Below are 55,637 nucleotides of genomic sequence, written 5' to 3'. Positions count from 1 at the left end.
ACCTGTCGCTTCCAGCAGCCCTTCCCGGAGCATGTACCCGGCGCCGCCCAGACCTTCCTCACCCGGCTGGAACATGAAGAGCACGTTCCCGTGCAGCTCCTCGCGATGAGCGCTCAGCAGCTGAGCCGCACCCACCAGGCCGGCGGTGTGCAGATCGTGGCCGCAGGCATGCATGTTCCCGTTCCCGGAGGCGTAGTCGAGGTCCGTCTCCTCGACCACCGGCAGCGCGTCCATGTCACCCCGCAACAACACCGTCGGCCCCGACTGCCCACCCCGCAGGACGCCGACCACCGAGGTCAGCTCCTTCCCGGTGCTGACCTCCAACGGCAACCCGGCCACCGCGTCGAGCACCATCGCCTGCGTCTTAGGCAACTGCAGCCCGACCTCAGGAATCCGATGCAACTCCCGCCGCAACTCCAGCAGCCCAGGCGCGACTCCCGCACCCTCCGCGACCAGATCCACCACAACTCCCTCCACCAAGCTCCGCACAATCCGCAACAACAACATCCGAACCCGCCGCCCGCAGCACGGCCGTCACACCACCACGCCGAGCGGCGCTACACCGCCGGCCGCAGCTCCGCAACAGCTCTCGCCTTCACGGCCTTCCGCCGCTCACCACACCCACCACGCTTTCAACCTTCCCGCCGCTTGCCGCAGCCGCCGCCGCGTTCCGCCGCTCACCACAGCCACCACCGCTTTCGGCCTTCCCGCCGCTTGCCGCGGCCGCCGCCGCGTTCAGCCGCTCGCCGCAGCTGGCTGCGGTGTCTGCGCCAACGCCCGCCACCGTACCCGCACCACCGGACCGTCAGTCCCCCCAGCACGTGGGGCCTTCGGTCCGGCCTGCCGGTGGCGCCGGGTTCGTTGGGGCGGGTGTCCCGGACGGGAGCGCCGTGCTGAGGCTTCCGCAGCGGTGGGCTCGCCCCGAGACCGGCGTCCAGGCTGCGGCGGAGCTCATGGTTGGCCGACCAGTACTCAGCGATCTCGCGGACCTCCGCGTCCGCATCGAGGCTCGCCCGAGTGCCGGCCAGCGCGGACATGCGAACATCCAACGGATCCTCCGGATCGAAGTCGCGGATCTTCGCGAACGGTGGCCGCATCGCCGCCTCGATGCGGTTGAGCGCCGCAGCTTTCGCAGCCTCTGGAACCACCTCGGACAGCTTGTGCGCGTCGTACAGCAACTGCGCGGCGACCCGGAACTTGTTCTCGGGGTTCACCACCGTCAGCCGGCGAATCACCTCCCGAGCGGACAGTTCCGCGCTGTCCGCCACAGCTTGACCGAACACCTCGACGGCGGGCACGTACTGCCCGTACGCACGCCCCGTCCGTACGCCGGTGATGCCCGGCGCGATCGCCTCCAGATCGAGTTCGTCGATGTAGTCGTCGAGAGCGTCCTGCGTCGCGAGCTCGGTGGTGGCCTCCTCGAGAACCATGTTCGACGGCTCCTGATACGCGTCGACGGCCATCCCGTACGACGTACCCGCCGCGGCGAGCAGGTGGATGTTCTCGTGAAACACGACCCGCAGTGCCTCGCGATACTGCCGCAGCGTCTCCTCGTCATGCCGCTGCCCGGCCCGGTCGAACATGTCCTGCAGCACCGCGACGACATGCTGCGGGTGGTACTCGATCGTGTGGTCCCACCGCACCAGCCCGCGCCGTTTGTCATCCGCGGCGAGCAACTCGTACGACTTGTTCCACGACGAGTGATGCGCTCCCAGAACCCTCACCGCGGCCTGGGCCTGCGCGGCCATCAGTTGCGGAAAGCTACTGACCACCGCTCACCGCCTTCACCGGCACGCCAGCCACTTCCGCGGGTTCAGCGGTCGGGGGAGGGCGGTGGGGTCAGCCGCAGGGACTCGAGGAGGATGGAGAGTGGCTCGTTCAGATCGAGGATGCGGGGGTGGTCGGCGGGTGAGGCCGCGTCGGCGATCCGCCCGATCTCTGCGATGGCAGAGCTGAGGCGCTCGATCCGCTCGGCTGGAGTGCCGTCCGCGGATTGGGCTCGGGACTGCACGCGAATGGCCTCGGCCAGCTCGTCGGACAGTGGTGGCGGTTGGTAGCTCAGGGCCCGCTCGAGCGACGTTAGGTGTGATCCCGCGAGCTTCCGATCCGCCGCTGGCTCGACCAAAGGCGCCAACGCTCGCAACCGGTCCACCTCAGCAGCCAACGTCGCCTCGTCCAGCGATCTGGCCATCGCCGCGTCCAGCACCCGGCTGAGCTCCACGTCGAACGCGTCGTAGTCCATTCCCTCAGTATCCCGTCCCGCCGATCTCTCCCGCCGCGTCATCCCACGCCAGGGTGCCGTCCCCGCGAGCCAGGAGACCGCCGCTGAGCCGTCGGTACGCCGGCCGTTGTCGGAGGTGCTGTGGAGTGCACGGTTGGGGCGTCGGCGGGAATCGGCCGAGGCGGGCAGATGCCGGACAGCGCCGCCTGGAAGGCGTGCGGATCGGACTGAGCTGCGCCGTGCCCAGCTACGACCGAGGAGGGAGTCGGTACGGCGAGCCTGGTGGGTGGTGGCGGGGTGTGATGCGGCGGTGAGCCTGCCGGGGATATGCGGCCGGGGGTGGACGGCGGAGGGAGGGTGCAGGCGGTGGGGTGGAAGGTGTAGGCGGATTCGGCGGTCTGGATCTCCTGGTGGAGGTGGTGGAGGAGTTCGCCGGCGGTGGAGTGGGACTTGGCGGCGGCGAAGCCGGGTCGGTGGAGTTCGAAGTTGTCGAGGTGGCCCAGACCCGTGCGGAGAATGGATTCGAGGTGGTGGCGAGTGTCGGCACCGGCGAGCTCCAGGTCCGGTAAGCGGGTGGAGTTGTAGACGAGGCTGACGAGGAGGGGGAACTGGCCGGCGGCGGTTTCGCGGTTGAGGACGTCGAGGACCTGGCCGGGGCTGAGGTCGTTGCGGATCTCGAGGTCGGTGGCGAGCCTGCGGACGGCGGGGACGAAGGCGGCGTAGTACCCGCCGGCCTGGACGTCTTCGATGCCGGGGGCAACCTTGTCGATACCGAGCCGGGTCAGGTAGTCGTCGAGGTGGTCCTGAGCCCAGGCCTCCGCCACGCCTTCCTCCAACTGGCGGCCGCCAGGTTGGGTGAACGCATCTCGAGCGGCGTCCTGCGATGCGCCGGCCGGGCCCAGGAAGTGGGCGTGCTCATGCAGCAACGTGGCCAGGGATTCGCGGTAGTGGACGAGCATCGGGATCGGCTGCTCCTCGCCGGCATGCTCGTACATCCGCTGCAGTGGATCGAGGATGCACTCCCGGTCGAGATACAGCGTGCCGTCCCAGTGCGCGAGCCCGAGGATGCTGCCGGTCGTCTCGATCACGCGACCGCTCCACGCGGACTGGTCCGCCCCGGAGAGCTCGAGCGCCACCTGACCGCTCCGGGCCAGGAGTTCGTCCACGGACCTCGGGGCAGTCAGGATCGGATCACGACGCACCGCACGCGCGGTGGCAATCATGAGCGGAACGCGATCGCGAGCCGGACCAGGGAGTCCGCGGTTCGCCGCAGGCTGGCCTGTTCGTGAGGATCGTCGGCCGTGGCGGCGAGCCGGCCGAGCTCGGTGATGAGCCAGTCGGACCGCGCCTGCCGCTCCGCGCGGGTAGAGCGTGGCGAGGCGGTATCGTCCGGCGTGGGCTGCGGTGGGGTGTACTGCGAATGCTCCATGATTCGTCCTCCCGAGGTTGATCTCGGCGGAGAACATATGGAGATCGACCCGCACCCGGGCGGACGACTTTTCAGCTGTGGATAACTAGAGCTGTGGATAACTAGAAGAGCGTGGGTGGCTCGACCTCCACCGGCGACGGCAGCGGCTCGAGGCCGGGGACGAGGGCACGGACGTCCGCGTGGAAACGGCGGGCCAGGTTCAGTGCTTCGGCGTTGTCCGGAGTGTGCAGGAAGATCGTCGGTGAGCGGCCCTCGGCGAGCCAGGTCGTGACCAGCTCGACCAGGTAGTCCCAGCCCTCGACTGTCTCCGCGACGGAGTCGCGGCCGATGTACCGAACGATGGGGTGAGCGGTCAGGGCTCGCGTGCGGCGGGCGACCCGGGGCTTCTTCATCCACGCGTCACGTTCGGCGTAGCTGGTGGGGCGGCGACCGAAGAGGGTGCCGGTGTCGAACGGAATCCACTCCGCGCCGACGCGACCAAGGACCTGTTCGAGCAAACCGGCGGACCGGGCATCGTCGAAGAACGCCGGGTGCCGGACCTCAACGGCGTACCGATAGTTGCGCGGCGCGTGGTGCAGGAAGGCTGCCAGGCTGCCGAGGTCAGTCGGAGCGAAGGACGCGGGCAACTGGATCCACAGCGCGTGGTTGCGGTCGGCCAGTGGCTCGATTGCGGACAGGAAAGCGCGCAGCTCCACCTCGACACCCGAGAGACGGCGTTCGTGGCTGATCAGCTGTGGCAGCTTCACTACGAAGCGGAAGTCCGGCGGCGTCTGCCCGGCCCACTTCTCGACGGTTGAGCGGGCCGGAGTGGCATAGAAGGTGGTGTTGCTCTCGACCGCGTTGCACCACGAGGCGTACGCGCGGAGTTTCTCCCGGCCCGGTTGCGGCCAGCCCGGGTGGGTCCACTGGGCACATCCCACATGCAACCGCACCGAACAAACCTACAGAACGGCGCGGGAGCCGGCCCACTGGCCGACTCCCGCAAGCACCGCTGCAACAGGTGGTGCCAGCTCAGCGCTCGACCTCGCCGCGGATGAACTTCTCCACCAGGTCGCGGCAGACGTCGTCGGCGTACTGCTCCGGCGGCGACTTCATGAAGTACGACGAGGCCGACAGGATCGGGCCGCCGATGCCACGGTCCTTGGCGATCTTGGCCGCGCGGATCGCGTCGATGATGATGCCGGCCGAGTTCGGCGAGTCCCACACCTCGAGCTTGTACTCCAGCGACAGCGGGACGTCGCCGAAGTTGCGGCCCTCGAGCCGGATGAACGCCCACTTGCGGTCGTCCAGCCAGGCCACGTAGTCGGACGGGCCGATGTGCACGTTGCGGTCGTCGATCTCGTCCCGCAGCTGCGAGGTGACGGACTGGGTCTTGCTGATCTTCTTGGACTCCAGCCGGTCGCGCTCGAGCATGTTCTTGAAGTCCATGTTGCCGCCGACGTTCAGCTGGTAGGTCCGGTCGACGGTGACGCCGCGGTCCTCGAACAGCTTGGTCAGCACCCGATGCGTGATGGTCGCGCCGATCTGAGACTTGATGTCGTCACCGACGATCGGCACGCCGGCCGCGGTGAACTTGTCCGCCCACTCCTTGGTGCCGGCGATGAAGACGGGCAGCGCGTTGACGAACGCGACACCCGCGTCGATCGCGCACTGGGCGTAGAACTTGGCGGCCTGCTCCGAACCCACCGGCAGGTAGCAGACGAGGACGTCGACGGCCGCCTCCCGCAGCGCGGCGACCACGTCGGCCGGCTCGGCGTCGGACTCGGTGATGGTCTCGCGGTAGTACTTGCCGAGGCCGTCGAGCGTGTGGCCACGCTGCACCGTGATGCCGGTCGGCGGCACGTCGGCGATCTTGATGGTGTTGTTCTCGCTGGCGCCGATCGCGTCGGCGAGGTCCAGGCCGACCTTCTTCGCGTCGACGTCGAAGGCGGCGACGAACTGCACGTCGCGGACGTGGTAGTCGCCGAACACGACGTGCATCAGACCGGGGACGCGCTCGTCGGCCTTCGCGTCGCGGTAGTAGTGCACGCCCTGGACGAGCGAGCTGGCGCAGTTGCCGACACCGACGATCGCTACGCGGATCGAGGTCATCTGGAATCTCCTTGGATAGGCGGTTGGTGCAGGTCAGGGGGCCGCTGTTGACGCCGCTCGCCGTCGATCAGTTCGTTCAGCCAGCGGACCTCGCGCTCGGCCGACTCCAGGCCGTGCCGTTGCAGCTCGAGGGTGTAGGCGTCGACCCGCTCCGCGGTCCGGCTCATCGCGGCCCGGAAGTTGGCCAGCCGCTCCTCCATCCGGGCCCTGCGGCCCTCGAGGATGCGCAACCGGGTGGCCGGATCGGTCCGGCCGAAGAACGAGAACCGGACGCCGAAGGTGTCGTCCTCCCACGCCGACGGACCAGCATCGTGCATCGCGTGCGCGAAGTAGTCCTTGCCGTCGGCAGTGATCGTGTAGACGATCTTCGGCCGGCGACCCGACTCCGCCGTTCCGGAGTCGGCCGTGATCAGGCCGTTGCGGAGCATCGCCTTCAGACACGGGTAGAGCGATCCGAACGACAGCACGCGCCCCCAGCCGAACTGGGCGTTGACGCGCTTGCGGAGCTCGTAACCGTGCATCGGCGCTTCGTGCAGCAGACCGAGTACGGCGAGCTCCAGGACCCCACTGCGGTTTCCCATGACCCACCTCCCTCGGCCTAGTTTGTCATGACCTGATGTATCGGTTCGATACATCGTGCCGCCATGGTAAGCACAGCCGAGGACTGTGGACAACTCTTGACAAAGCCGGGCTTTGTCAGCTTGATCACGCGGCGCGCCCGGAAACCTGTTACGTCAGGCGCCGATCTGCGTTAATCGTCTGACACACAGAGTCGCCGTCCAGGAGCGGAGGGTCATGACCGATAGCCATGGGAGGCACACGAAGCTCGACGTCCAAGGCGATGCGGCCGGCGGAGGTCCGCTGGCCCGGACCGCGCTGCGGTTCACCGCGGTCACTGAGAAGTGGCTGCCGGACGCGTTCGGATTCGTCCTGGTCGGCACCTTCGTCGTCCTGCTTTTCGGGCTCGCCACCGGTGAGCCGCTGCTGAAGCCGCCGGACGATCCGGCCGCGACCAAGGGCTACGGCCTGGTCGATGCCTGGGGCCTCGGCTTCTGGTCGCTGATCACGTTCACGCTGCAGATGACGATGATCATCATCGGTGGGTACGCCGTCGCGACCAGCCGGCCGGTCGCCCGGTTGATCGCTCGACTGGCCAGGATCCCGCAGAGTCCGCGGACCGCGGTCGCCTTCGTCGCCGCGATCTCGATGCTGGCGTCGTACCTGAACTGGGCGTTCAGTCTGATCTTCGCCGCGATCCTGGCGCGTGAGGTGGCGCGCAACGTTCCGAGGGCGGACTACCGCGCGCTGGGAGCGATGGCGTTCCTGGGGCTCGGCACTGTGTGGGCGCAGGGCCTGTCGGGCTCGGCCGCGTTGCAGGTGGCCAGTGCGAGCAGCAGTCCCGCGCCGGTCCAGGAAGTCATCAGGACAAGCGGCTACCCCGGTGGTGTGATCCCGCTCAGCGACACGATCTTCACCTGGCAGGCGATCGTGGCGACCCTCATCGTGTACGTCGTCGGAGTCGGGACGGCGTGGTTCATCGCACCGGGCGGGGACACCTCACGGACCGCCGAGCACCTCGGCATCGAGCTCCGGCCGCTCATCGGTCGCGGATCGGCGTACAACGGGCAACGGGACGAAGGAGTGACGCGGCGGCCGGGGGACTGGCTCGAGCACTCCCCGCTGTTCAGTCTGCTGATCGTTCTGCTCGGTGCGACCTATCTGGTCCGCTACTTCAGTGGGAAGAGCTTCTTCAACGCACTCGACCTCAACACGGTCAACCTGATCCTGTTCCTGCTCGCACTGCTCCTGCACTGGCGGCCGTGGCGGATGGCCCGGGCTGTGCGCGACGGTGCGCCCGCGGCGGCCGGCGTACTGCTGCAGTTCCCTTTGTACGGCGGCATCTTCGGCATGATCGCGTACACCGGGATCTCGGCCCGGCTGGCCGGGTGGATGGTGCAGGCGAGCAGTCAGTTCCTGTTCCCGCCGCTAGTGGCGATCTACTCGTGCCTCCTCGGCATCTTCGTGCCGAGTGGTGGCAGCAAGTGGGTGATCGAGGCGCCGTACGTGCTGCAGGCCGCCAATGAACTCAAGGTGGACGCGGGCTGGATGGTCGTGGTCTACGACCTCGGGGAGGCGAGCGCCAACCTGCTGCAGCCGTTCTGGATGTTGCCGACGCTCGCCATCCTCGGTCTGAAGGCCCGCGACATCATGGGCTACACGTTCACCATGTTCCTCGCCTGCTTCCCGGCTGCCCTGATCGCCGTGACTTTGCTCGCACCGCACGTGACGGGGTAACCGCTTGCCGGGTCCGTTGGAAAGATCCTCGTAAGGCTGTATCCAGCCGAATCGTGACTGACCGCGCAGGCTTGCTACCATCCGGAGCGGATTCGGGCCCGTTACCACACCCACCGTAGCCTGTGGGGCAATGACTTCAGCGAGATCGTCGAGGATTGCACTGTGAGTGAAGCTCGTAGAAAGGCCGTCAAACCCGCGCGCGCCAAGAAGCATTGGGCGCTGCGGGTCCTCGGCTGGCTGACCGCGCTCTTCTTCCTCGGCATCATCGGCGCGGTCGCGACCTTCTTCATCGTCTACCAGACGACGAAGATCCCGGACCCGAACAAGGAGTTCGCGACCAACACGACGACGGTGACCTGGGACAACGGGTCGCGGGCGCTGGGCACCTTCTACGAGCAGAACCGGCACACCGTGCCCTTGGCCCAGATCCCCAAGCACGTGCAGGACGCGGTGATCGCGGCGGAGGACCGCACCTTCTGGACCAACCCCGGTATCTCGCCGTCCGGCATGGCCCGCGCGGCGTGGAACATCGCCAACGGCGAGCAGCTCCAGGGTGGCTCGACGATCACGCAGCAGTACGTGAAGATCATGTACCTGACCCAGGAGCGGACCGTCTCCCGGAAGTTCCAGGAACTGTTCATCGCGACGAAGCTCAGCCGGCAGCAGGACAAGAGCAAGACGCTCGAGGGCTACCTCAACACCATCTACTTCGGTGAGGGCGCCTACGGCATCTCCGCCGCGGGCGATGCGTACTTCAGCCAGCCGGATCCGCGGAAGCTCTCCGTTCAGCAGGCGGCCTTCCTTGCGACGGTGCTGAACAACCCGACACTGTTCGACATCGACGATCCGGACCCCCGGACCAAGAAGCGGATCGTCGAGCGGTACCACTACGTTCTCGACGGCATGCGCCTCAACGGCACGATCACCGACGCGCAGGCGATCACGTTCGGCAACAAGCTGCCGGAGATCAAGAAGAAGTCGAAGAGCAACCGCTACAAGGGTTCGGCCGGCTTCCTGCTCGACATGGCTCGCAAGGAGCTGCTGCAGCGGGGATTCGACGAGGATCAGATCAGTGGCGGTGGCCTCAAGGTGGTCACGACCTTCAACTACGACAAGCAGAAGCAGATCGTCGCCGCGGCGGAGGAGGAGTTGCCGAAGAAGCGCGACAACCTGCACGTCGGGATGGCTTCGGTGACGCCGGGCACCGGGCAGCTCGTCGCCATGTACGGCGGACCGAACTACCTGAAGAGCCAGTTGAACTGGGCGACGCTGAAGGCCAGGCCGGGGTCGGGGTTCAAGCCATTCGCGCTGGCCGCTGCGTTGCAGGACGAGAAGTCGATCTGGGACACCCTCCAGGGTGACAGCCCGATCGAGATCCAGGGCCAGGAGCTCAACAACGAGTTCGACCAGGACTATGGCGATGTCACCCTGCTGAAGGCGACTGAGCAGTCGATCAACACCGCGTTCTACGACCTCGTCGACAACAAGATGGACAAAGGTCCGGACAAGCTCGTCAACGCGGCCGAGGCCGCGGGGATCCCGAAGACCAAGGCACTCGAGATCGGACGGAACAACCCGTCCACGGTGCTCGGTCCGGACCCGTACGCATCGCCGGTCGACATGGCGAACGCCTACGCGACCTTCGCCGCCGACGGCATGTACTACCCGCTGCACACGATCAAGCAGGTCATCGGTCCGGACGGCAAGGTGCTCTGGAGCGAGAAGAGCCTGGACAAGCAGAAGAAGCAGGCTTTCACCCCGGAGATCGCCCGCATGGTCAACTTCGCTCTGCAGGACGTGGTGGAGAAGGGCACTGGTGTGGACGCCAAGGAGCTCGACCGTGCGGTGGCCGGCAAGACCGGTACGGCGGGTGGCGTCGGGGTCGAGCACCGGAAGGCGAACGCCGCGTGCGACGGCTGCAAGGACGGCGCCGACACGCTGACCTCCTGGTGGACCGCCTACACGCCCCAACTGTCCACATCGGTCCTGTATCGCGCCGGCACGACCGGTGAGTCCGACCTCGACCCCTACTCGACCGACAAGGCGTTCTTCGGTGGTGGCTGGCCGCTGCAGACGTGGCTGGCCTTCATGAAGCCGGCCCTCGAAGGTGTGCCCGCCGCGGACTTCACGGAGCCGAGCGAAGACGTGATGAAGGACAGTCCGACTCCGACGTTCACGCCGCCGACGAACACGCCGACCATCACCCCGTCGAGCCCTCCTCCGAGCACGCCGCCGACGAACACCCCGAGCAACCCGCCCTCGAACACCCCGAGCAGCACCCCGACCAGGACGAAGCCGACGAGGACGCCAGGCTGGCCGACGCTGCCGACCGGTGGACCGACGGCACCCAGTAATACCCCGAAGAATCCCGGCGGCGGTCAGTAGTTTTCGGCCGATCGTCCCGGGATGGGAGACGATAGGCGGGTGACTCGGGCTCGGGTGGGTTTTCGCATGCGGTGCTGTCGTGTTTGAGCGATCGGCTCCCGCTGAGGAGCCGAAGCCTGGGCGCGCGCGGCGGGCGCGGGTCGAAGGGGTGGGCTGGCAGCGATGGATGCCGACGGCGCAGACGCGGGAGGTGCTCGGATGGTGGTTGGTCACCCGGGCCGCACTGTTCCTGTTGTCGATCTCGGCGCCGCTGCTGTTCAACCGGGGAACTGACTACCCGAACGTCTGGCGCGCCTGGCTGCAGTGGGATGTCTGGCATCTGAACGCGGTCGCCGAGTTCGGGTACAACCACGGCGAGCCGTCCGGTGCACCGCTGGCGGCGTTCTTCCCCGGGTTCCCGGTGCTGGTGCGGATCGTCAGTTGGACCGGGATCGGTTACGTTGCCGCGGGCATCGTCGTGTCCGCGGTCGCGAGTGCGGTGGCGGGCGTGTACCTCGCGCGACTCGCGCAGTACCAGTTCCCGGAGCTCAAGGGGATCGGGCCGAACGCGGCGATGATCTGGTACTGCGCTCCCGTCGGTGTCTTCCTGGCTGCCGGGTACACGGAGGCGCTGTTCTGCGCGTTCGCGTTCCCCGGCTGGCTGGCGGCGCGGCAGGGTCGATGGGGCCGCGCCGCGATCTTCGTCGCGCTCGCGGCGACCGTGCGGGTGTCCGGGATCTTCCTGGCCTTCGCGTTGGTGGTCGAGTTCATCACCTCGAAGAAGCGGGACTGGCTGTCGCTCCCGTGGCTGGCGCTGCCGGCGGTCCCGGTGCTCGGCTTCATGGCGTACCTGAAGCAGATCCACGGCTCGTGGTTCGCCTGGCAGCAGGCGCAGGAGAAGGGCTGGGCGCGCGAGTTCACCTGGCCGTGGACCTCGTTGATGCACACGTTCGAGGCCGCGAGCAAGGGCCACTTCGCGGCCGAACGCAGCGACTGGACGTGGATGTTCCGGGCCGAGCTGGTCGCCCTCGTCGTCGGCCTACTGCTCCTCGCCTGGCTGCTCTGGCGCCGATCCTGGGGCGAGGCGGCCTGGGTCGCGGCCACGGTCGCAGCGTTCTGTACGTCGTTCTGGATCTACTCGCTCACCCGGGCGACCCTGCTCTGGTGGCCGCTGTGGATCGGCCTCGCCGTCATGGCCCGCCGAAAACCGTGGCTCGGCCGCCTCTATCTCGCCCTCGCGATACCGCTGGCCGCGATCTGGGCAGCGGGATTCTTCACCGGCCGCTGGTCCGGCTGAGTAGTTCTGCTCAGGTACGGCGTCCCGTCGCGCACTTAGCGTGATGTCATGGAGGCCCGGGGGCGGTTGATCGGCAAGGTGGCGCTGCAGGCAGCGTTCGTCGGTGTCGTGGCGGGTGTCGCGTACGGACTGATGCTTCACCTGCAGGCCCCGTTGTGCCCTCCGACCGCGGTGGACTGCGCGGTCGAGAGCGGGGGGCCGCTGTTCGCCGTCCAGCTCGGTGGGCTCGCGACCGCGCTCGCAGTACCGGTGCTTGCACTCCGCTCGGGGCTCGGCTGGATGTTCACCGCTGCGGCCACCGCAGCGGTCCTGGTGCTGAACTTCGCATGGTTCGTGGCCACCGCCGCAGACCTGCCGGTGTCCGGCATGTGGACTCTTTTGCACTGAGGCAACCCCTGGCGACCTTCGAACGTCGTTAGAGATGAAGGGGTGGCAGTCCGGGCGGGGACCGCCACCCCTCATCGAATTTCCGGCGGAACCTTTCAGGGGCAGGCTCCGCCGGGCAAACGTCCGAGCGGGCGGCGGCGCGATGCCGCCGCCCTTGCCATGTCGCGACCTCGGTCAGCCGTAGTTGCGGTCGATCGACTGCGAAGGAGTCGGGCTCGGCTGGGTCTCCGCGACGCGCTTGTCGGTCGGATGCGTACCGGCCTCGACGCCCTTCAAGGTGCCGAGCAGTTCGATCTCGGACAGCGTGACGCCTGCCGCACCCGCGGCCGGCGTCAGCACCAGGCGGTACTGCGTGTAGGCCTTGGGCGACGCGACACTGAAGGACCGGGTGTACGACGTCCACGACCAGCTCTCACCGGTACGGCGATCCACTGCCGACCACGTCGTACCGTCGTTCGAGCCCTCCAGCACCCATGCGGACGGGGCCGCGCCCGTTGCTCCACTGGTCAGCGTGTACATGCCGACCGGCCGGCCCTGCGGCAGGGCGACCGTGACCGTCGGGGTGGCGCCGGTCAGCGTGACCTGGGTCTTGGAGTCGTTGTCGGTCAGCGCGGTCACATCTGTGTTGTCGGTGCCACCGGCACTGCTGATCACGGCACCGACGTCGGACGTCGAGTCCCGCCACGTCATCGGGTCCTCGCCGGGCGTGGTGATCGACGGCGGCGCGTCGTTCCGGCCGGTGCCCCACTTCGACGGCTTGTCGCCCATCTGGAACTCGATCTTGCCGCCGTTCGCGATCAGATCGTGGGGCAGCGCGGTCGAGGTCCACTTCTTCCCGTTCACGCGAACGCTCTGCACGTAGATGTTGCGCGAACTGTTGCCCGGCGCGTTGATCACCAGCTTCTTGCCACCGGCCAGCCGGACCGTCGCCTTGGTGAACAGCGGCGACCCGATCGCGTACGTCGGCGAGCCGACCTGCAACGGGTAGAACCCGAGCATGCTGAACAGGTACCACGAGGACATCTCGCCGTTGTCCTCGTCGCCCGGGTACCCCTGCCCGATCTCCGAGCCCAGGTACAGCCGGGACAGCACCTCGCGCACCTTCTCCTGCGTCTTCCACGGCTGACCCGCGAAGTCGTACATGTAGGTCAGGTGGTGCGACGGCTGGTTGCTGTGCCCGTACTGACCCATCCGTACGTCGCGGGCCTCGAGCATCTCGTGGATCGTGCCGCCGTACCCACCGGGGTGCAGTGCGTCCTCGGGGGTGCTGAACATCTCGTCGAGCTTCTTCGCCAGGCCGTCGCGGCCGCCGTACAGTGCGGCGATGCCGGCACCGTCCTGCGGCGCCGAGAACGCCATGTTCCACGCGTTCGTCTCGGTGTAGTCGTGACCCCAGTCCTGCGGGTCGAACGTGCTGGGCGAGTTGCCCCAGACGCCGTCCGGGCTCTTGCCCTGGAAGAAGTTGATCGCCGGGTCGAACAGCGTGACGTAGTTGCGGGCGCGGTTGATGAAGTACTTGTAGTTGTCCAGGTACTCCTGCTTGCGCGGGTCGCTCTTCTTCGCGGTGTCGTAGAGCTTCTTCGACATGTTCGCGATGCCGAAGTCGTTGATGTAACCGTCCATCGACCAGCTGAAGCCCTCACCGGTGCTGTTGGCCGTGTAACCGTTGAAGGTGGACAGGTCCATGCCCTTGCGGCCGACGTTCTGCGACGGTGGCACGACGGACGCGTTCTTGAGCGCCGCGTCGTACGCCGCCTGGACGTCGATGCCCTTGATCCCCTTCAGATACGCGTCCGCGAAGGCGACGTCGGACGACGTGCCGACCATCAGGTTCGCGTAGCCGGGAGAGGACCAGCGAGAGATCCAGCCGCCGTCCTTGTACTGCTGGACGAAACCGTTCACCAGGCTCGCCGCCTCGTCCTGGGCGAACAGCGAGTACGCCGGCCACACCGTGCGATACGTGTCCCAGAAGCCGTTGTTCACGTACGTCTGGCCGGCCACGATCTTGGAACCGGTCGTGGTCGGGGTGTCGGTGCCCACCTTCGGCGACGTCGGCGATGCGTAGGTGATCACCGGCTTCGACGCCGTGCCGGTGTTCTCCGAGCCGTTGTTCGGGTAAAGGAACAAGCGATAGAGGTTCGAGTACAGCGTCGTCAGCTGGTCGGCCGTCGCACCCTCGACCTCGATCGTGCGCAGCTTGGCGTCCCACAAGTCCTGCGCCGCGTCCTTGACGTGGGCGAACTTCGATCCGGCCGGCAGTTCGAGCTCGAGGTTCTTCTTGGCCTGCGCGGTGCCGATCAGCGAGGTCGCGATCCGGAGCTGGACCTGGGTGGCCTTCGGGTCGAAGGCGAAGTAGCCGCCGACATTCGCGCCGCCACCGTCGGACAGCTTGCCGGAGGCAACCACCTTCTGGTCCACCACGCCGTACACGAACAGCCGGCCGGCGCCGGTGGACAGTCCGCTCTTGATGTCGCTGAACCCGGTCACCACGCCGGTCTCCGGGTCGAGCGTCAGACCACCGCTGTCGCTGACGTTGTCGAACACGAGTGACGGCTTGCCGGCCGGGAAGCTGAACCGCAGCATCGCCGCGTGGTCGGTCGGTGCGATCTCGGCCGCGTTGCCGTTGTCGAACGTGACGCCGTAGTAGTACGGCCGGGCGATCTCGTTGTCGTGACTGAACGACCAGGCGCGCGCCTTGCGGTCCGCGGTCGGGGTCGTCGCGGTCGACGGCATCACCTGGAAGGTCTGCCGGTCACCCATCCACGGGCTGGGCTCGTGGCTGATCGACAGCGCTTGCATCGTGGGCTTGTTGGCCTCGTTGTTGCCCTTGGCGTAGTCGTACAGCCAGGACGTGGAGCCGGCGTTCGTCACCGGGGTCCAGAAGTTGAAGCCGTGCGGTACGGCGGTCGCCGGGAAGTTGTTGCCCCGCGAGAAGCCGCCGGTCGCGTTCGTGCCACGGGTGGTCAGCGCCAGGTCGGACGGGTGCTTGGCCGCGGTCTTCTGGGCCGCGCGGTCCGGGTTGATCGCGGCCGCGATCCGGACGTCGTCGACCCAGCCGCGGAAGTCGGCCGGCCCGGACGGCTTGTCGTAGCCGATCAGGATCCGCTGGATCGTCTTGCCGGCGGCCACCGTGCCGAGATCCGCCTCGACGTTGTTCCACTGGTTCGTCGACAGGCCCTTGGCGTCGCCCTGACCACGCGGGCTGAGGGTGAAGCCGTGGTGGTCCTTCGCGTTCAGGTCGCTCAGGTACGTCCCGTCCGAGAAGGCCAGGTCGAGGGCGGCGTACGTACTCGGGTAGCTCAGATCACCCTCGACGTGCTCGGGGAAGATCTTGTACGACAGCCGGGTGTCCTTGCTGACCTTCAGGTCGACGTCAGCGATCTTGTTCCAGGTGTAGCCGCGGCCCTCGGCCTCCTGGTGGCCGGCGTACCGGAACGACTTGACGCCGGTGAAGCCGACCCGGGCGCGAGCGTTGTAGGCGCTGGTCGGGCCGGAGTCCAGCCGCGACTCCGCGGTCAGGCCGGGTGGCGGCAGCGGCGCACCGTTGGACAGGTACCAGTCGGCCAACTGGACGATGTCCTCGCCGTGGTTCAGCGTGATGTCCAGCTTGAAGAACTTGTACGCCGTCTCGTTCGTGAAGCTGTACTCCTTGGTCTGGAAGCGGTTCTCGAAGCTCTCGCCGGTCCGGGTGTCCAGCGTGGTCCAGGTGGTCCCGTCGTTCGAGCCGGAGACGGTCCAGTTCTGCGGGTCGCGGCCGTCGGCGTCGTTGGCCGAGGTCAGCGCGTACTTGCGGATCACCACCGGGGCCGAGGTCTCGTAGACCAGCCAGCCGGTCGGCTCGAACACCAGCCACTTGGTGAACTTGTCACCGTCGGCCGCGTTGGTGGCGATCTCGCCGCCACCGGTGTTCTCGCCGTTCGCGGTCGCCTTGGTGACCTTGTCCATCTCGCTGCCGCCGATCCCGGTCGGCGTCGGGCCGCGGACACCGTCGGCGCGCGGCTTCCCGTCCGGGCCGGTCTCGACGGCGTCGGTGTAGCCGGGCTGCGGCTGCCCCGGCTCGAACGAGGTGAAGTACGAGGACCCGGACACGACCGGCTGATCCCCCTGCACTGTGGGTGAGACAGCATGCGCTGGCGCCATGGCAGACGACATTGTCACAACTAGCCCGAGAGACGCGACGAGCCCCAATGGGCGGCGGAGATCCATCTACGCTCCTTGCACGGCCGGACCGGCGCGACAGCGCGAGGCTGCCCGCCAGTTGGTTACGCGGCCCCGATGACAAGGTTGTCAGCCCGCGCCCGGGGCGATCCTGCCCATCATGATCACCCGGGGTCAAGGGTTCGTCGCGCACCGTTCGCCGGTGTCTTGCAGTTGGTCTGTGAGCGGTAGGTTGAGGGCCATGGACGAACGTGTGCTGGTCACCGGTGCGGCCGGGTTCATCGGGCGAGCCGTGGTGGCTGCCCTGCGGGGGCGTGGCGTTGCGGTGACCGCTGTGGATCGGGAGCCGCCGGACCCCTCGTGGGACGAGGGTGTCCACGTGGTGACCGGTGATCTGGCCGAGCAGGAGGTCTGTATCTCGGCCTTCGAGACCCGTCCGACCGCCGTCGTCCACCTGGCCGCACTGACCTCGGTGTTGCGCTCCGTGGATGCGCCGATGCAGACCTTCGCGCAGAACGTGACGATCACTCAGGTGCTGCTCGAACTGTCCCGGGGCAGTGGAGTCGATCGCTTCGTGCTCGCCTCGACCAACGCTGTGGTCGGCGACGTCGGTACGGCGACCATCACCGCGGACCTCCCGTTGCGGCCACTCACGCCGTACGGCGCGACCAAGGCGGCCTGCGAGATGCTGCTGTCGGCGTACTCCGGCAGCTATGGGATGGCCACCGCCGCACTGCGGTTCACCAACGTCTATGGCCCGGGCATGTCGCACAAGGACAGCTTCGTGCCGCGGATGATGCGGGCCGCGCTGACCGGGACCGGCGTCCGGGTGTACGGCGACGGGAAGCAGCGGCGGGATCTGGTGTTCATCGACGACGTGGTGAACGGCGTACTGCTCGCACTGGACACCAAGTACGACGGCCGCGCGATCATCGGGTCGGGTCGGTCGGTGTCTGTGCTCGAGATGATCGACACCGTGCGTACCGTGACCGGTCAGGCGGTTCCGGCCGAGCACATCGAGGCGCCGGCCGGTGAGATGCCGGCGGTCGTCGTCGACATCACCAACGACCTCGGCTACACGCCGACGGTATCGCTGGAGGATGGGCTCGACCGCACGTGGCAGTACTTCCGCGCACAGTGAAGAGGCTGCTCAGAACGCATTGGCTGCTCGCCGTCTTCCTGGTGGCGGGCATAGTGCTGCGTGTCCTGGCGACCATCGCGTACCAGCCTGCGATCGTCTACACAGACTCGGTGCAGTACCTGAACAACATGGGCAAGCTGAGCCCTGACCAGCTCAACCCGATCGGCTACGACTTCGTCCTGGGTCCCATGGTCTGGCTCGGCGGCCTCACGTTCGTCGTGATCGTGCAGCACGTGGTCGGACTGCTGCTGGGCGTTGCGATCTACGCACTGGCCCGCCGGCTGACCGTCTACCGCTGGCTGGCCGCGCTGGCGGCCGCACCGATCCTGCTCGACGCCTACCAGGTGCAGATCGAGCAGAACATCATGGCCGAGACCACCTTCGACGTACTGCTGGTGGCGGTCCTCTGGCTGCTCCTCGGCCGCGGTGCACCCGGCTGGAAGCGTGCGGCCCTCGCAGGCGTCCTGATCGGCGCCGCGTTCACGGTCCGCGCGATCGGCATGGTCTTGCTCGTCGCCGTCGTGCTCTACCTGATTGTCGTCGGCAACGCCTGGCGCAAGCGCCGCCTCGATCTCGTACGACGTACTGCCGCAGCCATAGCGGGGTTCGCTGTCGTGTTCGGGGCCTACGCGATCTACTACCACGCGGACACGGGCCGGTGGGGTTTCACCGGGGCTGAGAACCAGGTGCTCTACGGACGGACCGCGGTGGTCGCCAACTGCGCCAAGCTGCCGCTCAACGAGGGCACCGCGCTGTTCTGTCCCAAGGAACCGCTGGGCCACCGCCTCGGCGTGGACAAGTACGCCCACAATCACTATGGCGATCCGAACTGGCCTGGACCGTTGCCACCCGGCACCACCAAGCGGCAACTGGCCACGGAGTTCGCCCGGCTCGTCATCCGGCATCAACCGCTCGATGTCACCTGGGCTGCGCTGAAGGACTTCGCCAAGGGCTTCGCACCGACGCGGACCACGTCGCCGGACGACGTACCGCTGGACCGCTGGCAGTTCCAGCTCACGTATCCGAACCTGCAGGACCCCAACACCGCCAACGCTGCGGTGAGGTGGGGCGGGTCGGAGCCGCACGTCGTACGGGTGCCCGCTGAGATCCTGCGCGCGTACCAGCTGCACGGCGGCTACACGTCCGGCAGCCTGCTCGGTCTCTCCGTACTGATCGCTCTGGCCGCGGTGGCCGGACTGGGCCGCGCGAAGACGTCCGGCCTCCGATCGGCTGCACTGCTACCCGCTGCGGCTGGTGTGATCCTGCTGCTGGGATCGGCGGCGTTCGAGTTCTCCTGGCGCTATCAGTTGCCGGCCCTCGTGTTCTTCCCGCTCGCGGGAGCCATCGGGCTGCGTGCGCTGTTGGGCAAGGACCAGGCGCGTCCGGCGATGGCGGACTACCCGGATGCCGTGGATTCCCGTGCTGTGAAGGATTTCGGGAAGCCCGATCTTGCGCCGGTCGTCGTGGTGATCGCGGCGTACAACGAGGCCGGCGGGATCGGCGCGGCGCTCACCAACATGCCGCGCACCTGCGAGGACCTGCCGGTCGACGTCCTCGTCGTCGTGGACGGGTCCACCGATGACACTGCCGAGATCGCCCGCAAGCACAGGGCTTTCGTGTGCGTTGCCCCGAGCAACCGTGGTCAGGGTGCGGCGCTTCGGCTCGGGTATCACCTCGCTGCCGAGGGCGGCGCGCGGTACGTCGTGACCACCGATGCGGACGGGCAGTACGACAACGACGAGCTCGACGTACTCCTGAAGCCGATCCTGGACGACGAGGCCGACTTCGTCACCGGATCGCGGCGGCTCGGAGCCGAAGACGCAGACAGCCGGTTGCGATGGGTCGGCGTGCGGGTGTTCGCCGTACTGGCGTCGGTCCTGACCCGGCGGAAACTCACGGACACCTCGTTCGGGTTCCGCGCGCTGCGGGCGGAGCTGGCGACCGCGGTGACCTTGCGGGAGCCGCAGTACCAGTCGTCGGAGTTGTTGCTCGGAGCACTCGCTCTCGGCGCGCGCGTGGTGGAACTGCCGATGACGATGCGCCGCCGGGGCGACGGGACCAGCAAGAAGGGCCCGGGCCTGGTGTACGGCGCGAACTACGGCCGGGTGATGACCACTACCTGGCTGAGGGAATACGTGCTGGGACAGGGTCGGCGACGGCGGCAGGCTTGGCGAACACCAGCCGATCGAACAGCACGAACTTCAGGATGAACAGCACGCCGTACGTGCCGAAGTAGGAGCCGGTGACCAGCACCGTCTTCCAGGCGTGCGAATCGATCCCCTGGACCAGGTGATCGGTCGCCGTGGTGACCAGTGCGGCGGTGACCGCCGAGCCGATCACGATCATTGCGTACGGCAACAGCCGACCCTGGCGGCCCCAGGCCCAGCGGCGGCTCAGCAGGTAGTTCGGGACCGCGCCGGCCAGCCACGCGACCAGGGTCGCCGCGACGGCGGAGGCCCCGAGCCAGTAACAGAGCGCGAACGCGACCTGGCTGACCACGACGGCGACTACGGAGGATGCCGAATACCTCGCCCAGAGCAACAATCGGCTCCGGCGCGGGCCGAGTCTGCTCCGGACCTTGGTGAGTGCACGCATCGCGGCCTATTCTGCACCTCCACACCAACTCTGGGCAGGTCGACCGAGATTCACAGCCAATTGCCAGGTTCTGAGTGGGGCTGGTCACGTTAGGGGAGCGGTTACTCGGGATAGGAAGGAATAGTGACAGCCAACGTCCCATCGGAAGGCGGCCGAGCCGTGCGCGTACTAGTTCTGGGCGGTGACGGTTACTTAGGGTGGCCGACCGCGCTGCATCTGTCCGACCGCGGCCACGAGACGGCCGTCCTCGACAACTTCGCCCGGCGCGGCTACGACCGCGAGTTGGGTGTGCAGAGCCTGGTGCCGATCCAGGACCTCGACGTCCGGGTGGCTGCCTGGGAGGAGGTCTCTGGCCGGCGGATCACGTCGTACGTCGGCGACCTGCTGGACGCGGGCCTCGTCTACCAGGTGCTGGAGGAGTTCCAGCCGGACGCGATCGTGCACTTCGCCGAGCAGCGGGCAGCGCCGTACTCGATGATCGATCGCGAGCACGCCGTCTACACCCAGCACAACAACGTGGTCGGCACGCTGAACCTGATGTACGCCATCGCCGAGACGAACCCGGACATCCACCTGGTCAAGCTCGGCACGATGGGCGAGTACGGCACGCCGAACATCGACATCGAGGAAGGCTGGCTGGAGGTCGAGCACAACGGCCGCAAGGACCGGATGCTCTACCCGAAGAAGCCGGGCTCGTTCTACCACCTGAGCAAGGTGCACGACTCGCACAACCTCGAGTTCGGCTGCCGCGTCTGGGGACTGCGCGTCACCGATCTCAACCAGGGCGTGGTCTACGGGCAGCAGACGGACCAGACCGTGCGGGACGCGCGGCTGGCGACGCGGTTCGACTACGACGCCGTCTTCGGCACGGTGCTCAACCGGTTCGTCATCCAGGCCGTGCTCGGTGAGCCGCTGACGGTCTACGGCGCCGGCGGTCAGACCCGCGGTCTGCTGGACATCCGGGACACGGTCGAGTGCATCCGGCTCGCGGTCGAGAACCCGGCCGACGCCGGCGAGTTCCGGGTCTTCAACCAGATGACCGAGAGCTACTCGGTCGCCCAGATCGCGGAGAAGGTCGCGGAGTGCTTCCCCGGCCCGGTCCAGGTCGAGCACCTGGAGAACCCGCGGGTCGAGCAGGCCGAGCACTATTACAACGTCAAGCACACCGGCCTGGTCGGCCTCGGCCTGCAGCCGCACCTGCTGTCGGACACCCTGATCGACTCGATGTTCGACATCGTCGCCGCGAACAAGGACCGCGTCGACCCGGCCGCCCTCCTCCCGACCGTCCGCTGGAAGGGCCACCTCAAACAGCGGTAGGTGTCTGATGGTCCCCCGCCGGCCGCGCGGCACTCGGCGCGGCGCTGGACCATCAGACACGCCCCGCCCTAGACGAAGAAGCAGAAGATGTGGCCGACCGGGTCGGCGTAGACGCGGACGTTGGGGAGCGGCTGGAAGTCCATCAGCCGTGCCCCGGCGTCGATCGCGCGCCGGTGTCCCGACTCGAGGTCGGTGACCTGGAAGTCGAGATGCAGTTGCATCTGCTGCTTCTCCGCGGTACTCGGCCAGGTCGGCGTCTGATAGGCGGGCTCACCCTGGAACGACAACTTGGTGCTGCCGTCGGGGCCGATCACGGTCGCCCAGTCCTCTTCGTCGTCGCCCAGGTCCCAGCCGAGCAGCCGGGTGTAGAACCGCGCCAACTCCCGCGCGTCCGGCGCGTCCAGTACGACGCCTTTCAACGGAATCTTCTCGTTCATGCCCGGAACGTTAACGGCGGCCACCGACAAGCACCGTCGGGATGGCGGCGAGGAACCGGTCCCGCCGTCCCCGGTCCGCTTGCTCGGTGAGCCAGGCCTCGGCATCTTCCTGGGTGATCAGGGCCTCGTCGACCGCGGCCGCCGCCGCGCCCTCGAACTGAGCAGCCATGAGGCGGTGATCCGTCACGACCTCCGTGCGTACGACGACCTCGACGTCACGGAACCCGGTGTCGAGGAGGAGGTAGCGCAGGCTGCGCGCCGCACGCGGCGACACGGACCGCGACTCCAGGCCGAGCAGGACGACGTCGGTCAGGTCCTGGTCGGAGCTGTCCATGAGCAGGAAGCCGTAGTCCTGCCCGCCGAGCACGATTCGTCCACCGGGCCGGAGCACCCGCCACGCCTCGGCCACGGTCGGAACCGGGTCCTCGAGCAGGTGGAAGAGCCCGACGGCCCGGTAGCCGTCCATCGACTCGTCCTCCAACGGCAGGTCATCGGACCGTGCCACGTGAAACATTGCCCCAGGCGCCCTGACCTGCGCCGACTCGATCGCTTCGGGGTCGGTGTCCACGCCGGTCACCTTCAGCCCCTTGGCCGCCAGTTCGGCGACCGCGTGCCCGGCCCCGCAGGCGACGTCCACGCAGGTGCCGCCCCGCTTCAGTCCGAGCAACCGGTACGACTCCGCCCGGAGCTCCGCTGCTCCGGGCCGCTCCTCGATCCGTTCCAGAAAGCCCATGCCACCACGCTGCAACTTCAGGTGCACCTGAAGTCAACACCACTAGTCCATGGACACCTTGTCGAAGCTGGTGGTGGTGAAGCGGACGTCGACGCCGACGGTGTCGCCGACCGCCGGGGGTGCCACCGACGACGGCAGGAACAGCATGCTGGCCTGCATGTGCGGCGGCTCGGCGAACCAGCGCTGCTTGCCCTCGATGGTGAACGGCGACAACGCCATGCCGGCCGCGTCGAGGCTGCCCTTCGCCATGGCGATCGCCCGCTGACGGACGGACGCCGCAGCGGTGGGGGCCTCCAGGCCGACGCCGTGGGCCGTGCCGCCCGACACCACCAGAATGTGACCGTCCCCGCTGACCCGCCGCTGCCGGTAACCGACCCGCTCGCCGCGGCGCACCGAGTGCACGTCGAGCACGGTCGCGCGGACCGTCAGCGCACCGCGGTCGCCGAGCCACAGCCCGGTGCCCATCCGCAGCTTCACGCTCTCGCCGATGTCGGCCAGCTTCTGCGACGGTACGTGCGACACCCACAGGGTGCCCTTGCGGACGTCGAGCGCCGCCTTGGCCAACTGCTGCGCTTCCCTCAGGTTGGCCGACGTACCGCCGGCGCCCATCGGGAAGTGCAGCGACCAGCCCTCGAACTTGATCCGGTCGAGCGCGTTCAGCAGCATCGTGTGCCGCAGTTCGCGCGCGCCGATGCCGTGCCGCCGCATCGAGGTCATCACCTCGATCAGCACCCGGCTGCCGGCCGGGATCGAGACCAGGTCCGCCAGCCGGCTGACCGTGTGGATCACGTTCTTGCTTTGCGGGACATCCAGGAACGGCCGCCACGGCGAGAGTACGACGATGTCCTCGCGCGGGTCCGGCGGCACCTCGAAGTACGTCCCGACCGCGACCGTGCGGGCGCCGAGCGCGCGTGACTCGGCCAGCAGCCGCTGGTTGCCGAACCCGTACCCGTTGCCCTTGGCGACCGGAATGATGTCGGGGTTCCACGTGGAACGCAGGTGATCACGCCATCGATCGGAATCGACGTGCAGGACTAGGGGCATGGTGTCAACGCCGTCTCATGTAGAGGTCGAATGCGGTGTAGAGCGCCTTGTTCAACGGCAGATCCCACTCACCGACGTACTCGACGGCCTCGCCGCCGGTGCCGACCTTGAACTGGATCAACCCGACATGCGGGTCGTTCGGGTCCAAGGTGTCGGTGATGCCCCGTAGGTCGTACACGGACGCACCCGCCGCGAGCGCGTCCGTCATCATCCGCCACTGGATCGCGTTCGATCCACGGACGTCACGCTTGGCGGTCGAGCTGGCCCCGTAGGAGTACCAGGAGTGACCGCCGACCCGGACCCAGATGGTCGACGCGACCAGGTCGCCTTCGTGGTAGGCGTTGTAGATCCGGAAGTCACAACAGTCGGCCGGCTGGTTCGCCATCGCCGTGTGCATCTTCTCGAAGTACGGCAGCGGCCGCGGCGTGAAGTGGTCCCGCTCCGCGGTCTCGACGTACAGCTGGTGAAAGGCCTTGAGGTCCTCGACGCCGCCCTGCGTCACCTCGACGCCGGCCTTGTCCGCCTTCTTGATGTTGCGCCGCCACAGCTGGTTCATGCCCTTCAGCAGGTCGTCCTGGCTGCGGCCGGCCAGCGGGACCTGGAACACGTACTGCGGTTGCCCGGCGGCGAACCCTTCACCGACCCGCGGCGCCTTCCAGCCGAGCTTGCGCAACTGCGCGGTCACGATCTCACCGGACGGCTCGATCACATCCGGCCGGACGTCGCCGAGCTTCGGCTGCTGGCCGCCGGCGATCGCGTCCTTGATCGTCTTCGCGCCCCACCGCCGCGTCGGCACCGGCGGGCCCATGCGTACGCCGAACGCCCCGCGCTGCTGCAGATGCGCGGCCAGCGGGCGCAGGTACCGACCGAGGTCGACGGCGTCCCAGTCGATCACCGGGCCCTCGGGCAGATACGCGAGATAGCGCTTCACCTTCGGCATCTGCCGGTACAGCACCAGTCCCACGCCGAGCAGTTCGCCCGGGTTGGAAGCGTCGTACCAGCCGAGCGACTCCGCCTTCCATTCATTCTTCACCGCGGCCCAGCCAGGGGTCTGCAGGAAGCTCGCCGCCGGCTGCGCCGCGATGTACGCAGCGTGCTCGTCGGTCGAGATGGTCCGGATGCTCAAGTCACTCACGGTCGGTCAGGTTACCGGCCCGGAGCCTTTATCCGTAGCCGAGCCGGTGCCTGATCAAACCCACCTTGAGAACCCACCAACCACTTTCCGGGGCGGAGAACGGTTGATCGGTGCTCAAGGTCGGCCGTCAGCCGGCCAGGAGCTTCTCCGAGAGATCCCACAACTGAGTGGCCGACTCCGGATCGAGCGCGTACGGCGCGACGCCGTGCATCGGATCGGCCTCCGTCGCAGCCGGCGCCTCGTTGTTGTCCTCGAAGTACCGGCCGGTGACGCCGTGGACGAGCGGCGACGCGGCCAGCAGAACCGAGGTCGACGCGCCCTGCTCGACGGTCTTCCACTGGAAGCGGTCCCACGCCTTCTGCACGTCGTCCGGAACGTGCCGTTGCAGGGCGGTCCGGATCCCGCCGGGCATCAGGGCGTTGGCGATGATGCCGTCACTCGCCCAGCGCTTGGCCGCCTCGACGGCGAACAGCACGTTGGCCGTCTTCGACTGCCCGTACGCCGCCCATGCCTCGTACGGCCGGTGGTCGAAATGGATGTCGTCGAAGTGGATGTCCGAGCGCAGGTGCGCGCTGGAGCTGACCGAGACGATTCGAGCATCCCCGGCGGCGGCGAGTGCGTCGTACAGGCCGAGCGCCAGGCCGAAGTGGCCGAGGTGGTTGGTGGCGAACTGGTGCTCCCACCCTTCGGGCGTGCGGTTGAGCGGCTCGGCCATCACGCCGGCGTTGTTCACGAGGATGTGCAGCGGGCCGGTCCAGCTCGCGGCGAACGCCCGGACCGAGGCGCGGTCCGCGAGCTCGATCGGCGCGACGAAAACGTGGTTGTTGCCGGTGCTCTCGATGATGCCGGCCGCTGTGCGCTCACCCAACGCGGTGTTGCGGACGGCGAGGGTGACCTCGGCGCCGGCCGACGCGAGCGCGCGGGCGGTCTCGACGCCGATTCCGGACGCGCCGCCGGTGACGACGGCCCGGCGGCCGGTCAGGTCGACGCCTGCGACCACCTCGGCGGCGGTGGAGTCATTGCTGAAGGGGGTGGTGATCCTGCTCATCAGGGCTGTCCTGTTCTGCGAGCTACGCTGTAAGCGGAGGAGCCTCCGGTAATTCCCAGTTAACTGGAGGAACCTCCGCTTATCAAGTCCGCTAGGGTCTGAAGACGCGTTTGAGGAGGGGGAGATGACGGGCACCACCGAGCGCCCGCTGCGCGCGGACGCCCAGCGCAACCGCGACCAGATCCTGGTCGCCGCGTCCGCCGCGTTCTCGAACTGCGGTCTGGAGGCGACGCTGGAGGGGATCGCCAAGGACGCCGGCGTCGGCATCGGCACGCTGTACCGGCACTTCCCGACCCGGGAGCTGCTGATCGAGGCGGCGTACCGGAACGAGCTTGCCGTGGTCTGCGCCGCGGCCCCCGAGTTGCTCGACAAGATGCCGCCGGCCGAGGCGCTGCGGGCCTGGATGGATCGCTTCGTCGACTACATGACCCGCAAGCTCGGTATGGCCGACGCGCTCCGCGCGGTGATCGCGTCGGGCGCGAACCCGTACGCCCAGAGCTTCGAGCTCCTGGTCGGTGCGATCAAACGCCTGCTGGACGCGGGCGTGGCCGCCGGCGAGATTCGTCCCGACGTCTCGGCCGACGACGTCCTGGTCAGCCTGAGCGGCGTCGCCCTCGCGGCCGGCTCCAAACGCGACCAGGCCGACCGGCTGCTCAACCTCCTGCTGGACGGCCTCCGCTACCGCGCCTGAGCGGCGTCGCCCTCGCGGCCGGCTCCAAACGCGACCAGGCCGACCGGCTGCTGAACCTCCTGCTGGACGGCCTCCGCTACCGCGCCTGAGCGGTGTCCACCGGGCTTCTAGGGTGGAGCGGTGCGGAGAGTGGCGTTGGTGACGGGGTCGGCTTCTGGGATCGGTGCGGCGACGGCGCGGCGGTTGGCCGCGGACGGGATGACCGTAGCGGTGCATTCGCGTTCCACTCGGGATGCCGGCGAGGCGTTGGCCGCGGAGCTCGGGGGGCGTATCACCAGGCCGATCTCTCCGACGACGCGGCGGCGAGTGCCTTGGTCCCGAGTGTGCTGGCCGAGCATGGGCAGCTCGACGTACTCGTGAACAACGCGGGGATCAGCTGGCCGGTGCCGCATGCGAAGCTGGACGGATTGACCGCGGACGACTGGCGGCGACTGCTCGACGTCAACCTGATCGCGCCATGGCTGTTGTGTACGGCGGCCCTCCCCGCGCTCACCGAATCGGGCGGATGCATCGTCAACGTCACCAGCCATGCCGGCGTCCGGCCGAAGGGCAGTTCGGTCGCGTACGCCGCCTCGAAAGCCGCACTGAATCACGTGACCAAGCTGCTGGCCGCCGCTCTCGGACCGTCCGTCCGAGTCAACGCAGTGGCGCCCGGCCTGGTCGACACGCCCCTCACCGCATCGTGGACCGAGGCGCAAGAGCTGTGGAAAACCTCGAGCCCGATGCGTCGCGCGGCACAGCCCGCGGATGTCGCGGACCTGATCTCGGCACTTGTCCACAACACGTATCTGACGGGTGAAGTCGTTTTGCTGGACGGCGGTCTGAACCTGCGCTGATTCTGTCGGTGCCGCCTCCTACGATCGCGGGATGTCTTTGGGTCGAGACTTCCACCGGTTGTGGGTTGCGTTCACTGTCAGCGCTTTCGGATCGGCGGTCGGTCTCGGTGCCCTGCCGCTGATCGCCGTACTCGCGCTGGACGTCAGCACCTTCCAGGTGTCCATGCTTTCCGCGTTGTCCGCGGTCGGTGCCGTGCTCGGCCTGCCGCTGGGTGACTTCATCGAGCAGCGGCGCAAACGGCCCGTGATGATCACCGCGGACCTGGCCCGGTTCGTCGTACTGGGCTCGGTCCCGGTCGCGGCGGTGTTCGACGCCCTGACCTACCTCCAGCTCTGCGTGGTGGGCGCCGTCCAGGCCGCTGCGATGATCGCGTTCCAGGCGGCGAGTGGCGCGCACTTGAAGGCGCTGGTCCCGGCCGAAGGGCGGCTCGAGGCGAACAGCCGGTTCGAGCAGACCAACTGGATCACGCTGAGCGTGGGCCCGGCGATCGGTGGTGCGCTGGTCAGCCTGGTCGGCGCGACTGCCACTCTGGCCGTCGACGCGGTGTCGTTCCTGCTGTCGGCCCTCGGCGTCCGGCGGATCCAGCAGCCCGAACCGGTGCCGGTACGGCGGGACGGGAAGGCAGACTTCACCGCCGGGTGGCGATACATCCTGCGTCATCGCGGACTGCGGGCACTGTTCTGGAACTCGCAACTGTTCGGCGGACCGGTGATGATGACGGTGCCTCTGCTGACGGTCTTCATGCTGCGCGACCTCGGCCTGGCTCCGTGGAGCTATGGGGTCTTCCTCGCGGTGTCGTGTCTGGGCGGTGTGCTGGGAGCCCACCTGGCGCCTGGCCTCACCCGTCGGTACGGACTGCATCGGATGCTCATCGTGTTCGGCGTCCTGCGGGCTCCCTGGCTGCTGCTGTTCCCGTTGGCGCCGCACGGTTTCAGTGGGCTTGTGCTGCTCACTGCGGCCGAGACCGGCCTGCTGGTGGCCGCCGGTGCCTTCAACCCGTCGTTCGCGACGTACCGGATGGAGGTGACCGAGGACGGTTTCATGGCCCGGGTGGTCGGCTCATGGTCGATCAGCTCGCGGTGTGTGCAGCCTGCCTTCATGGCGCTGGGTGGTGTGCTGGCGGCGCTGATCGGTGTGCGGGGCGCGCTGTGGTTCGCGGGTGCGTCCTGCCTGCTGAGTGCTGTCGTGCTGCCGTGGCAGTCGACTAAGCCAGTCCCATTGCCTGAGCCAGCCTGACCTGACTGCCCATCGTCCCGCCGTCGGCCTTGGCGTCGAGGTAGTCGGCCGCCTGGTCCGGTGGCAGGACGAGAACCTCGGTCACCTGCTCGCCGTCGTCGGGGTTGGTCGGCTGTCCGTCGACCACGACGTCCGCGACGACTGTCGCCCAGTAGGAGATCGGGTGCGGCAGATGCGGGCGGTACGGCGTGGGCCGGCGGTGCTCGGCCCGGTGAGCGCCGAGCCAGGTCAGCGGTCCGGTCAGCCGGGCGCCGGCCTCCTCGATGAGCTCGCGGTGCACGAGGTGCTCGATGGTTTCGTTCGGCTCGCGAGTCCCACCGGGCAGGAAGCGCCAGCCCAGATCGTTGCTGCAGACAACGATCCCGCCGTCGGCCCGGCCGATGACGTGCACGTTGCTGATCAGCTCGTCGGCCGGCTCCTCGGTCGAGTACCGGACGTCGACCTCACCCCAGGCCCAGTGGTCCGGCGCGAAGAGCTCGGGGAACCGTTCGGCCCAGGTCTGCATGCGCGTCATTCTCTCCTGCGCTACCGTCGCCCCCATGGCGCCCTCGGAACCGGACCCCGTGCCTGATCCTGAGCGGGCCCGCCAAACGACGACGCGGCTGCTCTGGGCCTGCGCCGTACTCACCCTGCTCGTCGGCGTCTTCCAACTGTCCGGCATCCTCAGCGATGCCGACGGGTACGACGGACTGGCCTGGGTCGGCGTGGTCGTCGAGGCCGTGTGCCTGCTGGCGTTGATCGCCGTCTACAGCGCGTGCGCTCTCGACCGGCTCACGCTGCGCGCCCGCGTGCTCCAGCGCTTCGACCTCTTCCAGGTCACGACCGTCCTACTCGTGCTCGCGATCGTCGCCGGCATCCCGATCCACAGCACGACTGCCTTGGCCCTGCTGCTCCCGTGGGGGCTGGCCTACTGGCTGCACCACCTCAACGCACCTACTTCAAGTGCGCCCTGAGGTAGTCGATGTCGGCCTTCTGGCCGTGATCGGCGTTCGGGGTCTCGACGACGACCGGGGCGCCGGCGGCCTGCACCACCGCGACGATGTCGGCCGGGTCGATGTGGCCCTCCTCGAAGTTGCTGTGCCGGTCGGCGCCGGAGCCGAACTCGTCGCGTGACCCGTTGGCGTGCACCAGGTCGATCCGCCCGGTGATCGCCAGCACCTTCTCGACGATCGTGGTCAGCTCCTCACCGGCCGCGTGGAAGTGGCAGGTGTCGAGGCAGAAGCCGACGTTCTCCAGGCGGTCGTTGCCGGAGGCCTGCACCGCGTCCCACAGCCGGGCGATCCGGTCCAGCTGCCGGGCCATCGCGTTCTCGCCGCCGGCCGTGTTCTCGATCAGCAGCGGGACCGGCAGTTCGGCGCGCTCGATGCACTTGCGCCAGTTGTCGAAGCCGGCCTCGGGGTCGTCCTTGTCGCCGACGTGCCCGCCGTGCACGATCACGCCCTTCACGGCGATCTGGGCGGCCTTGTCGAGTGTCTGTTGCAGCAGCTTGCGGCTCGGGATCCGGATCCGGTTGTTCGTGTTCGCCACGTTCAGCCGGTACGGCGCGTGCACGTACAGATCGACGCCCGCCGCGGCCGCCCGCTCGCGCAGTGCCTCCTCGCCGTCGGCGTACGCGAGCTTCGGCGCCTTGTAGTCCTGCGGGTTCCCGAGGAAGAACTGCACCAGGTCGGCACCGCGATCGGCCGCCTCGGCCAGCGGGTCCTGCTGATCGACGTGGGCACCCAGCTTGAAACTCATGAACCCACCCTAGAACTGTCCACGGACAGTTCAGGAACCCCATCCCGCCGAGCGGGTCACCGGCCGTGTCTCCTGCGCAGGCGGTTGGACCGGGCGCCCCTCGAACTCTGTGGACAGGACGACGTGGGTATTCATCTCACCGTGTTCACCGAGGCGTTCGAAGAGGCCCTCGAGGTGGCGCATGGAGGTGACGCGGACCCGGAGCATCGAGCAGGAGTTGCCGCTGAGCTTGTGGATCTCGAGGACCTCCGGGAAGTCCTCAGCCCGCGTGGTCTTGAGCAGGCAGCGCCCGGTCGTGCAACGCATCTGGACGAACGCGGACAGCGGCTGACCGGCCCGGGCCGGATCCACCTGCGCCCGGTAGCCGGTGATCACACCGGCCTCCTCGAGCCGTCGTACGCGGTCCGCGACCGCAGGCGGCGAGAGGTTGACCCGCTTGCCCAGCTGGTTGAACGACAGCCGCCCGTCGGCCTGCAGTTCGGCGAGGATCTGCCAGTCGGTGGGGTCCAGGTCTCGCTCCTGAAAGGTCATGTCCCCAGAACACCTTCGACATCGGTCCTCCGCAAGGCCGGATGCCTTGTTTCGGGCATTCAGCACGGGCGGAGGCCTTTCTAGCGTGGTTGGCATGCTGATCCCCGTCGTTCTCGCCGCCGCCTTGATGAACGCCGCCATGGTCGCCGCCAGCGCGGTGAGCACCATCCTGATCGCCGACGATCTCAGCCCGGCCCTGGCCGGTCTGCCCAACACTGCAGGGGTTCTCGGCACCGCAGTCGGCGCCATGGTGGTCGGCTGGTGGACTGCTCGCCTTGGACGTGCCCACGCACTCCGCACCGGGTACGGCGTGGGTGTCTCCGGTGGAGCGCTGACAGTGCTCGCCGCAGTGGGCGCGCCGGTGGCGCTGCTGTTCATGGGCATGTTCCTGCTCGGCGTCGGCAACGCTGCGAGCCTGCTGTCCCGGTACGCCGCCGCAGACGTCGTACCGCCGTCCCGACGCGCGTGGGCCATGAGCACAGTCATCTGGGCCAGTACGGCGGGTGCTGCCGGCGGTCCGTTCCTGATGGCGCCATCCCAGTCGTTTGCCACGTATCTAGGCCTACCTGCGGTCGCCGGACCCTTTCTGCTCGCCGTGGCCGCCGTCTTCGCCGCACTCGTCGCGTCGACCTACATCCGGGCCGGTCAGCCCGCAGCCGAGCCGGAACTCGACCACCACGAGTCCTCCGCGCCGTCTCGTCGTACGTCGGTTGTGCTGGCCGCCGGCGTGATGATCGTCGGGCATCTGGTGATGGTCGCGCTGATGACTGCTGTGCCTGTGCATGCTCATCTGCACGGCGACGGTCTCGGCGTGCTCGGAGTGATGCTGTCGGCTCACACCCTCGGGATGTTCGCCCTGTCTCCACTGACCGGCTGGTTGATCGACCGCTCCGGACCTCGGCCGGTGATGCTCGCCGGACTCGCCCTTCTGCTGGTGTCGGCCCTGCTGATCAGCCAGGCCGGTCTGGCCTTCACTCCGGCACTGTTCCTGCTCGGCTACGCGTGGAACCTCTGCTACCTCGGTGGCAGCGCGCAACTGGCCGGCACCGACCTCGAGAGCAGGGTCGAGTCGTCGACCTGGACCGTTGCCGCGCTGGCGACAGCCGCCTCACCGTGGCTCTTCACGCTCGGCGGGTTCCCGTTGCTCGCGGTCATCTCGGCGGTTGTCGCCGTACCGTTGCTCGTGCTGGTGGCCCGCTGGACCACCCCCGCAACCGCCTGTCGGTGACAGAGAGTCACCGAAACAGGCCTGTGGATATGGTCAAGACGGGGTCCGGACGCTGGTATTCTCTTGGATGTGGCCCGGTCCATCGACCGGGCTCGTTGCTTGGCGTCGACGGCAAGTGTCGGCGCGGAGCACCCCGCATCGCCCTCCTGCCACGGAGAGACCGTGGCCGCCAAGTCCGAAGGAGGTGGAGTTCGCGCATGCGTCGTTATGAAGTCATGGTGATCCTCGACCCTGAGCTCGATGAGCGCACCGTGGAGCCTTCCATCGACCAGTACCTGAACATCGTCCGCAAGGAAGGTGGCACGGTCGAGAAGCTCGACATCTGGGGTCGTCGCAAGCTTGCCTATGACGTGAAGAAGAAGGCCGAAGGCATCTATGCCGTCATCGACCTGACCGCCGAGCCGGCGGTGGTGAAGGAGCTCGACCGTCAGCTCACGCTGAACGAGTCGATCCTCCGCACCAAGGTCATCCGGCCGGACCAGCACTGACCCTGGGGTCGTCAGCAGCCATCGGTACTGTCGGCGCCAGCCGCTACTACTGATAGCTGTAGACACAGTCACACCCGATAGCAGGAGGAACGGCAATGGCAGGCGAAACCGTCGTCACACTGGTCGGCAACCTTGTCGACGATCCTGAGCTCCGGTTCACCCCGTCCGGCGCCGCCGTCGCGAACTTCCGGATCGCGTCGACGCCGCGGACGTACGACCGGCAGACAGGTGAATGGAAGGACGGCGAGTCGCTGTTCCTGAGTTGTTCCGTCTGGCGCCAGGCCGCGGAGAACGTGGCCGAGTCGCTGCAGCGTGGCATGCGCGTGATCGTGCAGGGCCGGCTCAAGTCCCGTTCGTACGACGACCGTGAGGGCAACAAGCGCACGGTCTTCGAGATCGACGTGGACGAGGTCGGTCCGAGCCTGCGCAGCGCCACCGCGAAGGTGACCCGGGCGATGCGCTCGGGCCCCGGCGGCGAAGGTGGCGGCGGTGGCTTCGGTGGTGGCGGTGGCGGTGGCGGCAACCAGGGTGGTGGCTTCGGCGGCGGCCAGGGTGCCGCTCCGCAGAACGACCCCTGGGCGACCCCGCAGGGACAAGGCGGTGGCGGCCAGGCCGCTCCGCAGAACGACCCCTGGGCAAGCCAGGGCGGCGGCTCGTTGGAGGAGCCCCCGTTCTGATCCGGTCCGGGTCGTGACCAGGTAAGACAGACCATTCCGGCATGTGCCGGGCTCTGGAAGGAAGAGAGCACCACAATGGCCAAGATCATTCGGAAGCCGAAGAAGAAGGTTTGCGGCTTCTGCAAGGACAAGGCAACGTACGTCGACTACAAGGACACCGCGCTGCTGCGCAAGTTCATCTCGGACCGCGGCAAGATCCGCGCCCGCCGGGTGACCGGGAACTGCGTGCAGCACCAGCGCGACGTGGCCACCGCAATCAAGAACGCTCGTGAGGTGGCCCTGCTGCCGTACACGAGCACGGCTCGCTGAGGGAGGCGCGGACCATGAAGCTCATCCTGGCGCAGGAGGTCGAGAACCTCGGAGCTCCCGGCGACATCGTCGAGGTGAAGGACGGCTACGGCCGCAACTACCTGGTTCCGCGTGGCCTGGCCATCGGCTGGACCCGCGGCGCCGAGAAGCAGATCCAGTCGATCAAGCGGGCGCGCGACGCCCGGGCGATCCAGGGCAAGGAGCACGCGAGCGAGGTCAAGAACCAGCTCGAGCAGCTCACCGTCACACTGGATGTCAAGGCCGGTGACACCGGTCGCCTGTTCGGCTCGGTCACCCCGGCCGACATCGCCGCGGCGATCAAGTCCGCCGGCGGCCCGCTGGTCGAGAGGCGCGCGATCGCGATCGAGTCGCCGATCAAGACCACCGGTAAGCACCAGGTCTCCGTCCAGCTCCACCCCGAGGTGGCCGCCACGGTCCGCCTCGAGGTCGCGGCCGTCTGACCTCAGCAACGCCTCAAGGCCCGTGCCTCCCGCAAGGGGGACACGGGCCTTGGTGTTTCACTCTGCCGGTAGGACTTTCGGCCAGCTGACCGGAGCCGGGTCCGATTGGTCGCCGGTATCCGGTTGGTCGATCTTGGGCCACGTCACCGGCTCCGGATCGTTGTCCGCCCGCGCCTGCGCCGACGGCACCAGCAGCACCGTCACCGCCAGCACCCCGGACACAACCCGCCCGAGCGGCCTCATTGCTTGTCCAGAGCGAAGAGGACGGAGTTCTGTACGACGATGGCGTGGCCCCCGGCGAGCCCCCAGGGGCGCGCGGTGTCGTTGGTCAGCGTGTGCGAGGTATGACCTGGCGTGACAGCGACCAGATCGTTGCGAACGGTCCCGTAGATCGTCGTGGCGGTGATCGACACCGGCTTGAAGTCGGCGTAGTGGAACGACTTCCGGGCGGTGAAGTCGATGAGGCACTCACCCCAGGCCGCGACGTTGCCGGCCGTGTCCGGGACCCATTGCCAGTCGCCCACGTTGTCCGCGCTGGTGGGCTGGCACGTCGCGACGGCGGAGCCGTTCGCGGTCGAGTGCACGGCGGGGATCACGGTGTCCGCGGTCGCCGTCTTCCACAGCACCAGGGCGCGGCCCGGGCTGGCGGACACCACGTGATCGATGCCCTTGGCACCGGACGGCGGCTTGAGCTTGACCTCCTGCAGGGGCTTGTCCGGCTCGCTCCAGTACAGCGGCCCCTGGTACCGCGACATCAACGCGCGGCTGCCCTCGGCCAGCAGGATGGTGGACGAACGCGGCTGGTTCGGCACCGCCTTCAGCTTGCCGCCGGAGATGACGCTGGCTCCGGCCGTTTCGCCCATCTGCACCAGCGGCGAGCCCCCGAAGAACTGCAGGTCCGCCGAGTCCGGCAGCTCGACCTCGTTCGGCAGGGCGCCGTCGCCGGCCCAGTAGTACAGCGTGTTCTCCGTCGCCACCGCGACGACCCGCTTGGAGTCGATGGTGGTGTAGATCGGGCTCCCGACCTGTGACGGCACCTTGTCCTGCCAGAGCACCTTGCCGTTGCCGTCGAACACGGCGAGCTTCGAGTCCGGCGTCAGTACGGCGACCTCGGTGCCGTCCGGGGACACCGCGGGCGTCGAGTCGGGCGCGATGTCGACTGTCCAGCTCGCGTTGGCCGACCAGCCCAGCGGGACCGGCCGGGCGACGAACTGATCCGGCCCGACGCTCGGCGTGGGCAGTGCCGGCAGCTTCGGCGACGCGGTCGGCGTGGCCACGCCGTCGCCCTTGCTGAACACCAGCAGGTAGACCGCCGTACCGGCGATCAGCGCACAGGCGACCACGGCCGCCACGATGATCGGCCAGATCGGCTTGTTGCCGCCGCGGCCCCTGCCGCCGCCGTCCGGCTCGACCGCGTCGACCCGGCCGTCCGGGTGGATGATCAGCGGCCAGGAGGCGCCGTCGGACTCGACCGCGGTCGCCTTCACCGGGCGGCCGAGCTGCCCGGCCCGCTCGCTGACCAGCGCGATCGCGGCCTGCCGCGGGTCGTGATGGTTGACCGGATGACTGCGGCCGGCGATCTTCACCTCGGCGTTGTGGTCGTCGTACAGCCGAATCGTGACCTTGGGCCAGGACGGGATCTTCTCAGCCACGATGACCTCTCATTCCCGCCACAGAACTCCCTCGCTCATCCGACGTCGACGCCCTCGTTCTAGCATGGCCCCCGCACGAGGCATGCCAGGGATTCCGGGCAGGCAGAAACCACGCGAGCCCGGTGGCTCGACTGACCCCGACAAGGGGGTAGAAACATCCTCGCCTGTGGATGGGTCACGAAAGCACACCCGGAAAGCGAGAGAATACTGTGGGCGACAGCCTGTGACGCACCGCGAGAGGAGGGGCCATGACGCAGAACCCATGGACTCGGCAGCAGCAGCAACAGCCGGGCCCGGGTCCGCAACAGCCGTCACCCACCCCCTCGCCGGACCTCACTCCACGGGGGCCGTCCGCGCCGCAGCACGGTGTTCCGGCGCCCGCGGAGGATCAACGGCTGCCCAAGTTCGCGATCCCGGTCGCGGACACGTTGTGGTGGGTCGGTGTGCACGGCGGCGCCGGCGAGACCACGATGTCGCTCCTCCTCCCGGGCACCCGGGCGGCCGGCCATCGCTGGCCGATCCCGCCGCCACCGGTGCCGACCCCGGTCATCCTGGTCGCCCGGACCCACGGATCCGGCCTGCGGGCCGCTCAACGCGCCGCGATCGAGTGGGCCTCGGGAGTGGTCCAGGGAGTCGCCGTGCTCGGCCTGGTGCTGATCGCGGACGCCCCGGGCCGGCTGCCCCGCGTGCTCGACGACTTCGCCGACATCGTCGGCGGCGGCGTACCGCGGGTGTGGGACATCCCGTGGATCGAGGAGTGGCGCAGAGGGGAGGCTCCCACGCCTGACAACACCCCGGACGAGGTTTTCGAAGTCCTTGAATCCATCTACGCTCTTCGCGCGTCAAACCCAGCGGACTACCCCGCCCCGTACTGAAAGGCACCTATCGCGATGATGTTGGTACACGTGATCTCGGACGCTGTCAGCCAGCTTCCGCTCGTCGATGACCCTGGCGTGGGCTCGAAGCCGCCGGGTGCGGAGAAGCTCAACCTGGTGATCAAGTGGGTCACCTGGATCGCTTTCACCATCTGCATCCTCGGCATCGTGATCGCCGGCGCCATGATGGCCGTCGGCCAGCGGCGCGGCGAGGGTGGCGAGCACGCGGCCCGGCTGGGCTGGGTCCTGGCGGCCTGCATCGTGATCGGCTCGGCGTCGGCCCTGGTCGGCCTGCTGCAGTGACGATCAGCAGCATCGGCCGGTTCGTCGGAGGCTGATCGGCCATGGGACTGTTCAGCCGGGATCCCGACTCCGGCCTCGGAGACGGCGACGCCGGGGGTGAGGGCACGCGCTTCTGGCAGGAGCGCGGATTCGTTGCCTCGGCGATCGTCGTCGGTGCGGTGTTCGTCTGTCTGCTGGTGTGGGTCTTCGCCCGCGGCTCGGGTACGCCTACCTCGCAGCAGTCACCGGCGCCGACCTCCGTCGTACCCACCGAACAGCCCACCGAGGAGCCGTCCGTGCCGCCCGCCACACCCACGGAGGAACCGACCGGCACCACCACGCCGGGTACGCCGCCGCCGATCAACTCGTCGACCGGCGGGTGTAACAACCGGCATCCGGACCAGCAGATTCCGCGCGCCGCGCCGCCGGCTGTCACCTGGCAGTTCGAGGCCGACATGCTCATCCCCCTCCAGAAGGCCGGTGGCCCGGCGACGACAGCCGACAACGGCGTGCGTTCCTGTTTCGCGCACTCGCCGACCGGAGCGGTGCTCGCGACGCTGGTGCTGCTCGGCCAGATCCGCAACCAGGACCTGGCTGAGTCTGTGCTGGAGACGCGTGTCGTGCCCGGACCGGGCCGGACACGTGCGCTCGCCGAAGTCCGGAACCCGACCCCGCAGGCCACCGGGCAGGTTCAGTTCGCCGGTTTCAAAGTGATCGACTACCAGCGCAACCGCGCGATCATCCAGGTCGCGGCCGAGCTGGACAACTCGAGTGTCGCGTCGCTGCCGATCACGATGGTCTGGTCGGGCGGCGACTGGAAAGCGGCGCTCATGCCCGACGGCAGCTTCAACGGCGAGGTCGCCCCTGACGTGCTTCAAGGGCTCGACGGCTACGTCAGGTTCAGTGGTGCGTCGTGATCGCCCTCAGCTGTTCCTGGTGGCCCGGGGACTGGGACGACTGTGTCGAGCACTACCTCGGCAAGGCGCTCAGTGCCGCCATGGGCCCCTTCTTCAAGCCGATCTTCGACGCCATCGAGAAAGTCGTCGTGGACGCCGTCAACGCCGTGCTGAAGGCTGTCGGTTTCCTCTGGATCTACATCAAGACGCCGGACGTCTCCAACAACGGCACCGTCAGCTTCATCCAGGTCCACACGAACTACATCCTGGGTGCGGCCGCCTTCATCGCCGTGGTCGTCGCCGCCATCCAGATGGCGGTCTCGCACCGTGGTGAGCCGCTGCGCGAGATCCTGAAGTCGCTGCTCACCATGGTCGTGGTGTCGGCTGCCGGCACCAGCTTCGCCGCGTTGCTGATCCAGGCCTCGGACGAGTTCTCCTCGTGGATCATCAGCACAGCGCTCAACGCGGACGACAAATCCTTCGCGGAACAGCTCGCCGCCAAGATGGCCGATCCGCTCAAGGACCCGGGGGATCAGCTGCAGTTCGCCCTGATCATCTTCGTCGGCATCCTGATGGTGATCACCGCGATCATCCAGCTGGGGCTGATGATCGTCCGGTACGGGATGCTCGTGCTGCTGGTCGGCGTACTCCCGCTGACCGCCGCGGCGACGAACACCGAGATGGGCATGATGTGGTTCAAGCGGGCGATCGGCTGGCTGGCCGGATTCATCATCTACAAACCGGTGGCGGCGTTGATCTACGCCACGGCGATCACGCTGATGACCACACCGGCGGTGCCCGAAGGGGCCAAGGCGCCGGAGGGGACGCCGCAGACGCTCAAGGTCGTCATGGGCGTCACCATGATGATCATCGCGGTTGTCGCGCTGCCCGCCATCCTGCGCTTCGTCTCGCCGAGGACGTCCTAGATGATTCCGCTCGACAGCTGGTACGACAAGCTCCTCCACGCCATCCAAAGTGTTCTTCCGACTGCTGTGGGCAAGGTGATCGACCTGATCTTCCAGCCGATTCTCGAGGCCATCGCTGCCGCGATCACGCTGGTGATGGGCACGATCGGAACCTTCTGGATCTACGTCAAGACACCGGCCGTCGGCAGCACCACGACCGGTCAGCCGGCCAACGACTCGGTCGGCTTCATCTGGGAGCACACCCAGTACATCGCGATCTTCGTCGCCGTGATCGGGGTGCTGGTCGGCGCCATCCAGATGGCCTGGAGCCAGCGGGGCGAGTCGGCGCGAGACATCCTCCGGTCACTGATCACGCTGGCCATCGCTTCGACGCTGGCGGTCGCGGTCGCGCAGGCGCTGATCGAGTTCGGCGACAAGTTCTCCGACTGCCTGGTCACCACCGCGCTGTGGGACAACGGCGAGGGCTGGCACTGCGGCATGGGCAACACCGGCGGCAGCAAGAGCTTCGGGGAAACGATGACGACGCTGCTCGGCTTCTCCGCGGCCGGGGGGCCGATCGCCATCGGCCTGATGATCACCATCGGCATCCTGACCATCGTCGCGGGCGTGATCCAGATCGTGCTGATGGTGGTCCGTTCCGCGATGCTGATCCTGTTGCTCGGCGTGCTGCCGATCGCGGCGGCCGCGACGAACACCGAGATGGGCCGGAGCTGGTTCAAGCGGATCATCTCCTGGCTGCTCGCCTTCATCCTCTACAAACCGGTGGCCGCGATCGTCTACGCGACCGCGATCAGACTCACCTCGAACAACGGGCAGGGCCTGAAATTCGACGGCGACCACATCGGCGGTCAGATCATGAACATGATCACCGGCGTGACCATGCTGGTGCTCGCACTGTTCGCGCTGCCCGCGCTGATGCGGTTCATCGTGCCGATGGTCGCCGCCACCGCGAGCGGCGCCGGGGCCGGCATGCTCGCGGCCAAGCTCGGCGGACCAGCCGTGGACAAGCTGGCCGACGCGGCCAACAAAGCCGGCGATCAAGGCGGTGGCAGTGGTGGCGGCGACGGCCCGACCGGTGCCCAGAATGTCGGTCGCGCCACCCAGCAGTCGCAACCCCCGAGCGGTGGTGGCGGCGGTGGTGGTGGTGCCGCGGCAGGCGGTGAAGGCGGCGCTGCGGCAGCAGGCGGTGGTGGTGGCGGCGCGGCGGCAGGCGCCGCCGGCGGTGGTGGAGGTGCCGCGGCCGGTGGTGGAGCCGCAGCCGCTGGTGGTGGGGCGGCGGCAGCTGCCGGTCCGGCCGCGGCCGCGGTGGTGGCCGTGAAGATGGGTGTGGACGCCACCAAGGCGGCCGGCCAGATGGCCGCCGGCGAAACCATGGGCAACGACGCCATGGACGAAGGCTCCGGAGGCGGAGGCGGAGGCGGTGGAGGCGGCGGCGGCCCGAGCGGCAGCGGTGGCCCCACCCGCGACCCGGGCCGGCAACAGCAGGCGACCCGACAGCCACCGCAGCAGCACCAGCAACCTCCACCTCGACCTCCGGACGGACCACGTGGCAGCGGCTGACAACGTACGAAGCGCCCCGCGCACCTACGGCAACTGGCGCCAGCCGGCGTCGGCGGGTATCGCCGGCCTGGGCACCTTGGGCACCGCCATCATGATGGGCGGTCTGCTCCTGACGATCGTCACGATGATGGCGGGCGGTCTGCTCGCCGCAGTCATCACGCTGCTGCTCGTCGCGGTCGCTCTGCTGCTGCTGATGACCAAGGACAAGCACGGGCAGTCCGCGTTGCAACGGATCTCGACTCGCATTGGATGGCAACGAGCAAAGATGGCGAAGCACAACGTCTACCGTTCCGGTCCGCTCGGGCGGACCGCGTGGGGCAAGTTCCAGATCCCTGGCCTGGCCGCGGCGTCCCAGCTGAGCGAGTACAAGGATTCGTACGGGCGGCCGTTCGCGCTGCTGTTCTACCCGAGCACCCGGCACTTCACCGTGATCATCAACGCCGAGCCCGATGGTGCGTCGCTGGTCGACGAGGAGCAGGTGGATGTCTGGGTCGCGCACTGGGGTCAGTGGCTGGCCTCGCTCGGCCACGAGCCGGGCATCGTCGCCGCGTCGGTGACGGTGGAGAGCGCGCCCGACACCGGCATCCGGCTGCGCCGTGAGGTCGGCAACAACATGATGGACGGTACGCCGGCCATCGCGCGGGCCATGCTCACCGAGGTGGTGCAGACCTACCCGGAGGGCTCCGCGCTGGTCTCGGCCCGGGTCGCGCTCACCTTCAAGGGCACGGACCGCAACGGCAAGCGCCGCAAGGAAGAGGACATGGGCCGCGAGCTCGCGTCGCGGTTGCCCGCACTCACCCAGAGCCTGAACGCCACCGGTGCGGGTGCGGCCCGGCCGGTCACCGCGCAGGAGCTGTGCGAGACGATCCGGATCGCGTACGACCCGGCCTCCGCCGTACTGATCGACGAAGCACGCAGCCAGGGGATGGCGCCGGAGCTGCAGTGGACCGACGTCGGCCCGGCCGCCGCCCAAGGGTTCTGGGACAAGTACCGGCACGACTCCGCGTGGTCGGTGACCTGGCAGATGACCCAGGCGCCGCGTGGTGAGGTGTTCTCGTCGGTGCTGTCCCAGCTGGTCGCGCCGCACGCCGACATCGACCGCAAGCGGGTCACCCTGCTCTACCGACCGCTGGACGCGGCCACCTCGGCCCGGATGGTGGAGGCGGACAAGCGCAACGCGTCCTTCCGGGCGACCACCTCGAACCGGCCGACCGCGCGGACGATGGCCGAGGCGCGGGCCGCCGACCGGACCGCGCAGGAGGAGGCGCGTGGGGCCGGTCTGGTCAACTTCGGCATGGTCGTGACCGGAACGGTGATGACGGCCGAGCAGATTCCTGACATGGTCGCTGCCATCGACAATCTGGGCGCCACCGCGCGCATCCTGCTCCGGCCGGCGTACGGCTCGCAGGATTCCGCGTTCGTGGCCGCCTTGCCGCTGGGCGTCGTACTCCAGAGCCACCTGGCCGTCCCGGCCGGGCTCCGGGAGGCCCTATGACCAAGACCAGCACAGTGACATCTGGGGAGTCACAGTGAGCAAGAAGACGAAGAAGCCGGTCGACCCGTCGCGCCGGGGCAAGCGCCCCATGCCGCGGGGCTGGCCAGGTCCGGGCGGTGGCTACTCGACCTACCTGCAGGCTCCGGCCGAGTGGCGCGGTACGACGGTGCAGGTCTGCGGCATGTGGCCGTTCTCGGCCGGCACCGGCAGCCCGATGGTCGGCGTACCGATCGGGCGAAACATCCTGTCCGGCGCGACCATGTGCTGCGATCCGATCAGCTGGTTCATGCGGGCCAAACTGATCTCGAACCCGTCGATGTTCGTGCTCGGCAAGCCGGGTCTGGGCAAGTCGACGATCACCCGCCGGATGGCGCTCGGCATGGCCGGCTACGGCATCCAGCCACTGGTGCTGGGCGACCTGAAGCCCGACTACAAGGACCTGATCGAGGCCCTCGGCGGGCAGGTCATCCAGCTCGGCCGCGGCCGTGGTCACCTGAACGTGCTCGACCCGGGCGAGTCCCGCCAGGCCGCGCTCCGGCTCACCGGCAAGGCCCGCGAGGCGATCCAGGCGGACGCGCACGGCCGCCGGCAGACCATGGTGTCGGCGCTGATCTCGATCATGCGCTCGGCCCCTCCGACGGACCGCGAGGAGACCATCATCGACGAGGCCCTCAAGGTCCTCGACGAGAGATACGCCGGTACGCCGGTGCTGCGTGACCTGCTCCAAGTCGTCCAGGAGGCACCGGACCGGGTCCGCAACGTCGCCCTGGACCGCGGCAGCCTCGACCGGTACCGGCAGATCACCGAGGGCCTCGAGGCGTCGCTGATCGGTCTGGTCGGTGGTGGCCGGCTGGGTGAGATCTTCTCCGAACAGACCGACAACCCGATGCAGCTGGACCGTCCGGTCGTGTTCGACGTGTCCAACATCGACGACTCCGAGACGAACCTGCAGGCCGCCGTACTGCTGGCCTGCTGGTCGTACGGCTTCGGAGCGGTTGCGGTCTCGCAGGCGCTGGCCGACGCCGGCCTCGAGCCGCGGCGGCACTACTTCGTCATCCTCGACGAGCTCTGGCGGGTGCTACGGGCCGGCCGTGGTCTGGTCGACCGCGTCGACGCGCTGACCCGGTTGAACCGGCAGCGTGGTGTCGGCATGGCGATGATCTCGCACACCATGTCCGACCTGCTGGCGCTGGAGCACCCCGAGGACCGGATGAAGGCGAAGGGCTTCGTCGAGCGCTCCGGCATGGTCATCTGCGGCGGTCTGCCGCGGGCCGAGATGGAGAACCTGACCGAGGTCGTGCCGATGTCCCAGGAAGAGCAGAACATGCTCATCGGCTGGCAGGACCCGCCCGCGTGGGATCCGGCCACCGGTGAGGAGGCCGCGCCACCCGGCCGCGGCAACTTCCTGGTCAAGGTGGGTGGCCGCCCGGGCATCCCGGTACACGTCGGCCTCACCTCGGTCGAGCGCGAGATCAACGACACCAACAAGCTGTGGAAGACCGGCGCCGACGGCCAGCCGCTGAAGGTCGAGGTCGCCCCCGACGGCACCGAGGAGATCGTCGGGCAGTACAGCCTGGACGACCCGGCGATGCTGCCGCCGCCCGATCCCAGTACCCGAGTGGTCGCCCGAACGGGAGTTGACGAGTAATGGCCCAGGGCAAGAAGAGCACCGGACCGGGCGGGCTGTCCGCCGAGTCGATCCTGGTCTTCATCGGCATCGGCCTGTTCGCGATCGTCGTGGTCGGCGTGTGGGGCGCGCTCAAGATCGCCGCCGGGATCAACAACACCCGCCCGGTGCCGAACCCGATGAGGGCGCTGGCCGACCTGATCAAGGGCCGGCTGATGTGGTCCGGCGCGGCCACCGGCGTCCTCATCCTCGAGGTTCTGGTGCTGCTCGGGCTCGCCGGCGGCGTCTGGTTCTTCGTCCGGAACCAGCGGTCCTCGGTCGGCCGGGTGGACAAGCAGGCGTTCCTGATGTCGAAGCGGTCCGAGATCTACAAGCTCACCCGTGAGGGTGCGCAGGACATCGCCAACCGGCTCGGCGCCGGGCACGCCGGTCCCGGCATCCTGATCGGCCGGACCGTCCGGGACAACCTCGAGGTCTTCGGGTCCTGGGAAGACATGCACGTCGACATCTGGGGTCCCCGGACCGGTAAGACCACGTCCCGCGCCGTGCCGGCGATCCTGGACGCGCCGGGCTCAGTGGTCGCCACGTCGAACAAGCGGGACATCGTCGACGCCACCCGCGGGCCGCGGTCCGAGCGCGGGCCGGTCTGGGTGTTCGACCCGCAGGAGGTCTGCGAGGAGCCGCCGAACTGGTGGTGGAACCCGCTCAGCTACATCACCGACGAGACCAAGGCGCGCGAGATGGCGGAGCACTTCGTCGCCTCGCAGCGCAAGGAGACCGCCCAGACCGACGCGTTCTTCGATGCCGCCGGCACCGATCTGCTGGCCGGGCTGCTGCTCGCGGCCGCGGTCGCGAAGCGCCCGATCACCCAGGTCTACTCCTGGCTGGCCGACCAGCGGAACGACGAGCCCGAGCGGATCCTGCGCAACACCCCCGGCCTGCAGTTGTCCGCGGACGCGCTGTCCGGGGTCATCAACGCGCCGGACAAGCAGCGGGCCGGTGTCTACGGCACCGCCCAGCAAAGTGCGATGTTCCTGGTCAACCGCAAGGTCACCCGCTGGGTCATCCCGCAGGGCCCGAACGACACGCGCCCGCAGTTCAACCCGCACGAGTTCGTCCGCCAGGGCGGCACGCTGTACAGCCTCTCCAAGGAAGGCGCCGGTACGGCGGGCCCGCTGGTCACCGCTCTCACGGTGGCCGTCGTGGAGGCGGCCGAGCAGTACGCGCGCGGCATGCCGATGGGCCGCATGCCGAGCCCGCTGGTCGGCGTACTGGACGAGGCCGCGAACGTCTGCCGCTGGAAGAACCTGCCCGACCTCTACAGCCACTTCGGTTCCCGCGGCATCGTGCTGATGACGATCCTGCAGTCGTGGGCGCAGGGCCAGGAGTGCTGGGGCGACCACGGCATGGAGAAGCTCTGGTCCGCCGCCAACATCCGGGTGTACGGCGGCGGCGCCTCGGACTCGAACTTCCTCGAGCGGCTGAGCAAGCTGATCGGCGACTACGACATCGTCTCCAGTTCGGTCTCGTACAACGAGGGCAAGCGCGGCACCAGCCGGCAGACCCAGCGGCACAACATCCTCGAGGTGTCCGACCTGGCCGCGATGCCGCCCGGGCGCGCGGTCGTGTTCCCGTCCGGTATCCCGGCGACGATGGTGAAGACGGTGCCGTGGTTCACCCGGCCGGACGCCGGTGCGGTGAAGGCTTCGCTGGCCAAGTACGACCCGGGAGCGTCCGGTGCGCCCGCGCCGCAGGCCGGCGGGAACCCGTGGGTCTCGGCCGGCACCCAGCAGGCGCCCGCTCCGCGCGGTCCGGAGAAGCCGGTCTGGGAGCAGAACGAGGAGCAGCGCGGTGGATGGTGAACAGGAGCTCTTCTACCCGCATGTCGCGGCGTTCGTCGAGGACCGGCTGATCTACCTGTACACCCGACGGATCGGGCAGCAGTACATCTGGTGCCCGGAGTGGTACCGGCATGCCGAGGCGCTGAGCCGGCTGGACTCGATCTGGCGCGCCTGGGAACACCTGCGGCTCGACCCGGCGACCGGGATGTCGGTCTGGTGGCGTGACCACGCCGACCCGCACATGATGGCGCTGCTCGACCCGGACGGCCCGTTCGCGGCCTGCCGGGGTGCGCACACCGACTACCCGATCCCGCCGCTGCCGGTGGAGGAACCGCCCGCGGGCCTGTTCTTCGACCAGCGCCAGCCCAACCTCCGCGGCATCTGAGATGTGGAAATGGGGCAACCTGCTGCTGGCCTTCCTGGCCGAGTTGGTTGCCCTAGGCATCTTCGCCTGGTGGGGCTGGGAGGCTGTCTCCAGTACTCCGCTCAAGCTCTTGCTCGCGATCGGCCTGCCGGTCGTCGCCGCGGTGCTGTGGGGACTGTTCGCCGCGCCGACCGCGTCCCGCGGCACTCCGGTGGTGAGGGCGATCGTGAAGGTCGTCGTCTTCGGATTGGCGGGTGCCGCGCTGTGGAGCCTCGGGCACCCGCTGCTCGCCGTGATCTTCGTCGTGGTGGTCGCGGCGAACCTACTGATCATCCACGTCCAGAAGATCGAGCCTTAGTCACCTAATCCGATGTCGGGCTGGGTGCTTCGGTCGTGCACCTTCTGCTTGAGCTGCTTGCGCACGAACTTGCGGGCGCGTGGTGCCTCAGCCGGTGGGTTGCGGACGGCCTCGCTGGCGGGCGGCTGTGCCTCACCGCGTCGCTGCCGGGCCTCCTCGTCGTACCGATCGGCGATGCCGTCGTCGCGGTCCGCGTCCCGGTCCTCGCGGACGGCGGCGCGCTGGTAGCGGCGGCCGGCCGCGGCGGTGGCGTCCGCGCCGGGCTCGTCGGGTCTGGCAGCCGCCTCGTCGAGCAGATGGTTGCCATGGGCCCAGTAGCTGGTGGCCTGCCGGCGTTCGGCCCCGGCGTCGCGGCGGTAGCGGTCGCGGTCCGACTCGGCGATCTCGGCCAGCCGGATCGCTTCGGTGGTCTCCGCGGTGGCGTCGAGAACCTCGCGCCGCTCGCGGACCTCTTCCAGCACCCGCTCGTCCCGGGTCGCAAGCTCGATCCGCTCGTCGCGGGCCTGGTCGAGCTCCTCCTGGCGGCGGGCCTCTTCCTCCTCCGGAGTCGGCCCGACCACAGCGGCCGGACGCTCGCCGTCCCGCTCCCAGGCGCGGGCTCCGTGCCGCTCGCTCGCGGCCCCGGTGTCGTCGTCGCCTTGCGCGTGGTCGGGCTCGAGCGCGACGGTCTCCTCGTCGGTGTCGGCCATGCCGCTCCTTTCCTCCGGCTCCACGATGCCGCACCCCGGGGTCAGCGGGTAGCCCCAGTCACCAGCCAGCCGTCACCGCGCTCGCGGGTGATCAGGGTGAGCAGCCGCAGCAGCATGTAAACACCGAACGCCCACCACAGCGCGACGATGCCACCGCCGAGCCACAGGACGCACAGCGCCAGCGGTACATAGAGCACGAGCGCGATGACGCCGGCCACCGCGAGATACGGTCCGTCGCCCGCGCCGATGAGTACGCCGTCCAGGACGAAGACGACCCCGTTCACCGGTTGCCAGAGTGCGGCGACGACCAGTACGGCGGCGAGAGTACTGCGTACCTCTGGATCCGAACTGAACAAGGGGACGTAGAGGTCGCGCAGACCCCACAGAGCGAGGCCGCCGATCAGTCCGGAGAACAGGCCCCACCACATCATCCGGCGGGTGATCGCCCGAGTGCCGGCCACGTCGCCCGCTCCCAGCGATCGGCCGGTGAGCGCCTGGGCGGCGATGGCGATCGCGTCGAGCGCGAGGGCCAGGAAGGACCAGAGGGTGAACGCGACCTGGTGTGCCGCGACCGACGTCGTACCCAAGGCTGTGGCGACGAAGGCGAGCAGGATGATTGCCGCGCGCAACGTCAGGGTGCGGACGATCAGCGGCACGCCCATCTGCGCCGACGCGAGGATGCCGGGGCGGTCCGGCCGCAGCTTGGCGCCGTCGCGCCGGGCGCCGCGGACGACTACCACGACGAGTGCTACACCGGCTGCGGTCTGGGCGAGCGCCGTACCGAGTGCCGAGCCGGCGATGTCAAGGTCGAGGCCGTAGACCAGCAGGACGTTCAGGCCGATGTTGGCGAGGTTGGCGCTGATGGCGACGATCATGGGCGTCTTGGTGTCTTGCAAACCGCGCAGTACGCCGGTCGCCGCGAGCAGGAGCAGCATCGACGGGATCCCGAAACAGGAGATCCGCAGATAGGTCACCGCGTGACCCGCCACATCCGCGGATGGGTCGAACGCCGCGATGGCGGCCGGCGCCAGGATGAGCCCGGCCAGCGCCAGTACGACGCCCAGCAGCAACGCCAGCCAGAGTCCGTCGATCCCCTGAGCCAGGGCGCCGCGGTGATCACCGGCCCCGATCCGCCGGGCGACGGACGAGGTGGTGCCGTACGCGAGGAACACGCAGACGCCGACCAGCGTCTGCAGGATCGTCCCCGCGACACCGAGCGCGGCGAGTTGCGGCGTACCGAGGTGCCCGACGATCGCCGAGTCCGCGAGCAGCATCAGCGGCTCCGACACCAGGGCGAAGAACGCGGGGACCGCGAGCCGGAGGATCTCCTTGTCCTGGACCCCGATCAGTCGACGCAGTCCGGTCCGACCCGTCACCGTGCCGTCGGCTGGGGACGGAGGCATGTCATGAGCATGCGGCCTATTGTGCCTGACTTCGGCTGTGCACAGACTCCGGATCCCGCACTCCGGAAAAAGGACGCAAAGTTTTTCTTCTCCACAGTTGTGAATGAGTGAAAGTGCAGGTCAGAGGGATGTTGTGGACCGTTGTCCCCAGATATCCACAGGGTTGTGCCCAACCTGTGCACACCCGTTCACCGGGTTTCCCACAGTTCGTCCACACCCCCCTGTGGACGACCGGCTACCACCCGGTGACCAGACCGGCGTACGGTCGCGTGACTGACGCCGTCCGCCCGCAGTCTCGGGGGCGAGCCCGCCCGCGGATGGCGCCGGGGGGACCCTCGTTCCGGCGGGGCGGAAAGTGTCGGCGAGCAGAGCTAAGATTCGATCAGGTGTTCGAGCCCGGCATTCGGTGTTGGGCGGCGAGGAGGTCGGGCGAAGTGAGCGTGGCGGAGTTCCGCGGGGGACAGGGCGGCGGCCAGGAAGAGCGCAACCCGGAGATGGGCTTCGACCGCACGCCGCCGCAGGATCTGGCGGCCGAGCAGTGCGTGCTCGGCGCGATGATGCTGAGCAAGGACGCGATCGCCGACGTGATCGAGACCCTGCGCGGCACGGACTTCTACCGCCCGGCCCACGAGATAGTCTTCGACGCGGTCACCGACCTGTACGCGCGGGGCGAGCCGGCCGACGCGATCACCGTCGCCGCCGAGCTGAACCGCCGGGGCGAGATGGCCCGCATCGGCGGCGCGCCGTACGTGCACACCCTGGTCGCCTCCGTCCCGCTCGCGGCGAACGCGGGGTATTACGCGCACATCGTCCGGGAAAAGGCGATCCTGCGCCGCCTGGTCGAGGCCGGCACGAAGATCGTCCAGCTCGGGTATGCCGGTGAGGGTGAGGTCGACGACGTCGTCGACGAGGCGCAGGCCGAGATCTACTCCGTCACGGAGAAGCGGACCACCGAGGACTACGCGCCGCTGAAGGACATCATGGAGGGCGCTCTCGACGAGATCGAGGCGATCGACTCCCGTGGCGACGCGATGGTCGGCGTACCGACCGGGTTCACCGATCTCGACGAGCTGACCAACGGCCTGCACCCCGGTCAGATGATCATCGTCGCCGCCCGTCCCGCGATGGGGAAGGCGCTCGCCCTCGATACCGCCCTGCCGACGCCGTCCGGTTGGACCACGATGGGCGAGGTTGCCGTCGGCGATCAGCTCCTCGACGTCAACGGCCAGCCGACCACTGTGGTCGCGGCGACCGAGGTGATGGTGGACCGGCCGTGTTTCCGGCTGTCCTTCTCCGATGGCAGCACGATCGTCGCCGACGCCGACCACCAGTGGGTGGTCGAGGACGGCGGCCGCCCGGTGGTCTGCACGACCGCTGACCTGCACACGGCGATGTCCGCGAGTCCCGGGCTGACACCGCCGATCCCCGGGTCGGCGCCGCGCCAGATCACCGGGCACGGTTTTCCGGCCGCGCTGTCGGGTGAGGGTGAGCGGCGGATCGAGTGGATCGACGCTGTGGACAGCGTGCCGGTCCGCTGCGTCGAGGTGGACAACCCCGACCATCTGTACCTGGCCGGCAAGACGATGGTCCCGACCCACAACTCCACCCTGGGCCTGGACCTCGCCCGCTCCGCGTCGATCCGGCACGGCCTGACCTCATGCATCTTCTCGCTCGAGATGAGCCGCAACGAGATCACCATGCGTCTGCTCTCGGCCGAGGCCAAGGTGCCGCTGCACCACATGCGCAACGGCAAGATGACCGACGAGGACTGGGCCCGGCTGGCCCGCAAGATGGGCGAGGTCTCCGAGGCGCCGCTCTTCATCGACGACTCGCCGAACCTCACCATGATGGAGATCCGCGCGAAGGCCCGCCGCCTCAAACAACGCCACGACCTCCGCCTCATCGTCATCGACTACCTCCAGCTGATGACGTCCGGCAAGAAGGTCGAGTCCCGCCAACTCGAAGTCTCCGAGTTCTCCCGCTCCATCAAACTCCTGGCCAAAGAACTGGAACTCCCCGTAGTAGCCATCTGCCAGCTGAACCGAGGCTCCGAACAACGCTCCGACAAACGCCCCATGGCCTCCGACCTCCGCGAATCGGGTTGCCTGACCGCGGACACCCGGCTCCTGCGCGCGGACACCGGTGCGGAGATCTCGCTCGGCGAGCTGCTGGCAACGGACGCGCGTGACATCCCCGTCTGGTCGTTGGATGACCGGCTGAAGCTGGTGCCGCGCACGCTCACACACGCTTTCCCGAGCGGCGTGAAGGAGGTCTTCCGGCTGAAGCTCGCCTCCGGCCGCGAGATCAAGGCCACCGCGAACCACCCCTTCCTCACGTACGACGGCTGGAAGCCGCTGGGCGAGCTGGTCCCGGGTTCCCGGTTGGGATCGCTCCGGCATGTCCCACCACCGCTCGAGCTCAAGCCGTGGGACGAGGACGAGATCACGCTGCTCGCTCACCTGCTCGGCGACGGCTCGTTCGTCAAGCGCCAGCCGATCCGCTACGCGAGCATCGACGAGGCCAACCTGACCGCCGTCGCCGACGCTGCCCACCGACGCTTCGGCATCACCGCCGTACGGGACGAGTACGCCGCCGCCCGGGTGACCACCCTGCGCCTCCCCGCGCCGTACCGGCTGGCCCGCGGCAAGCGGAACCCGATCGCCGCCTGGCTCGACGACCTGGGTCTCTTCGGTTTACGCAGTCACGAGAAGTTCATCCCCGCCGGCATCTTCGGGCTGCCGAAGGAGCAGGTCGCCCACTTCATCCGCCACCTCTGGGCCACCGACGGCTCCGTTCGCTGGGACGCCAAGGTCGGCCAAGGCCGCGTCTACTACGCCAGCACCAGCCGCCGCCTCGTCGACGACCTCGCCCGCCTCCTCCTCCGCCACAACATCTTCAGCCGGATCAAGACCGCGAAGAAGGAGGGGTACCGCGACTCGTACCACCTGCACATCTACGGCGCCGAGAACCAGTTGCGCTTCTGCGACCAGATCGGCGTACACGGTCTGCGTGGCCTGAAGGTACTGGAGGTCGCGACAGCCCTGCGCGACGTCAAGGGCAACACCAACCTCGACACGGTGCCGAAGGAAATCTGGTCGCGGGTCCGCGAAGTCCTTGCCGAGCGCAACGTCACCCATCGCGAGTTCGCCGCGGCCATGGGCACCCAGTTCTCCGGTTCGACGATGTGGAAGCACGCCCCGAGCCGACAGCGCCTCGCCAAGGTCGCCGACATCCTCGACAACGCCGACCTCGAGGTCCTCGCCACCAACGACATCTTCTGGGACACCATCACGTCGGTCGAAAGCCTCGGCGACAAGGAGGTGTACGACGCCACCGTCCTAGGCACCCACAACTTCGTAGCCGAAGGCATCGCTGTCCATAATTCCCTGGAGCAGGACGCCGACGTAGTAATCCTCCTCCACCGTGAGGATGCCTACGAGCGCGAGTCCACCCGCCCCGGCGAAGCCGACTTCATCGTCGCCAAACACCGCAACGGCCCCACCGCCGAGGTCGTCGTAGCCTTCCAGGGCCACTACTCCCGTTTTGTGGACATGGCTCACGACGGCTGACGAGCTGGGGTGGTGGGCGGGCTGGTGGGTGTGATGGTTCTGGCGTGCAGGCGGGCGAGGGTGAGGCCCAGCGCGAGCCAGCTGGCGCCCCAGAGCAGACCCAGCAGGATGAAATGGGTGGGCTTGTCGATGGAGTACCAGGACGCGGTGAACAGGCCGGCCGCGACGGTCACGAGCGGTGCCCAGGCGGCCCAGCCCCTCAGCTGACGGGTGCGGACAGTGCACACTCCGACTGTCGCCAGGCCGGCGAACATGAGGAGGATGCTCGCGACGATCGCCGCGTCGGCCGGAGCCGACGGATCGGTGATCAGCCAGATCGATACCGCGACGCGCAGGAGATAGCCGGCGATCGCAGCGGCGCCTGCGACCCGGGCGAGTCGTCGTGGCCTGGCCACGTCGAGCTGGAGCCAGCCGATCACGCCGCCGATCATCCCGAGGTTGACCGCGAGCCAGACCAGCTCGAAGCCGGCATCGGTGATCCGCGGATATCCGACGACGATCGCGGCCACTCCGTAGCCGACTTGCAGTACGGCGCCGCCCAGGCACACCACGATCGCCGTCCGCTGTCCTCTTCCGTTCATTGCTCCCCCTCCAGGTTTAGTGGTAGCCACTAGTGGTCACCACTAGAAGTAGAATACGGTGCATGGCCGACGTCAAGCGCTCGACGACACAGAACAAGGCGGCGGCGACCCGTGCCCGGATCGTCCGCGCCGCCTACGACCTGTTCTGTGCGAGCGGATATCGCGCCACCACCATGGAAGCGATCGGCAAGCAAGCGGGGGTGGCGGTGCAGACCGTCTACTTCAACTACCGCACCAAGGACGAGCTGCTGCGCGCGGTGCACGAGTGGACGGTCCTCGGCGACGATCCGACGCCTCCGGCGTTGCAGTCCTGGCATGTCGCAGCGATGCGTGAACCCGATGCCCCAGCAGCGCTCTCCCGGATAGTCGCCGGCGTCGCGCGCCTCAACGCTCGGATCGCCCCGATGCAGGGCGTGTTCAATGCGGTCAGCCAAGAGCCTGCCGGTGCGATCTACCAGCAATCACAGGAGCTCCGCCGCCACGACATGGGGATTCTCGTCGCCGAGCTCCGGAAGAAGACACCACTGCGAGCAGGCCTCACCCAGCGGCGGGCCGCCGACCTGCTCCAGTTCCTGATGGGGCCCGAGTCGTACGGCGCCTTCGTGCTGGAAGCCGGCTGGACAGAGCGCCAATGGGTGACCTGGGCCGCTGACACTCTCAATCGTCAGCTGTTCGGGTGATCAGCGGTTCTTCCAGCGGTGGGCTGAGATGGATTCTTGGGCTAGGAGGCGGAGGGAGGAGACGAGGGTTTCGCCGAGGATGGTGCCGATGACTACGGATTCGGCCAACTGGTCTCGGGTGGGGTTGGTGGTTACGGCGTCGATTTCTAGTTCGGTGAAGCGTTCGACTGCTTCGGCGTAGGCGTCGAGGAAGGTGACGAGGTTGTCCTGGCCCAGGGTGCGGAGGGCGGCGACGGTTTCGATCAGGGTGGAGAGGGCGGGGGCGTCGGGGTCCACGGACCAGCCGCGCCGGGTGATGAGGTCGGTGACCTGGGCGGTGGCGGCGGCGCGGGCTTCTTCGGAGGCGGCTTGCTTGCGGGTGGGCGTGAGGGCGCGGTGGGCGCGGCCGATCTGTTCGTGCAGGGGTACGGCGTCCGAGTCGAGTGACTCGAGGATCTCCTTGACCTGCGCCACCGGGACCTGAGCCAGCTCGACCAGGGCGCGGATCAGCCGGAGCCGGCGGACGTGGGGTTCGCCGTACGACGCCTGGTTCGGGCTGCTGAGTTCGCCCGCGGGCAGTAGGCCCTCGCGCAGGTAGTACTTGATCGTCGGCACCGGGACCTCGGTGACCTTGCTCAGTTCCCCGATTCGCATTCCGCTTGCCTTCCTTTCGCCTGTGATGGATAGTATCAGTATCCATAAACGGATACCCCAACTATCCATAGAAGGAGTTGACCGATGATCCCCCTCGTCCTGGTGCTGACGACGCTGGTGTTCCGGGCGCTGGGTGCGCTTGGGGTCCGGCGGTTCGCGACCTGGCCGGCGAGTGCGGCGCACGGAATGGCGGTGATGCTGCTGTTCACCGCGAGCGCGCACTTCGTCCCGGCGGACGTGACCGCGATGCCGAACCACGCCGACATGGTGCGGATGGTGCCGCCGTTCCTGCCGTTCGCGGACGCGCTCGTGTACCTCACCGGCGTCCTGGAGCTGCTCGGCGCGGCCGGCCTCGTGATCACCGCGACCCGCTGGGCCGCCGGCTACGCGCTGGCCGCCCTGTTCGTGGCGTTGCTTCCGGCAAACATCCATGCGGCGGCCGCCGACGTACCGTTCGCGGGCGGCGAGGCGACGCCGCTGTGGCAGCGCATCCCGGAGCAGATCCTCTATCTCGCGGTCGCGGTCTGGGTGGCCCGTACGGCGACCCGCGCCCCGCTCGCCAGCCATGCAGAACTGAAGGAGAACGCGTACTCATGACCGACTCGTCGCGGATCATCGCCGGGGTGGTCCTGCTCACCATCGTCACGATCCAGTTCGGCGGCTACTTCCTGACCAGGATCGTCCGCGGTCAGGTGCCCATGACGGATTTCCAGAAGTCGTTCGCGCGGGCCGGTCACGGCCATGCCGGCGTCCTGGTCGTCCTCAGCCTGGTCGGCCTCTTGTACGTCGACCAGACCAGCCTGACCGGATTCTGGTTGTGGGTCGCCCGGCTGGCGATTCCGGCCGCGGCGATCCTGATGTCCGGCGGCTTCTTCGCCTCGTCCGCGGGCAAGGACCGCACCCAGCCGAATCAGTTCCTCTGGATCCTCTGGCTCGGCGCCGCGTCCCTCGCGCTCGGCGTGCTGACGCTCGGCATCGGCCTGATCGTTGCCTGAAGCACCGTCACCTCAGAGCGACGGCGTACTCGAGGTCGTTACCGATCACGTCGCAGCCGAGCGCGAACCACCAGCTGTAGCGATCAGCTCCTCGACCAGCGCCGACTTCCCGTCGACGTACGCCGGGCGGTCCGTCGTCAGCAGATGCGCCAGCTCGCGCTTGCGGATGGCGTACCGTTCCCGGTCGGCGGCGTTCGTCCGCAGGTGGTCGCGGAGCACGACGTGGTCCCGGTGCGGCTTGTTGCCTTCGACAACGACGTACAGATGGTGGTAGTGGTCGGTATCAGGCGGGAGTGCGAACGCCTCCCGTCCGGGAATCCCCTGGTCGCCTTCATGGTGGTAGCCGGCGGCAACGAGTCGTTCGATGGCCGGCGGCACCAGCTCGGCCGCGGGGACCACGACGTCCACGTCGATGACCGGTTTGGCGGCGAGCCCTGGTACGGCGGTGCTGCCGACGTGTTCGACCTGGTGTGGCAGGTCACCCAGGTACGGCGTGAGTCGCGTCCGGATCTCCTCGAACCACAGCGGCCAGCGCGAGTCGTACTCGACGACCTCGGCGGGGACGATCACAAAGCCGCCGTGACGTCGATCTCGACGAGCTGACCCGGGAAGCCCAGCTGGGCGACACCAAGCAGCGTGCTGGCCGAGGTGAAGGCCGGCGCGAGCGGCGATGCGTTGAGCTGCGTCCAGACGGCTGCGAGATCCTCGCGCACCGGGCTGGCGATATAGATGACGGTCCGTACGACGTCGTCCGGGGAGGCGCCGGCAGACTCGAGCGCAGTCAGGATGTTGCGAATCACCTGCGCGGTCTGGCCCTCGAGCCCGCCCTCGGCCAGTTCACCCGACGGCTGCAGCGGGCACTGCCCGGCCAGATAGATCAGCGTCTCCGCCTGAACCTTCGTCACATGGTGATACCCAGGCGTCTGGTGCAGCCCGCTCGGATTGGTCCGCTCGATCGTCACCTTCCAGACCTAACGCGACGACGCCTTCCCCGGTCAACAGCTTTTGCCGGGGAAGGCGTCGTACTGGACCGCGGGTCAGGCGGTCAGCCGCTCCTCGGTGGAGGTGGAGAAGAGGTGCAGCTTGTCGGCGTCCGGGGCCAGGTGCACGAGAGTGCCCTTGTCGTTGTGGAGGCGGGTGCCGATCCGGGCGATGATCTGCTGCTTCTCGTCGGTGTGTTCCGCGGTGCCGTACAGGAACGCGTCCGAGCCGAGTTCCTCGATCACGGCGACCTTCACCGGCAGACCCGCGTCGGCCAGGTGGAACGCCTCCGGGCGGATGCCGAGCGTCAGCGTCTTGTCGTCGCCGGCCTTGGCCAGCAGGC

56 protein-coding genes and 1 pseudogene (2 of these 57 running past the window's edge) are annotated in these 55,637 nt (G+C 68.3%); 30 read left to right on the top strand and 27 right to left on the bottom strand.

The window, feature by feature from the left end; all coding sequences use genetic code 11:
• From ACXC9Q_RS12835 to ACXC9Q_RS12800, 8 genes are all read right to left on the bottom strand, one after another.
• On the bottom strand, positions 1–462 hold the beginning of the coding sequence (locus tag ACXC9Q_RS12835; RefSeq protein WP_457056695.1) for a M20 metallopeptidase family protein. Its footprint begins 726 nt before the window's first position; only the first 462 of its 1,188 coding nucleotides appear in the window; the start codon lies at positions 460–462; its stop codon lies beyond the left edge, outside the window.
• Between the two features lie 215 nt (positions 463–677).
• Positions 678–1,772: a hypothetical protein gene (locus ACXC9Q_RS12830; RefSeq protein WP_457056694.1), complete on the bottom strand. Its 1,095-nt coding sequence runs from the start codon at positions 1,770–1,772 to the stop codon at positions 678–680.
• A 41-nt stretch (positions 1,773–1,813) separates the two neighbouring features.
• Positions 1,814–2,242: a hypothetical protein gene (locus tag ACXC9Q_RS12825; RefSeq protein ID WP_457056693.1), complete on the bottom strand. Its 429-nt coding sequence runs from the start codon at positions 2,240–2,242 to the stop codon at positions 1,814–1,816.
• 38 nt (positions 2,243–2,280) lie between these two features.
• Entirely contained in the window at positions 2,281–3,444 is a 1,164-nt protein-coding gene (locus ACXC9Q_RS12820; protein ID WP_457056692.1) for a hypothetical protein, read from the bottom strand.
• Positions 3,441–3,650, bottom strand: coding sequence for a hypothetical protein (locus tag ACXC9Q_RS12815; RefSeq protein WP_457056691.1), 210 nt, complete (start codon positions 3,648–3,650; stop codon positions 3,441–3,443). The genes ACXC9Q_RS12820 and ACXC9Q_RS12815 overlap by 4 nt, the downstream gene beginning before the upstream one ends.
• A gap of 101 nt (positions 3,651–3,751) precedes the next feature.
• On the bottom strand, positions 3,752–4,582 hold the full coding sequence (locus ACXC9Q_RS12810) for a DUF72 domain-containing protein (RefSeq protein ID WP_457056690.1): 831 nt from the start codon (positions 4,580–4,582) through the stop codon (positions 3,752–3,754).
• 79 nt (positions 4,583–4,661) lie between these two features.
• Entirely contained in the window at positions 4,662–5,741 is a 1,080-nt protein-coding gene (locus ACXC9Q_RS12805) for an inositol-3-phosphate synthase (RefSeq protein ID WP_457056689.1), read from the bottom strand.
• Positions 5,738–6,322 (bottom strand): helix-turn-helix transcriptional regulator, encoded by a 585-nt coding sequence (locus tag ACXC9Q_RS12800; RefSeq protein WP_457056688.1) that lies wholly within the window; start codon positions 6,320–6,322, stop codon positions 5,738–5,740. The genes ACXC9Q_RS12805 and ACXC9Q_RS12800 overlap by 4 nt, the downstream gene beginning before the upstream one ends.
• A gap of 214 nt (positions 6,323–6,536) precedes the next feature.
• Between ACXC9Q_RS12800 and ACXC9Q_RS12795 the strand changes: the two genes are divergently transcribed.
• The 4 genes from ACXC9Q_RS12795 to ACXC9Q_RS12780 all read left to right on the top strand — a co-directional run bounded on the left by ACXC9Q_RS12795 (position 6,537) and on the right by ACXC9Q_RS12780 (position 12,084).
• Positions 6,537–8,036, top strand: coding sequence for a short-chain fatty acid transporter (locus ACXC9Q_RS12795; protein WP_457056687.1), 1,500 nt, complete (start codon positions 6,537–6,539; stop codon positions 8,034–8,036).
• A gap of 162 nt (positions 8,037–8,198) precedes the next feature.
• Positions 8,199–10,421 (top strand): transglycosylase domain-containing protein, encoded by a 2,223-nt coding sequence (locus ACXC9Q_RS12790; RefSeq protein WP_457056686.1) that lies wholly within the window; start codon positions 8,199–8,201, stop codon positions 10,419–10,421.
• Positions 10,422–10,587: 166 nt separating this feature from the next.
• Complete coding sequence (locus tag ACXC9Q_RS12785) at positions 10,588–11,697, top strand: mannosyltransferase family protein (RefSeq protein WP_457056685.1); 1,110 nt, start codon at positions 10,588–10,590, stop codon at positions 11,695–11,697.
• Between the two features lie 48 nt (positions 11,698–11,745).
• On the top strand, positions 11,746–12,084 hold the full coding sequence (locus ACXC9Q_RS12780) for a hypothetical protein (protein ID WP_457056684.1): 339 nt from the start codon (positions 11,746–11,748) through the stop codon (positions 12,082–12,084).
• Between the two features lie 174 nt (positions 12,085–12,258).
• On the opposite strand, the gene ACXC9Q_RS12775 is transcribed toward ACXC9Q_RS12780, so the two are convergent.
• The gene (locus ACXC9Q_RS12775; protein ID WP_457056683.1) at positions 12,259–16,173 is read right to left on the bottom strand and encodes a GH92 family glycosyl hydrolase; all 3,915 of its coding nucleotides are present in this window, start codon (positions 16,171–16,173) and stop codon (positions 12,259–12,261) included.
• A 310-nt stretch (positions 16,174–16,483) separates the two neighbouring features.
• Here ACXC9Q_RS12775 and ACXC9Q_RS12770 point away from each other — a divergent pair, with 310 nt between their 5' ends.
• Both ACXC9Q_RS12770 and ACXC9Q_RS12765 read left to right on the top strand, forming a co-directional pair.
• Entirely contained in the window at positions 16,484–17,383 is a 900-nt protein-coding gene (locus tag ACXC9Q_RS12770) for an NAD-dependent epimerase/dehydratase family protein (RefSeq protein WP_457056682.1), read from the top strand.
• On the top strand, positions 17,380–19,593 hold the full coding sequence (locus tag ACXC9Q_RS12765) for a glycosyltransferase family 2 protein (RefSeq protein ID WP_457056681.1): 2,214 nt from the start codon (positions 17,380–17,382) through the stop codon (positions 19,591–19,593). Before ACXC9Q_RS12770 ends, ACXC9Q_RS12765 begins: the two co-directional genes overlap by 4 nt.
• Here the strand turns inward: ACXC9Q_RS12765 and ACXC9Q_RS12760 are convergent.
• A complete protein-coding gene (locus ACXC9Q_RS12760) occupies positions 19,499–19,978 on the bottom strand; it encodes a GtrA family protein (protein ID WP_457056680.1) in 480 nt (159 codons plus the stop codon). The two genes, ACXC9Q_RS12765 and ACXC9Q_RS12760, sit on opposite strands and share 95 nt — an antisense overlap.
• 159 nt (positions 19,979–20,137) lie before the next feature.
• On the opposite strand from ACXC9Q_RS12760, the gene ACXC9Q_RS12755 reads away from it, so the two are divergent.
• Positions 20,138–21,295, top strand: coding sequence for an NAD-dependent epimerase/dehydratase family protein (locus ACXC9Q_RS12755; RefSeq protein ID WP_457056679.1), 1,158 nt, complete (start codon positions 20,138–20,140; stop codon positions 21,293–21,295).
• Between the two features lie 68 nt (positions 21,296–21,363).
• Here the strand turns inward: ACXC9Q_RS12755 and ACXC9Q_RS12750 are convergent, their stop codons facing one another.
• From ACXC9Q_RS12750 to ACXC9Q_RS12730, 5 genes are all read right to left on the bottom strand, one after another.
• The gene (locus ACXC9Q_RS12750; RefSeq protein ID WP_457056678.1) at positions 21,364–21,732 is read right to left on the bottom strand and encodes a VOC family protein; all 369 of its coding nucleotides are present in this window, start codon (positions 21,730–21,732) and stop codon (positions 21,364–21,366) included.
• 10 nt (positions 21,733–21,742) lie between these two features.
• Positions 21,743–22,465, bottom strand: a complete 723-nt coding sequence (locus ACXC9Q_RS12745; RefSeq protein WP_457056677.1) for a methyltransferase domain-containing protein — start codon at positions 22,463–22,465, stop codon at positions 21,743–21,745.
• 42 nt (positions 22,466–22,507) lie between these two features.
• Positions 22,508–23,509, bottom strand: a complete 1,002-nt coding sequence (locus ACXC9Q_RS12740) for an alanine racemase (protein WP_329483050.1) — start codon at positions 23,507–23,509, stop codon at positions 22,508–22,510.
• Positions 23,510–23,513: 4 nt separating this feature from the next.
• On the bottom strand, positions 23,514–24,644 hold the full coding sequence (locus tag ACXC9Q_RS12735; protein WP_457056676.1) for a lipid II:glycine glycyltransferase FemX: 1,131 nt from the start codon (positions 24,642–24,644) through the stop codon (positions 23,514–23,516).
• A gap of 127 nt (positions 24,645–24,771) precedes the next feature.
• Complete coding sequence (locus ACXC9Q_RS12730) at positions 24,772–25,692, bottom strand: SDR family NAD(P)-dependent oxidoreductase (RefSeq protein WP_457056675.1); 921 nt, start codon at positions 25,690–25,692, stop codon at positions 24,772–24,774.
• Between the two features lie 124 nt (positions 25,693–25,816).
• Between ACXC9Q_RS12730 and ACXC9Q_RS12725 the strand changes: the two genes are divergently transcribed.
• The 3 genes and pseudogenes from ACXC9Q_RS12725 (at position 25,817) to ACXC9Q_RS12715 (ending at position 28,456) form a co-directional block, all read left to right on the top strand.
• Positions 25,817–26,383, top strand: a complete 567-nt coding sequence (locus tag ACXC9Q_RS12725) for a TetR/AcrR family transcriptional regulator (protein WP_457056674.1) — start codon at positions 25,817–25,819, stop codon at positions 26,381–26,383.
• A 120-nt stretch (positions 26,384–26,503) separates the two neighbouring features.
• A pseudogene (locus tag ACXC9Q_RS12720) lies at positions 26,504–27,219 on the top strand (SDR family NAD(P)-dependent oxidoreductase).
• Between the two features lie 31 nt (positions 27,220–27,250).
• Entirely contained in the window at positions 27,251–28,456 is a 1,206-nt protein-coding gene (locus ACXC9Q_RS12715) for an MFS transporter (RefSeq protein WP_457056673.1), read from the top strand.
• On the opposite strand, the gene ACXC9Q_RS12710 is transcribed toward ACXC9Q_RS12715, so the two are convergent.
• Positions 28,425–28,970, bottom strand: a complete 546-nt coding sequence (locus ACXC9Q_RS12710) for an NUDIX domain-containing protein (RefSeq protein WP_457056672.1) — start codon at positions 28,968–28,970, stop codon at positions 28,425–28,427. The two genes, ACXC9Q_RS12715 and ACXC9Q_RS12710, sit on opposite strands and share 32 nt — an antisense overlap.
• A gap of 25 nt (positions 28,971–28,995) precedes the next feature.
• On the opposite strand from ACXC9Q_RS12710, the gene ACXC9Q_RS12705 reads away from it, so the two are divergent.
• Entirely contained in the window at positions 28,996–29,409 is a 414-nt protein-coding gene (locus tag ACXC9Q_RS12705) for a hypothetical protein (RefSeq protein WP_457056671.1), read from the top strand.
• Here ACXC9Q_RS12705 and ACXC9Q_RS12700 read toward each other — a convergent pair.
• Positions 29,390–30,193 carry a deoxyribonuclease IV gene (locus ACXC9Q_RS12700; protein ID WP_457056670.1) on the bottom strand — a complete coding sequence of 268 codons (804 nt, stop codon included), beginning with the start codon at positions 30,191–30,193 and terminating at the stop codon, positions 29,390–29,392. The two genes, ACXC9Q_RS12705 and ACXC9Q_RS12700, sit on opposite strands and share 20 nt — an antisense overlap.
• Before the next feature lie 30 nt (positions 30,194–30,223).
• Positions 30,224–30,724: an Lrp/AsnC family transcriptional regulator gene (locus tag ACXC9Q_RS12695; protein WP_457056669.1), complete on the bottom strand. Its 501-nt coding sequence runs from the start codon at positions 30,722–30,724 to the stop codon at positions 30,224–30,226.
• Between the two features lie 94 nt (positions 30,725–30,818).
• Between ACXC9Q_RS12695 and ACXC9Q_RS12690 the strand changes: the two genes are divergently transcribed.
• From ACXC9Q_RS12690 to rplI, 5 genes are all read left to right on the top strand, one after another.
• On the top strand, positions 30,819–31,952 hold the full coding sequence (locus tag ACXC9Q_RS12690; protein ID WP_457056668.1) for an MFS transporter: 1,134 nt from the start codon (positions 30,819–30,821) through the stop codon (positions 31,950–31,952).
• A gap of 197 nt (positions 31,953–32,149) precedes the next feature.
• Entirely contained in the window at positions 32,150–32,440 is a 291-nt protein-coding gene (gene rpsF / locus ACXC9Q_RS12685; protein WP_132211461.1) for a 30S ribosomal protein S6, read from the top strand.
• Positions 32,441–32,535: 95 nt separating this feature from the next.
• Entirely contained in the window at positions 32,536–33,117 is a 582-nt protein-coding gene (locus ACXC9Q_RS12680) for a single-stranded DNA-binding protein (RefSeq protein ID WP_457056667.1), read from the top strand.
• A gap of 75 nt (positions 33,118–33,192) precedes the next feature.
• Positions 33,193–33,426 (top strand): 30S ribosomal protein S18, encoded by a 234-nt coding sequence (rpsR, locus tag ACXC9Q_RS12675; protein WP_012924539.1) that lies wholly within the window; start codon positions 33,193–33,195, stop codon positions 33,424–33,426.
• A gap of 14 nt (positions 33,427–33,440) precedes the next feature.
• The gene (gene rplI / locus ACXC9Q_RS12670; protein WP_328524773.1) at positions 33,441–33,887 is read left to right on the top strand and encodes a 50S ribosomal protein L9; all 447 of its coding nucleotides are present in this window, start codon (positions 33,441–33,443) and stop codon (positions 33,885–33,887) included.
• Between the two features lie 57 nt (positions 33,888–33,944).
• Here the strand turns inward: rplI and ACXC9Q_RS12665 are convergent, their stop codons facing one another.
• Together ACXC9Q_RS12665 and ACXC9Q_RS12660 are read right to left on the bottom strand one after the other, a co-directional pair.
• The gene (locus tag ACXC9Q_RS12665; protein WP_457056666.1) at positions 33,945–34,091 is read right to left on the bottom strand and encodes a hypothetical protein; all 147 of its coding nucleotides are present in this window, start codon (positions 34,089–34,091) and stop codon (positions 33,945–33,947) included.
• Positions 34,092–34,126: 35 nt separating this feature from the next.
• Positions 34,127–35,539, bottom strand: coding sequence for a hypothetical protein (locus ACXC9Q_RS12660; protein WP_457056665.1), 1,413 nt, complete (start codon positions 35,537–35,539; stop codon positions 34,127–34,129).
• A 248-nt stretch (positions 35,540–35,787) separates the two neighbouring features.
• Here ACXC9Q_RS12660 and ACXC9Q_RS12655 point away from each other — a divergent pair, with 248 nt between their 5' ends.
• From ACXC9Q_RS12655 to ACXC9Q_RS12610, 10 genes are read left to right on the top strand one after another with little or no spacing between them, the layout of a single operon-like run.
• Positions 35,788–36,414 (top strand): DUF6668 family protein, encoded by a 627-nt coding sequence (locus ACXC9Q_RS12655; protein WP_457056664.1) that lies wholly within the window; start codon positions 35,788–35,790, stop codon positions 36,412–36,414.
• 30 nt (positions 36,415–36,444) lie between these two features.
• Complete coding sequence (locus ACXC9Q_RS12650) at positions 36,445–36,717, top strand: TrbC/VirB2 family protein (protein ID WP_329483034.1); 273 nt, start codon at positions 36,445–36,447, stop codon at positions 36,715–36,717.
• Between the two features lie 41 nt (positions 36,718–36,758).
• Complete coding sequence (locus ACXC9Q_RS12645; protein ID WP_457056663.1) at positions 36,759–37,613, top strand: hypothetical protein; 855 nt, start codon at positions 36,759–36,761, stop codon at positions 37,611–37,613.
• Complete coding sequence (locus ACXC9Q_RS12640; RefSeq protein WP_457056662.1) at positions 37,610–38,518, top strand: type IV secretion system protein; 909 nt, start codon at positions 37,610–37,612, stop codon at positions 38,516–38,518. The genes ACXC9Q_RS12645 and ACXC9Q_RS12640 overlap by 4 nt, the downstream gene beginning before the upstream one ends.
• Positions 38,519–40,078 carry a type IV secretion system protein gene (locus ACXC9Q_RS12635; protein ID WP_457056661.1) on the top strand — a complete coding sequence of 520 codons (1,560 nt, stop codon included), beginning with the start codon at positions 38,519–38,521 and terminating at the stop codon, positions 40,076–40,078.
• Positions 40,065–41,573: an SCO6880 family protein gene (locus ACXC9Q_RS12630; RefSeq protein WP_457056660.1), complete on the top strand. Its 1,509-nt coding sequence runs from the start codon at positions 40,065–40,067 to the stop codon at positions 41,571–41,573. The genes ACXC9Q_RS12635 and ACXC9Q_RS12630 overlap by 14 nt, the downstream gene beginning before the upstream one ends.
• Before the next feature lie 34 nt (positions 41,574–41,607).
• A complete protein-coding gene (locus tag ACXC9Q_RS12625; RefSeq protein WP_457056659.1) occupies positions 41,608–43,221 on the top strand; it encodes an ATP/GTP-binding protein in 1,614 nt (537 codons plus the stop codon).
• Positions 43,221–45,062 carry a type IV secretory system conjugative DNA transfer family protein gene (locus ACXC9Q_RS12620; protein ID WP_457056658.1) on the top strand — a complete coding sequence of 614 codons (1,842 nt, stop codon included), beginning with the start codon at positions 43,221–43,223 and terminating at the stop codon, positions 45,060–45,062. Before ACXC9Q_RS12625 ends, ACXC9Q_RS12620 begins: the two co-directional genes overlap by 1 nt.
• On the top strand, positions 45,052–45,426 hold the full coding sequence (locus ACXC9Q_RS12615; RefSeq protein ID WP_328524763.1) for a DUF4913 domain-containing protein: 375 nt from the start codon (positions 45,052–45,054) through the stop codon (positions 45,424–45,426). Before ACXC9Q_RS12620 ends, ACXC9Q_RS12615 begins: the two co-directional genes overlap by 11 nt.
• 1 nt (position 45,427) lies before the next feature.
• Entirely contained in the window at positions 45,428–45,763 is a 336-nt protein-coding gene (locus ACXC9Q_RS12610; protein ID WP_328524762.1) for a YrdB family protein, read from the top strand.
• On the opposite strand, the gene ACXC9Q_RS12605 is transcribed toward ACXC9Q_RS12610, so the two are convergent.
• Both ACXC9Q_RS12605 and ACXC9Q_RS12600 read right to left on the bottom strand, forming a co-directional pair.
• A complete protein-coding gene (locus ACXC9Q_RS12605; protein ID WP_457056657.1) occupies positions 45,760–46,452 on the bottom strand; it encodes a hypothetical protein in 693 nt (230 codons plus the stop codon). The two genes, ACXC9Q_RS12610 and ACXC9Q_RS12605, sit on opposite strands and share 4 nt — an antisense overlap.
• A 41-nt stretch (positions 46,453–46,493) precedes the next feature.
• Positions 46,494–47,855 carry an MATE family efflux transporter gene (locus ACXC9Q_RS12600; RefSeq protein WP_457056656.1) on the bottom strand — a complete coding sequence of 454 codons (1,362 nt, stop codon included), beginning with the start codon at positions 47,853–47,855 and terminating at the stop codon, positions 46,494–46,496.
• Positions 47,856–48,289: 434 nt separating this feature from the next.
• On the opposite strand from ACXC9Q_RS12600, the gene ACXC9Q_RS12595 reads away from it, so the two are divergent.
• On the top strand, positions 48,290–51,424 hold the full coding sequence (locus tag ACXC9Q_RS12595; RefSeq protein ID WP_457056655.1) for a replicative DNA helicase: 3,135 nt from the start codon (positions 48,290–48,292) through the stop codon (positions 51,422–51,424).
• On the opposite strand, the gene ACXC9Q_RS12590 is transcribed toward ACXC9Q_RS12595, so the two are convergent.
• Entirely contained in the window at positions 51,412–52,005 is a 594-nt protein-coding gene (locus ACXC9Q_RS12590; protein ID WP_457056654.1) for a hypothetical protein, read from the bottom strand. The genes ACXC9Q_RS12595 and ACXC9Q_RS12590 overlap by 13 nt on opposite strands.
• Before the next feature lie 62 nt (positions 52,006–52,067).
• Here ACXC9Q_RS12590 and ACXC9Q_RS12585 point away from each other — a divergent pair, with 62 nt between their 5' ends.
• Positions 52,068–52,685: a TetR/AcrR family transcriptional regulator gene (locus ACXC9Q_RS12585; protein ID WP_457056653.1), complete on the top strand. Its 618-nt coding sequence runs from the start codon at positions 52,068–52,070 to the stop codon at positions 52,683–52,685.
• On the opposite strand, the gene ACXC9Q_RS12580 is transcribed toward ACXC9Q_RS12585, so the two are convergent.
• Positions 52,686–53,318 carry a MerR family transcriptional regulator gene (locus ACXC9Q_RS12580; RefSeq protein WP_457056652.1) on the bottom strand — a complete coding sequence of 211 codons (633 nt, stop codon included), beginning with the start codon at positions 53,316–53,318 and terminating at the stop codon, positions 52,686–52,688. It abuts the gene before it with no gap.
• 84 nt (positions 53,319–53,402) lie between these two features.
• On the opposite strand from ACXC9Q_RS12580, the gene ACXC9Q_RS12575 reads away from it, so the two are divergent.
• Together ACXC9Q_RS12575 and ACXC9Q_RS12570 are read left to right on the top strand one after the other, a co-directional pair.
• On the top strand, positions 53,403–53,915 hold the full coding sequence (locus ACXC9Q_RS12575; RefSeq protein WP_457056651.1) for a DoxX family protein: 513 nt from the start codon (positions 53,403–53,405) through the stop codon (positions 53,913–53,915).
• Entirely contained in the window at positions 53,912–54,313 is a 402-nt protein-coding gene (locus ACXC9Q_RS12570; protein WP_457056650.1) for a hypothetical protein, read from the top strand. The genes ACXC9Q_RS12575 and ACXC9Q_RS12570 overlap by 4 nt, the downstream gene beginning before the upstream one ends.
• Positions 54,314–54,358: 45 nt before the next feature.
• On the opposite strand, the gene ACXC9Q_RS12565 is transcribed toward ACXC9Q_RS12570, so the two are convergent.
• The 3 genes from ACXC9Q_RS12565 to ACXC9Q_RS12555 form a co-directional block, all read right to left on the bottom strand.
• Entirely contained in the window at positions 54,359–54,883 is a 525-nt protein-coding gene (locus tag ACXC9Q_RS12565; RefSeq protein ID WP_457056649.1) for a GrpB family protein, read from the bottom strand.
• Positions 54,880–55,275, bottom strand: a complete 396-nt coding sequence (locus ACXC9Q_RS12560) for a RidA family protein (RefSeq protein ID WP_457056648.1) — start codon at positions 55,273–55,275, stop codon at positions 54,880–54,882. The genes ACXC9Q_RS12565 and ACXC9Q_RS12560 overlap by 4 nt, the downstream gene beginning before the upstream one ends.
• 75 nt (positions 55,276–55,350) lie before the next feature.
• Positions 55,351–55,637, bottom strand: partial view of an ABC transporter ATP-binding protein gene (locus ACXC9Q_RS12555; protein WP_457056647.1) — the end only. It continues 793 nt past the right edge of the window; 287 of the gene's 1,080 nt are visible here — the last part of the coding sequence; its start codon lies off the right edge, out of view; the stop codon is at positions 55,351–55,353.

It is taken from the genome of Kribbella sp. CWNU-51 (genome assembly GCF_054073265.1).
The sequence above is the reverse complement of the archived record's forward strand: the minus strand, read 5'-3'. Positions and strand labels throughout refer to the sequence as shown.

What these genes read in the sequence shown, in the direction of transcription:
- ACXC9Q_RS12825 (WP_457056693.1), bottom strand. Translation starts at nt 2,242, where the DNA reads ATGGACTACGACGCGTTCGACGTGGAGCTCAGCCGGGTGCTGGACGCG.
- ACXC9Q_RS12820 (WP_457056692.1), bottom strand. Translation starts at nt 3,444, where the DNA reads ATGATTGCCACCGCGCGTGCGGTGCGTCGTGATCCGATCCTGACTGCC.
- ACXC9Q_RS12815 (WP_457056691.1), bottom strand. Translation starts at nt 3,650, where the DNA reads ATGGAGCATTCGCAGTACACCCCACCGCAGCCCACGCCGGACGATACC.
- ACXC9Q_RS12805 (WP_457056689.1), bottom strand. Translation starts at nt 5,741, where the DNA reads ATGACCTCGATCCGCGTAGCGATCGTCGGTGTCGGCAACTGCGCCAGC.
- ACXC9Q_RS12800 (WP_457056688.1), bottom strand. Translation starts at nt 6,322, where the DNA reads ATGGGAAACCGCAGTGGGGTCCTGGAGCTCGCCGTACTCGGTCTGCTG.
- ACXC9Q_RS12795 (WP_457056687.1), top strand. Translation starts at nt 6,537, where the DNA reads ATGACCGATAGCCATGGGAGGCACACGAAGCTCGACGTCCAAGGCGAT.
- ACXC9Q_RS12785 (WP_457056685.1), top strand. Translation starts at nt 10,588, where the DNA reads ATGCCGACGGCGCAGACGCGGGAGGTGCTCGGATGGTGGTTGGTCACC.
- ACXC9Q_RS12780 (WP_457056684.1), top strand. Translation starts at nt 11,746, where the DNA reads ATGGAGGCCCGGGGGCGGTTGATCGGCAAGGTGGCGCTGCAGGCAGCG.
- ACXC9Q_RS12770 (WP_457056682.1), top strand. Translation starts at nt 16,484, where the DNA reads ATGGACGAACGTGTGCTGGTCACCGGTGCGGCCGGGTTCATCGGGCGA.
- ACXC9Q_RS12760 (WP_457056680.1), bottom strand. Translation starts at nt 19,978, where the DNA reads ATGCGTGCACTCACCAAGGTCCGGAGCAGACTCGGCCCGCGCCGGAGC.
- ACXC9Q_RS12750 (WP_457056678.1), bottom strand. Translation starts at nt 21,732, where the DNA reads ATGAACGAGAAGATTCCGTTGAAAGGCGTCGTACTGGACGCGCCGGAC.
- ACXC9Q_RS12745 (WP_457056677.1), bottom strand. Translation starts at nt 22,465, where the DNA reads ATGGGCTTTCTGGAACGGATCGAGGAGCGGCCCGGAGCAGCGGAGCTC.
- ACXC9Q_RS12740 (WP_329483050.1), bottom strand. Translation starts at nt 23,509, where the DNA reads ATGCCCCTAGTCCTGCACGTCGATTCCGATCGATGGCGTGATCACCTG.
- ACXC9Q_RS12730 (WP_457056675.1), bottom strand. Translation starts at nt 25,692, where the DNA reads ATGAGCAGGATCACCACCCCCTTCAGCAATGACTCCACCGCCGCCGAG.
- ACXC9Q_RS12725 (WP_457056674.1), top strand. Translation starts at nt 25,817, where the DNA reads ATGACGGGCACCACCGAGCGCCCGCTGCGCGCGGACGCCCAGCGCAAC.
- ACXC9Q_RS12715 (WP_457056673.1), top strand. Translation starts at nt 27,251, where the DNA reads ATGTCTTTGGGTCGAGACTTCCACCGGTTGTGGGTTGCGTTCACTGTC.
- ACXC9Q_RS12710 (WP_457056672.1), bottom strand. Translation starts at nt 28,970, where the DNA reads ATGACGCGCATGCAGACCTGGGCCGAACGGTTCCCCGAGCTCTTCGCG.
- ACXC9Q_RS12705 (WP_457056671.1), top strand. Translation starts at nt 28,996, where the DNA reads ATGGCGCCCTCGGAACCGGACCCCGTGCCTGATCCTGAGCGGGCCCGC.
- ACXC9Q_RS12700 (WP_457056670.1), bottom strand. Translation starts at nt 30,193, where the DNA reads ATGAGTTTCAAGCTGGGTGCCCACGTCGATCAGCAGGACCCGCTGGCC.
- ACXC9Q_RS12695 (WP_457056669.1), bottom strand. Translation starts at nt 30,724, where the DNA reads ATGACCTTTCAGGAGCGAGACCTGGACCCCACCGACTGGCAGATCCTC.
- ACXC9Q_RS12690 (WP_457056668.1), top strand. Translation starts at nt 30,819, where the DNA reads ATGCTGATCCCCGTCGTTCTCGCCGCCGCCTTGATGAACGCCGCCATG.
- rpsF (WP_132211461.1), top strand. Translation starts at nt 32,150, where the DNA reads ATGCGTCGTTATGAAGTCATGGTGATCCTCGACCCTGAGCTCGATGAG.
- ACXC9Q_RS12680 (WP_457056667.1), top strand. Translation starts at nt 32,536, where the DNA reads ATGGCAGGCGAAACCGTCGTCACACTGGTCGGCAACCTTGTCGACGAT.
- rpsR (WP_012924539.1), top strand. Translation starts at nt 33,193, where the DNA reads ATGGCCAAGATCATTCGGAAGCCGAAGAAGAAGGTTTGCGGCTTCTGC.
- rplI (WP_328524773.1), top strand. Translation starts at nt 33,441, where the DNA reads ATGAAGCTCATCCTGGCGCAGGAGGTCGAGAACCTCGGAGCTCCCGGC.
- ACXC9Q_RS12655 (WP_457056664.1), top strand. Translation starts at nt 35,788, where the DNA reads ATGACGCAGAACCCATGGACTCGGCAGCAGCAGCAACAGCCGGGCCCG.
- ACXC9Q_RS12645 (WP_457056663.1), top strand. Translation starts at nt 36,759, where the DNA reads ATGGGACTGTTCAGCCGGGATCCCGACTCCGGCCTCGGAGACGGCGAC.
- ACXC9Q_RS12635 (WP_457056661.1), top strand. Translation starts at nt 38,519, where the DNA reads ATGATTCCGCTCGACAGCTGGTACGACAAGCTCCTCCACGCCATCCAA.
- ACXC9Q_RS12620 (WP_457056658.1), top strand. Translation starts at nt 43,221, where the DNA reads ATGGCCCAGGGCAAGAAGAGCACCGGACCGGGCGGGCTGTCCGCCGAG.
- ACXC9Q_RS12610 (WP_328524762.1), top strand. Translation starts at nt 45,428, where the DNA reads ATGTGGAAATGGGGCAACCTGCTGCTGGCCTTCCTGGCCGAGTTGGTT.
- ACXC9Q_RS12605 (WP_457056657.1), bottom strand. Translation starts at nt 46,452, where the DNA reads ATGGCCGACACCGACGAGGAGACCGTCGCGCTCGAGCCCGACCACGCG.
- ACXC9Q_RS12600 (WP_457056656.1), bottom strand. Translation starts at nt 47,855, where the DNA reads ATGCCTCCGTCCCCAGCCGACGGCACGGTGACGGGTCGGACCGGACTG.
- ACXC9Q_RS12590 (WP_457056654.1), bottom strand. Translation starts at nt 52,005, where the DNA reads ATGAACGGAAGAGGACAGCGGACGGCGATCGTGGTGTGCCTGGGCGGC.
- ACXC9Q_RS12585 (WP_457056653.1), top strand. Translation starts at nt 52,068, where the DNA reads ATGGCCGACGTCAAGCGCTCGACGACACAGAACAAGGCGGCGGCGACC.
- ACXC9Q_RS12580 (WP_457056652.1), bottom strand. Translation starts at nt 53,318, where the DNA reads ATGCGAATCGGGGAACTGAGCAAGGTCACCGAGGTCCCGGTGCCGACG.
- ACXC9Q_RS12575 (WP_457056651.1), top strand. Translation starts at nt 53,403, where the DNA reads ATGATCCCCCTCGTCCTGGTGCTGACGACGCTGGTGTTCCGGGCGCTG.
- ACXC9Q_RS12570 (WP_457056650.1), top strand. Translation starts at nt 53,912, where the DNA reads ATGACCGACTCGTCGCGGATCATCGCCGGGGTGGTCCTGCTCACCATC.